The sequence below is a fragment of the Bradyrhizobium canariense genome (assembly GCF_019402665.1).
Classification (GTDB): domain Bacteria; phylum Pseudomonadota; class Alphaproteobacteria; order Rhizobiales; family Xanthobacteraceae; genus Bradyrhizobium; species Bradyrhizobium canariense.
The window spans coordinates 57,672-113,127 of the sequence record NZ_VSST01000016.1 but is presented as its reverse complement, the minus strand read 5'-3'; the positions used below and the strand labels follow the sequence as shown (position 1 = coordinate 113,127).

General features: G+C 63.9%; 58 protein-coding genes (2 of these 58 only partly in view). 52 read left to right on the top strand and 6 right to left on the bottom strand.

Going from position 1 to position 55,456, the window contains the following annotated elements:
* The 33 genes from FXB41_RS08700 to FXB41_RS08540 all read left to right on the top strand — a co-directional run.
* A protein-coding gene (locus FXB41_RS08700; RefSeq protein WP_007595897.1) for a flagellar motor switch protein FliG crosses the window boundary here: on the top strand, nt 1–935 show its 3' portion. Its footprint begins 106 nt before the window's first position; the window shows 935 of its 1,041 coding nt (coding positions 107–1,041); its start codon lies beyond the left edge, outside the window; the stop codon is at nt 933–935.
* 13 nt (nt 936–948) lie between these two features.
* Nucleotides 949–2,034: a flagellar biosynthesis protein FlhB gene (gene flhB / locus FXB41_RS08695; protein WP_007595896.1), complete on the top strand. Its 1,086-nt coding sequence runs from the start codon at nt 949–951 to the stop codon at nt 2,032–2,034.
* Nucleotides 2,035–2,119: 85 nt separating this feature from the next.
* Nucleotides 2,120–2,500, top strand: a complete 381-nt coding sequence (gene flgB / locus FXB41_RS08690) for a flagellar basal body rod protein FlgB (RefSeq protein WP_007595895.1) — start codon at nt 2,120–2,122, stop codon at nt 2,498–2,500.
* A gap of 11 nt (nt 2,501–2,511) precedes the next feature.
* Complete coding sequence (flgC, locus tag FXB41_RS08685; protein WP_007595894.1) at nt 2,512–2,928, top strand: flagellar basal body rod protein FlgC; 417 nt, start codon at nt 2,512–2,514, stop codon at nt 2,926–2,928.
* A gap of 2 nt (nt 2,929–2,930) precedes the next feature.
* Entirely contained in the window at nt 2,931–3,260 is a 330-nt protein-coding gene (gene fliE, locus FXB41_RS08680; RefSeq protein ID WP_219681287.1) for a flagellar hook-basal body complex protein FliE, read from the top strand.
* Between the two features lie 15 nt (nt 3,261–3,275).
* On the top strand, nt 3,276–4,064 hold the full coding sequence (flgG, locus tag FXB41_RS08675) for a flagellar basal-body rod protein FlgG (RefSeq protein WP_007595892.1): 789 nt from the start codon (nt 3,276–3,278) through the stop codon (nt 4,062–4,064).
* 13 nt (nt 4,065–4,077) lie between these two features.
* Nucleotides 4,078–4,554 (top strand): flagellar basal body P-ring formation chaperone FlgA, encoded by a 477-nt coding sequence (gene flgA / locus FXB41_RS08670; RefSeq protein ID WP_219681286.1) that lies wholly within the window; start codon nt 4,078–4,080, stop codon nt 4,552–4,554.
* Nucleotides 4,551–5,681, top strand: coding sequence for a flagellar basal body P-ring protein FlgI (gene flgI, locus FXB41_RS08665; protein ID WP_007595884.1), 1,131 nt, complete (start codon nt 4,551–4,553; stop codon nt 5,679–5,681). Before flgA ends, flgI begins: the two co-directional genes overlap by 4 nt.
* Nucleotides 5,682–5,745: 64 nt before the next feature.
* Nucleotides 5,746–6,504 carry a MotE family protein gene (locus tag FXB41_RS08660; RefSeq protein ID WP_219681283.1) on the top strand — a complete coding sequence of 253 codons (759 nt, stop codon included), beginning with the start codon at nt 5,746–5,748 and terminating at the stop codon, nt 6,502–6,504.
* Entirely contained in the window at nt 6,505–7,200 is a 696-nt protein-coding gene (gene flgH / locus FXB41_RS08655) for a flagellar basal body L-ring protein FlgH (RefSeq protein WP_219681280.1), read from the top strand.
* 42 nt (nt 7,201–7,242) lie between these two features.
* Nucleotides 7,243–7,686 (top strand): flagellar basal body-associated FliL family protein, encoded by a 444-nt coding sequence (locus FXB41_RS08650; protein WP_007595878.1) that lies wholly within the window; start codon nt 7,243–7,245, stop codon nt 7,684–7,686.
* On the top strand, nt 7,683–8,423 hold the full coding sequence (gene fliP / locus FXB41_RS08645; protein ID WP_007595877.1) for a flagellar type III secretion system pore protein FliP: 741 nt from the start codon (nt 7,683–7,685) through the stop codon (nt 8,421–8,423). The genes FXB41_RS08650 and fliP overlap by 4 nt, the downstream gene beginning before the upstream one ends.
* 264 nt (nt 8,424–8,687) lie before the next feature.
* On the top strand, nt 8,688–9,596 hold the full coding sequence (locus FXB41_RS08640; RefSeq protein WP_007595876.1) for a flagellin N-terminal helical domain-containing protein: 909 nt from the start codon (nt 8,688–8,690) through the stop codon (nt 9,594–9,596).
* Between the two features lie 267 nt (nt 9,597–9,863).
* Nucleotides 9,864–10,775, top strand: a complete 912-nt coding sequence (locus FXB41_RS08635; RefSeq protein WP_007595875.1) for a flagellin N-terminal helical domain-containing protein — start codon at nt 9,864–9,866, stop codon at nt 10,773–10,775.
* A gap of 304 nt (nt 10,776–11,079) precedes the next feature.
* Nucleotides 11,080–12,711 carry a flagellar basal-body MS-ring/collar protein FliF gene (fliF, locus tag FXB41_RS08630; RefSeq protein ID WP_007595874.1) on the top strand — a complete coding sequence of 544 codons (1,632 nt, stop codon included), beginning with the start codon at nt 11,080–11,082 and terminating at the stop codon, nt 12,709–12,711.
* A complete protein-coding gene (locus tag FXB41_RS08625) occupies nt 12,708–13,403 on the top strand; it encodes a hypothetical protein (RefSeq protein ID WP_219681279.1) in 696 nt (231 codons plus the stop codon). Before fliF ends, FXB41_RS08625 begins: the two co-directional genes overlap by 4 nt.
* Before the next feature lie 6 nt (nt 13,404–13,409).
* On the top strand, nt 13,410–14,759 hold the full coding sequence (locus FXB41_RS08620; RefSeq protein WP_219681277.1) for a MotB family protein: 1,350 nt from the start codon (nt 13,410–13,412) through the stop codon (nt 14,757–14,759).
* The gene (locus FXB41_RS08615; RefSeq protein WP_007595869.1) at nt 14,756–15,958 is read left to right on the top strand and encodes a chemotaxis protein; all 1,203 of its coding nucleotides are present in this window, start codon (nt 14,756–14,758) and stop codon (nt 15,956–15,958) included. The genes FXB41_RS08620 and FXB41_RS08615 overlap by 4 nt, the downstream gene beginning before the upstream one ends.
* Nucleotides 15,955–17,286 (top strand): flagellar hook-length control protein FliK, encoded by a 1,332-nt coding sequence (fliK, locus tag FXB41_RS08610; protein WP_219681275.1) that lies wholly within the window; start codon nt 15,955–15,957, stop codon nt 17,284–17,286. The genes FXB41_RS08615 and fliK overlap by 4 nt, the downstream gene beginning before the upstream one ends.
* Nucleotides 17,237–17,818, top strand: coding sequence for a transglycosylase SLT domain-containing protein (locus FXB41_RS08605; RefSeq protein ID WP_219681273.1), 582 nt, complete (start codon nt 17,237–17,239; stop codon nt 17,816–17,818). Before fliK ends, FXB41_RS08605 begins: the two co-directional genes overlap by 50 nt.
* A gap of 95 nt (nt 17,819–17,913) precedes the next feature.
* A complete protein-coding gene (locus FXB41_RS08600) occupies nt 17,914–19,161 on the top strand; it encodes a flagellar hook protein FlgE (protein ID WP_219681271.1) in 1,248 nt (415 codons plus the stop codon).
* Nucleotides 19,162–19,195: 34 nt separating this feature from the next.
* Entirely contained in the window at nt 19,196–20,674 is a 1,479-nt protein-coding gene (gene flgK / locus FXB41_RS08595; RefSeq protein WP_219681269.1) for a flagellar hook-associated protein FlgK, read from the top strand.
* A 3-nt stretch (nt 20,675–20,677) separates the two neighbouring features.
* Nucleotides 20,678–21,724, top strand: a complete 1,047-nt coding sequence (locus FXB41_RS08590; protein WP_007595855.1) for a flagellar hook-associated family protein — start codon at nt 20,678–20,680, stop codon at nt 21,722–21,724.
* Nucleotides 21,725–21,791: 67 nt separating this feature from the next.
* A complete protein-coding gene (flaF, locus tag FXB41_RS08585) occupies nt 21,792–22,136 on the top strand; it encodes a flagellar biosynthesis regulator FlaF (RefSeq protein WP_007595854.1) in 345 nt (114 codons plus the stop codon).
* Nucleotides 22,136–22,546: a flagellar biosynthesis repressor FlbT gene (flbT, locus tag FXB41_RS08580; RefSeq protein WP_007595853.1), complete on the top strand. Its 411-nt coding sequence runs from the start codon at nt 22,136–22,138 to the stop codon at nt 22,544–22,546. The genes flaF and flbT overlap by 1 nt, the downstream gene beginning before the upstream one ends.
* Before the next feature lie 12 nt (nt 22,547–22,558).
* The gene (gene flgD / locus FXB41_RS08575) at nt 22,559–22,981 is read left to right on the top strand and encodes a flagellar hook assembly protein FlgD (RefSeq protein WP_007595852.1); all 423 of its coding nucleotides are present in this window, start codon (nt 22,559–22,561) and stop codon (nt 22,979–22,981) included.
* A complete protein-coding gene (gene fliQ / locus FXB41_RS08570) occupies nt 22,978–23,244 on the top strand; it encodes a flagellar biosynthesis protein FliQ (protein ID WP_007595851.1) in 267 nt (88 codons plus the stop codon). The genes flgD and fliQ overlap by 4 nt, the downstream gene beginning before the upstream one ends.
* 97 nt (nt 23,245–23,341) lie before the next feature.
* Nucleotides 23,342–25,423 carry a flagellar biosynthesis protein FlhA gene (gene flhA, locus FXB41_RS08565; RefSeq protein WP_219681267.1) on the top strand — a complete coding sequence of 694 codons (2,082 nt, stop codon included), beginning with the start codon at nt 23,342–23,344 and terminating at the stop codon, nt 25,421–25,423.
* On the top strand, nt 25,420–26,172 hold the full coding sequence (gene fliR, locus FXB41_RS08560; protein WP_219681265.1) for a flagellar biosynthesis protein FliR: 753 nt from the start codon (nt 25,420–25,422) through the stop codon (nt 26,170–26,172). Before flhA ends, fliR begins: the two co-directional genes overlap by 4 nt.
* 5 nt (nt 26,173–26,177) lie before the next feature.
* Nucleotides 26,178–26,597: a hypothetical protein gene (locus tag FXB41_RS08555; protein WP_035995241.1), complete on the top strand. Its 420-nt coding sequence runs from the start codon at nt 26,178–26,180 to the stop codon at nt 26,595–26,597.
* The gene (locus FXB41_RS08550; protein ID WP_219681263.1) at nt 26,594–27,073 is read left to right on the top strand and encodes a rod-binding protein; all 480 of its coding nucleotides are present in this window, start codon (nt 26,594–26,596) and stop codon (nt 27,071–27,073) included. The genes FXB41_RS08555 and FXB41_RS08550 overlap by 4 nt, the downstream gene beginning before the upstream one ends.
* A gap of 42 nt (nt 27,074–27,115) precedes the next feature.
* Nucleotides 27,116–27,628 (top strand): flagellar biosynthesis protein FlgN, encoded by a 513-nt coding sequence (locus FXB41_RS08545; protein ID WP_088940978.1) that lies wholly within the window; start codon nt 27,116–27,118, stop codon nt 27,626–27,628.
* A complete protein-coding gene (locus FXB41_RS08540; RefSeq protein ID WP_007595846.1) occupies nt 27,625–28,083 on the top strand; it encodes a hypothetical protein in 459 nt (152 codons plus the stop codon). The genes FXB41_RS08545 and FXB41_RS08540 overlap by 4 nt, the downstream gene beginning before the upstream one ends.
* 175 nt (nt 28,084–28,258) lie before the next feature.
* Here the strand turns inward: FXB41_RS08540 and FXB41_RS08535 are convergent, their stop codons facing one another.
* Nucleotides 28,259–29,029, bottom strand: a complete 771-nt coding sequence (locus FXB41_RS08535; protein WP_007595845.1) for a response regulator transcription factor — start codon at nt 29,027–29,029, stop codon at nt 28,259–28,261.
* Between the two features lie 818 nt (nt 29,030–29,847).
* Here FXB41_RS08535 and FXB41_RS08530 point away from each other — a divergent pair.
* The gene (locus tag FXB41_RS08530; RefSeq protein ID WP_219681261.1) at nt 29,848–30,852 is read left to right on the top strand and encodes a hypothetical protein; all 1,005 of its coding nucleotides are present in this window, start codon (nt 29,848–29,850) and stop codon (nt 30,850–30,852) included.
* Between the two features lie 14 nt (nt 30,853–30,866).
* On the opposite strand, the gene FXB41_RS08525 is transcribed toward FXB41_RS08530, so the two are convergent.
* Nucleotides 30,867–31,445 (bottom strand): MarR family winged helix-turn-helix transcriptional regulator, encoded by a 579-nt coding sequence (locus tag FXB41_RS08525; RefSeq protein ID WP_007595842.1) that lies wholly within the window; start codon nt 31,443–31,445, stop codon nt 30,867–30,869.
* A gap of 426 nt (nt 31,446–31,871) precedes the next feature.
* Here FXB41_RS08525 and FXB41_RS08520 point away from each other — a divergent pair, with 426 nt between their 5' ends.
* Both FXB41_RS08520 and FXB41_RS08515 read left to right on the top strand, forming a co-directional pair.
* The gene (locus tag FXB41_RS08520; protein WP_219681297.1) at nt 31,872–33,161 is read left to right on the top strand and encodes an MFS transporter; all 1,290 of its coding nucleotides are present in this window, start codon (nt 31,872–31,874) and stop codon (nt 33,159–33,161) included.
* A 113-nt stretch (nt 33,162–33,274) separates the two neighbouring features.
* Nucleotides 33,275–34,162, top strand: coding sequence for a dienelactone hydrolase family protein (locus FXB41_RS08515; protein ID WP_219681260.1), 888 nt, complete (start codon nt 33,275–33,277; stop codon nt 34,160–34,162).
* On the opposite strand, the gene FXB41_RS08510 is transcribed toward FXB41_RS08515, so the two are convergent.
* Nucleotides 34,137–35,024: an SDR family oxidoreductase gene (locus FXB41_RS08510; protein WP_219681257.1), complete on the bottom strand. Its 888-nt coding sequence runs from the start codon at nt 35,022–35,024 to the stop codon at nt 34,137–34,139. The genes FXB41_RS08515 and FXB41_RS08510 overlap by 26 nt on opposite strands.
* A gap of 145 nt (nt 35,025–35,169) precedes the next feature.
* Between FXB41_RS08510 and FXB41_RS08505 the strand changes: the two genes are divergently transcribed.
* Nucleotides 35,170–35,886 (top strand): HAD family hydrolase, encoded by a 717-nt coding sequence (locus FXB41_RS08505; protein ID WP_219681255.1) that lies wholly within the window; start codon nt 35,170–35,172, stop codon nt 35,884–35,886.
* 67 nt (nt 35,887–35,953) lie between these two features.
* Here the strand turns inward: FXB41_RS08505 and FXB41_RS08500 are convergent, their stop codons facing one another.
* Together FXB41_RS08500 and FXB41_RS08495 are read right to left on the bottom strand one after the other, a co-directional pair.
* Nucleotides 35,954–36,361, bottom strand: a complete 408-nt coding sequence (locus tag FXB41_RS08500) for a nuclear transport factor 2 family protein (RefSeq protein WP_007595837.1) — start codon at nt 36,359–36,361, stop codon at nt 35,954–35,956.
* 100 nt (nt 36,362–36,461) lie between these two features.
* Nucleotides 36,462–37,946: a mannitol dehydrogenase family protein gene (locus FXB41_RS08495; protein ID WP_219681253.1), complete on the bottom strand. Its 1,485-nt coding sequence runs from the start codon at nt 37,944–37,946 to the stop codon at nt 36,462–36,464.
* A gap of 145 nt (nt 37,947–38,091) precedes the next feature.
* Between FXB41_RS08495 and FXB41_RS08490 the strand changes: the two genes are divergently transcribed.
* From FXB41_RS08490 to FXB41_RS08460, 7 genes are all read left to right on the top strand, one after another.
* Entirely contained in the window at nt 38,092–38,901 is an 810-nt protein-coding gene (locus FXB41_RS08490; RefSeq protein ID WP_219681251.1) for a FadR/GntR family transcriptional regulator, read from the top strand.
* A gap of 104 nt (nt 38,902–39,005) precedes the next feature.
* Nucleotides 39,006–39,965, top strand: coding sequence for a sialic acid TRAP transporter substrate-binding protein SiaP (locus FXB41_RS08485; RefSeq protein WP_035969018.1), 960 nt, complete (start codon nt 39,006–39,008; stop codon nt 39,963–39,965).
* A gap of 135 nt (nt 39,966–40,100) precedes the next feature.
* Nucleotides 40,101–40,679 (top strand): TRAP transporter small permease, encoded by a 579-nt coding sequence (locus tag FXB41_RS08480; RefSeq protein WP_219681249.1) that lies wholly within the window; start codon nt 40,101–40,103, stop codon nt 40,677–40,679.
* 4 nt (nt 40,680–40,683) lie between these two features.
* The gene (locus tag FXB41_RS08475) at nt 40,684–42,090 is read left to right on the top strand and encodes a TRAP transporter large permease (RefSeq protein ID WP_007595829.1); all 1,407 of its coding nucleotides are present in this window, start codon (nt 40,684–40,686) and stop codon (nt 42,088–42,090) included.
* Entirely contained in the window at nt 42,087–43,136 is a 1,050-nt protein-coding gene (locus FXB41_RS08470) for an L-idonate 5-dehydrogenase (RefSeq protein WP_219681248.1), read from the top strand. Before FXB41_RS08475 ends, FXB41_RS08470 begins: the two co-directional genes overlap by 4 nt.
* A gap of 13 nt (nt 43,137–43,149) precedes the next feature.
* Nucleotides 43,150–44,340: a mannonate dehydratase gene (gene uxuA, locus FXB41_RS08465; protein WP_219681245.1), complete on the top strand. Its 1,191-nt coding sequence runs from the start codon at nt 43,150–43,152 to the stop codon at nt 44,338–44,340.
* Nucleotides 44,341–44,602: 262 nt separating this feature from the next.
* A complete protein-coding gene (locus tag FXB41_RS08460) occupies nt 44,603–45,514 on the top strand; it encodes a lipase family protein (RefSeq protein ID WP_219681243.1) in 912 nt (303 codons plus the stop codon).
* A 61-nt stretch (nt 45,515–45,575) separates the two neighbouring features.
* On the opposite strand, the gene FXB41_RS08455 is transcribed toward FXB41_RS08460, so the two are convergent.
* Nucleotides 45,576–46,514, bottom strand: a complete 939-nt coding sequence (locus tag FXB41_RS08455) for a LysR family transcriptional regulator (protein ID WP_219681241.1) — start codon at nt 46,512–46,514, stop codon at nt 45,576–45,578.
* A gap of 212 nt (nt 46,515–46,726) precedes the next feature.
* Here FXB41_RS08455 and FXB41_RS08450 point away from each other — a divergent pair, with 212 nt between their 5' ends.
* The 8 genes from FXB41_RS08450 to FXB41_RS08415 all read left to right on the top strand — a co-directional run.
* Nucleotides 46,727–47,809: an ABC transporter ATP-binding protein gene (locus tag FXB41_RS08450; protein ID WP_007595820.1), complete on the top strand. Its 1,083-nt coding sequence runs from the start codon at nt 46,727–46,729 to the stop codon at nt 47,807–47,809.
* 35 nt (nt 47,810–47,844) lie between these two features.
* Nucleotides 47,845–48,561, top strand: a complete 717-nt coding sequence (locus FXB41_RS08445) for an HAD family hydrolase (protein ID WP_007595813.1) — start codon at nt 47,845–47,847, stop codon at nt 48,559–48,561.
* 16 nt (nt 48,562–48,577) lie between these two features.
* Entirely contained in the window at nt 48,578–49,885 is a 1,308-nt protein-coding gene (locus FXB41_RS08440) for an NAD(P)/FAD-dependent oxidoreductase (protein ID WP_219681239.1), read from the top strand.
* Between the two features lie 28 nt (nt 49,886–49,913).
* Nucleotides 49,914–50,972 carry an ABC transporter substrate-binding protein gene (locus FXB41_RS08435; RefSeq protein WP_007595811.1) on the top strand — a complete coding sequence of 353 codons (1,059 nt, stop codon included), beginning with the start codon at nt 49,914–49,916 and terminating at the stop codon, nt 50,970–50,972.
* A 28-nt stretch (nt 50,973–51,000) separates the two neighbouring features.
* Complete coding sequence (locus FXB41_RS08430; protein WP_246648697.1) at nt 51,001–51,858, top strand: ABC transporter permease; 858 nt, start codon at nt 51,001–51,003, stop codon at nt 51,856–51,858.
* A complete protein-coding gene (locus FXB41_RS08425; protein WP_219681238.1) occupies nt 51,855–52,640 on the top strand; it encodes an ABC transporter permease in 786 nt (261 codons plus the stop codon). Before FXB41_RS08430 ends, FXB41_RS08425 begins: the two co-directional genes overlap by 4 nt.
* A gap of 197 nt (nt 52,641–52,837) precedes the next feature.
* Nucleotides 52,838–54,499 (top strand): thiamine pyrophosphate-binding protein, encoded by a 1,662-nt coding sequence (locus tag FXB41_RS08420; RefSeq protein ID WP_219681236.1) that lies wholly within the window; start codon nt 52,838–52,840, stop codon nt 54,497–54,499.
* 3 nt (nt 54,500–54,502) lie between these two features.
* Nucleotides 54,503–55,456 carry the 5' portion of an NAD(P)/FAD-dependent oxidoreductase gene (locus FXB41_RS08415; protein ID WP_219681234.1) on the top strand. The gene runs 312 nt beyond the window's last position, so only the first 954 of its 1,266 coding nucleotides appear in the window; it begins with the start codon at nt 54,503–54,505; its stop codon lies off the right edge, out of view.

Below are 55,456 nucleotides of genomic sequence, written 5' to 3'. Positions count from 1 at the left end.
CCGCGAGCGTGCTCGCGCAGTTCGAGCCGCAGGATATCCGCACCGTTACAAAGGCCGCGGCCGAGCTGCGGCCGATCACGGCGCAGGAACTCGAAGCGATCGTCGAGGAGTTCGCCCAGCAATTCTCGATGGGCGCCAACATTCTCGGCACCCTCGGCGGCCTGGAAGCCGTGCTCGGCGACGTGCTTCCGGCCGACCAGGTCTCGGCCATCATGTCGGACCTGCTCGGCAATTCGAGCCGGTCCGTGTGGGACCGCGTCTCGTCGGTGTCGGAAAACTCGCTGGCAAGCTACCTGTCCAAGGAGCATCCGCAGACCGCGGCGCTCATCCTGTCCAAGGTCAAGCCGTCCTGCGCCGCCAAGGTCATGAGCCAGCTGCCGTCGAGCCTGCGCAACGAGCTGATGCGGCGCGTGCTCAGCCTCAAGCCGATCGTCGACGACGCCCTGAGGGTCCTCGAGAAGACGCTGCATGAGGATTTGACGCTGAACTTCGCCCGCAACCTCGGCGCGGACACTTATGCCCGCGTCGCCGACATCATCAACAAGATGGAGCGCGGACACATCGAGGACATGCTCAAGAGCCTGTCGGAGAAGCGGCCGAAGTCGGCCGAAGTGCTGAAGGAGCTGCTCTTCACCTTCGACGACGTGACCAACCTGACGCCGAAGGCGCGCACCATGATCTTCGACCAGGTGCCGACCGATCGCATCGTCATCGCGCTGAAGGGCACCGACAAGCACTTCCGCGAGATGATCCTGTCCTCGGTCGCCTCGCGCGTCCGCCGGGTCGTCGAGCACGAACTCGCCATTGGCGAACCGTCGAACCAGCGCGATGTGCTGGAGGCGCGGCGCGTGATCACCGACCTCGCGCTCGACCTCGCGGAAAAGGGCGAAATCGAGCTCAACCCCGAGCAGGAGGATGAGCTGGTCTTCCGCTGACCGCTGAACCGGCATGGCAGAAACAACCGATCAGGAGAGCAAGACAGAAGAGCCGACCGAGAAGAAAGTCCGCGATGCGCTCGAACAGGGCAAAATCCCGGTCTCTCGGGAGGCTTCCATCTTCGCCTCGATGGCCGCGCTGATGGTGATCCAGATGTTTCTGATCGGTCAGGGCGTGCAGCAATTGACGCCGATGCTGACGGGCTTTCTCGATGATCCCGACGGTTTCCCTCTCAGCACCGGGGCCGACGCCCTCAATCTTCTTACCGTGGTAGGCCTTCAGGCATTGCGATTCCTGGTGCCGCTAGTCGTCACTCTGTCGGTGTTCGGGCTGGCAGCGTCGCTGTTGCAAAATGCTCCCAGCCTGGTGCTCCAGCGCATCACGCCGGACCTTTCGCGAATCTCGCCGCTCAGCGGCTGGAGCCGGCTGTTTGGATCGCAGGGCCTTGTCGAGTTCGCCAAGTCGCTGTTCAAGCTCGCCGCGGTGACTATCGTCGTCGTGTTCGTTCTGCGCTCGTCGGAAGCGAAGGCGTTCGAGGCGATGTACACTGATCCGGTCGCGCTGCCGGAGATGATTCTCAATATCGCCATGCGAATCGTCTCGGCGATCTGCATCGCGACCATCGTCCTGGTCGCGGTCGATCTCGCCTGGGCGCGCTTCCACTGGCGGCGCGAGCTGCGCATGACGCGGCAGGAGATCAAGGACGAGCACAAGCAGGCCGAAGGCGATCCGCTGATCAAGGCGCGCCTGCGCTCGCTGGCGCGCGACCGCTCGCGCCAGCGCATGATCGCCTCCGCATCGCGCGCGACGTTGGTGATCGCGAACCCGACGCACTTCGCGATCGCGCTGCGCTACAATCGCGAAGAAAATCCGGCCCCGATCGTCGTGGCGAAGGGCATGGACGTGATTGCGCTGAAGATCCGCGAAGTCGCCGAGCAGAACCGAATTCCGGTGATCGAGAACAAGGCGCTGGCGCGCGCGCTCTACGAGGCGGTTCAGGTCGACCAGGTGATTCCGGCGGAGTTCTTCCGGCCGGTCGCCGAGATCATCTACTTCCTGCAGTCCAAGCAGACGCCGCGGTCCGAGAAGGTCCAGTAGAATTCCGAGGACGGCGTCTGTTCCATCAGCCTGACGAAAGCTTGCGACCCTAAGGTTACACCGTCTGAACCAGAATGGTGCTGCCGTGGGACCGCTCTATCTCTTCGAACTCGCATCGTCGCAGGCGCGATACCTCGAGCTCCGCCAATCGACGATCGCCACCAACGTCGCCAACGCCAACACGCCGGGCTTCAAGGCGCGCGACGTCGAACCCTTCAACAAGGTGCTCGACGGCATGCCGGTGAGACTGGCGACCACGTCGCCGTCGCACCTGCAGCTCTCCCCAGGCGAGAGCGACACGCGGGCGACCGCGAAGAAGGACAGCTGGGACGTGGTTCACTCCGGCAATTCCGTCAGTCTCGAGCAGGAAATGATCAAGGGCAGCGACGTCAGTCGCGACTACTCGATGAACTCGGCTATCGTGCGGTCGTTTCACCGCATGCTGCTGTCGAGCGCGAAGACCTGAGGTGAACTGACATGCTGGACTCACTGCAATCCTCGTTGACGGTCGCGAGCTCCGGGCTCGAAGCGCAGTCGACGCGCATGCGCATCGTCTCGGAGAACCTCGCCAACGCGACGTCGACGGGGCGTGCCGCCGGCGCCGATCCCTATCAACGCAAGACGATCACCTTCGATGCCGCGATGGACCGCGCCTCGGGCGCGCAGCTGGCGAAGGTCAAGGAAATCGGCGTCGACACCACGCCGTACCGCGTGGAGTACGAGCCGGGGCATCCCGCTGCCGACAAGGCCGGCTACGTCAAGCTGCCGAACGTCAACATGATGATCGAGATGGCGGACATGCGGGAAGTCAACCGCTCCTATGAAGCCAATCTCCAGGTCGTGAAACAGGTGAGGTCGATGCTGGGCATGACCATCGACCTGCTGAGGAGCTGACAATGCTTGAAGCGATTTCATCGACTGCGATCTCAACTGCGCAGGCGGCAAGCCGCGCGACCGAGACGCAGGCCATCTCGCCGGCGGCCACGCCCGCGATCCAGTCCGGCGGCGACGTCGGATTCGAATCGGTCATGAAGCAGGTGACGACGGACGCGATCGGGACGCTGAAGGCGGGCGAGGCGGCCTCGATCTCGGCGATGCAGGGCAAGGAATCGACGCGGCGCGTCGTGGAGGCACTGATGTCGGCCGAGCAGGCCTTGCAGACGGCGGTCGCAGTTCGCGACAAGGTCGTGCAGGCCTATCAAGAAGTCGTTCGGATGTCGATCTGATCAAGGAGTGACGCTGTGAAATCGCTTGCTATCGCGGCCACGGGCATGAACGCCCAACAGACCAACATCGAAGTCATCGCGAACAACATCGCCAACATCAACTCGACGTCGTACAAGCGGGCGCGTGCCGAGTTCACCGATCTGTTCTACCAGATGGACCGCATGCAGGGCGTTGCCAACACCAGCGGCTCCTCGCCGATTCCGGAAGGCGCCAATCTTGGGCTCGGCGTCAAATCGGCGGCGATCCGCAAGCTGCACATCCAGGGCGCGCTCACGCAGACCGGCAATCCCTACGACATGGCGATCAACGGCCGCGGCTGGTTTCAGGTGCTCGGCCCGAACAACGAGGTGCAGTATACCCGTGCCGGCTCGTTCAACACCAATGCCAACAGCCAGCTCGTCACGACCGACGGCTATCTGCTGGATCCCGCCATCACGGTGCCGCAGGGAACGGTCCAGGTCACGGTCAACCAGACCGGACAGGTGTTTGCCAAGCTGGATACGGAAGTGAACCCGAGGCAGATCGGCCAGCTCAACCTCGCCAATTTCGCCAACGAGGCCGGCCTCGAACCGCTGGGCAGCAATCTCTATCGCGAAACCACGGCGTCCGGCACGCCGGTCGTCGGGCTGCCCGGCGATTCCGGCTACGGCAAGATCAACCAGCAATATCTCGAAGCCTCGAACGTCGACCCGGTCAAGGAAATCACCGAGTTGATCTCTGCCCAGCGTGCCTACGAAATGAATGCCAAGGTCATCCAGGCCTCGGATGAAATGGCCCAGACGGTCTCGAAGGGCATGCGCTAGTTCCGGTGTATCCATGTTGAACAGGATGGGCTCGATCATGCGCGGGTTGGCCGCCGTGCTGCTGGTTCTCGTCTCGGCGCGTCCCGCCGCGGCCGAGGAGAAGCGGCTTCCCGTGCCGGCCGTCTCGATCCGCGCCGGCGAGCTGATCCGGGACGACATGATCACCGAGCGCGCCTTCGCGCCGAACGTGCTCGGCGTGGCCATGTTCATCGAAGGACGCCAGGTCCTGGTCGGCCGTATGGCGCGTCGCGCGCTGCTCCCCGGCCAGCCGATCCCGACCAACTCGGTGGAGGATCCCTGGACGGTCGCCCGCGGCGCGATGGTCAAGGTCGTGGTCGAAGACAGCGGCCTGTCGATCGTGACCTACGGCGCAGCGATGCAGTCGGGTGCGCCCGGCGCGCTGATCCCGATACGAAACACCGACACCGGTGTGATCATCAGGGCCGTCGTCCAGCCGGACGGCACCGTCAAGGTCGTGGACGGGTCATGACCAGAGTCCTGCTTGCGCTCGTCCTGCTCGTTTCCGCCGCCAGCGCCCAGGCCGCCGTCCGCATCAAGGACATCGCGGACATCAAGGGATTGCGCGAAAACCAGATCGTCGGCTACGGCCTCGTCATCGGCCTGAACGGCACCGGCGACACGCTCCGCAATGCGCCGTTCACGGAGCAGTCCCTGCAATCGATGCTCGAGAACATGGGCATCAATGTCCGGAACGAGACCACGAGCACCAACAATCCGCCGCGTCCGACGACGCTGCGCACGCGCAATGTCGCGGCCGTGATGGTGACCGCGGACCTGCAGCCCTCGATCGGTGCGGGCGAGCGCATGGACGTGACCGTGTCGTCGCTCGGCGATGCGACCTCGCTGCTCGGCGGCACCCTGGTGATGACGTCGCTGCGCGCGGCGGACGGCGCGGTCTATGCAGTGGCGCAAGGCGCGGTCACGGTCGCCGGTTACAGCGTCGGTGGCCAGGCCCAGAACGTCAGCCAGGGCACGCCGACCGCGGGCCGCATTCCGAACGGCGCGCTGGTCGAGCGCGAGGTGCAGGGTAGCCTCCACGAAATGGAGTATCTTGTGCTGGAGCTCAAGAACCCCGACTTCGTCACCGCAACGCGAATCCTCGACGCCATCAATCGCTACGCGGGCGGACGCTACCGCGCGCAGATCGCCTTCGAGCGCGACTACCGCACCATCGTGCTGTCGAAGCCGCGCCATATCGGACCGGTCCGCTTCCTCGCCGAAATCGGCGAGCTGACCGTAGAGCCGGACACGCCGGCGCGGGTCGTAATCAACGAACGTACCGGCACCGTGGTGATCGGACGCGACGTACGGATATCGACCGTTGCCGTGACGCACGGCAATCTGACGGTCCGCGTCACCGAGCTTCCCGTGGTGTCGCAACCGGCGCCCTTCTCGAAAGGGCAGACGGTGGTCGTGCCCCAGACCGTGGTCGAGGCCAACGAAGCCGGATCGCAGGTGGCGATCCTGAGCGGCGTCGATCTCCAGCGCCTGGTGCGCGGCCTGAACCAGATCGGCCTGAAACCATCCGGCATCATCGCGATCCTCCAGGCGATCAAGACGGCCGGCGCCCTCCAGGCGGATGTCATCGTGCAATGACGCGTAAGCGCCGTGCAAGCTTGGTCGCTCAATGCTCTCTCGACCGAGAATCGTACGCGGGCCGATGTTGAAGCTGGATCATAAAGCCAAACTCCTCCTCTTGGTCGCGGCCTCCGCGCTCGCGAGCGCTTCGCCCGTTCTGGCGCTGGATGAGGCCAAGCCGTCGAAGCCGCTCAACCTGCTGTCCTTCGCACGCGCCCGCGCGCCTGGCCCGCAGAAGCCGATCTCGTCGCTCCCGAGCGACAATGCATCGATGCGAGCGACGGCGTGGGCAGCCGAAGATTCGGGACCCGCGACCACGGGTGCCGTGCCGGCCTCCGAGAAGCCCGCGCCGGCAGCCACAGCCGCGCCGCGACCGGCCAAGCCCGGCAGCGTCACGGCACCGCCGAAGCCGGTACCGCCCCAGGCCGCTGCAACCGCGGACAACGAAGTCGCGCTGTTCTGCAGCAATGTCGCCGACCCCGCCGTCGATGCAAGGCTGGCTTGGCAGCTCAAGGAGCTGGAAAAGGCCGAGAACCAGCTTCGCGAGCGGATCGCCGAGGTCGAGGCCAAGCGCGCGGAATATGAGAAGTGGATGGCATTGCGCGACGACTTCCTGAAGAAGGCCGAAGCGAGCGTCGTCGAGATCTACTCGCGCATGAAGCCGGATGCCGCCGCAACCCAGATCGCCGGAATGGCAGACGAGACGGCTGCGGCCGTGCTCGCAAAGCTCAGCCCGAGGAGCTCGAGCGCAATCTTCAACGAGATGGAGACGGGGCGCGCGGCGCACCTCGCCGATCTGCTCGGCGGAATGCGTCGCGTGGATGACGGAAAGACCAAATAGATGAAGAACCTGATCCTCATCCTGTCGCTGTTCTCGCTTGCCGGATGCGTCACTGATCCGGCCGAGGTCCTGACTGGCCCGCGATTGTCGCCGGTCGGGAGCGGGCTGAGGACGCAGGCCGATCCGATTCCCGTGACGCCCCGTATGCACTCGCCCGTCAGCTATCGCTCGACCTGGGACGATGGCACCGACCTCTACCGCGATCCCCGCGCCCGGCGCGTTGGCGACGTCGTGACGGTGATCATCTCGATGCAGGACAAGGCCAAGCTGGACAACAAGACCGGCCGCTCGCGAGATTCGCAGATCAAGTTCGGGCTCGACTGGCTGATGGACGTTGCGGGATGGCAAGACAAGGGCTCGACGAGCGCCAACCTCAACACCAACACCCAGATCAAGGGCAACGGCCAGATCGACCGCACAGAGGATATCAAGCTGTCGATCGCGGCCATCGTCACCGACGTGCTGCCGAACGGCAATATGATGATCAGCGGCTCGCAGGAATTCAAGGTCAACACGGAAATGCGCGTGCTCAACGTCGGCGGCATCGTGCGTCCACGTGATATCTCGAGAACCAACACGATCTCCTACGAGAAGATCGCCGAGGCACGCGTGGCCTATGGCGGTCGCGGAAATCTCTCTGACGTGCAGCAGCCTGGATGGGGACACCGGATCTATGACGCCGTGGCACCGTTCTGAGATGCGCGACCGTCGGGCCGCGTCGCGGGGGCAGGGGACGTCATGCGCCTGATTGCAGCCATCCTGGTGTTGACCCTGATCGCGATCGGTGCGGGCGCGCTTGCCGGCCTGCATCTGTTTGCGGCCGCCGAGCGCGTCGCCGATGCGAAGAAAACCGCCACGCCGCCGCCTCTTGCCTCGAGCTACGCCGGCAGCGCGCGGCTCAGGAAGCTGTCCCCGATCGTGACTAATCTTGGCGCGCCGGCCAACAACTGGGCCCGCATCGAAGCCTCCATGGTGACCGAGAGCATGAGCGACGAGGATGCCGGCATCCTGGCGGCCCATGTCAGCGAGGACATCGTCACCTATCTGCGGTCGGCGACGGTGGCGCAGTTCGAGGGATCGCGCGGGCTTCAGCACCTGCGCGACGACCTGACCGAACGCGCCAATATCCGCTCCTCGGGCAAGATCCGCGAATTGATCATTGAGACGTTGGTGATTCAGTGAAACTGAGAGTCCTGCTGCTTGCGTTGCTCCTGGTCGTGCTGCCCGAAGTGGCACTGGCCCAGATTCCGGACCTCAATTCGCTGCTGCCCCCGGGCAACGGCTCGACCAGCGGCCGGATCATCCAGCTGATGGCGGTGATCACGGTGCTGTCCGTGGCGCCGGGACTGCTCATCATGGTGACGAGCTTCACGCGATTTGCGGTGGCGCTGTCGTTCCTGCGGGCCGGTCTCGGCCTCCAGACCACGCCGGCAAATCTGGTGCTGATCAGCCTCGCGCTGTTCATGACCTTCTACGTGATGGCGCCGACCTTCGACCGCGCCTGGGAAACCGGCATCCAGCCGCTGATGAAGAACGAGATATCGGAGGAAGAGGCCTATCTGAAGATCACCGATCCGTTCCGCGAATTCATGCTGGCCCATGTTCGCGACAAGGATCTGCAGACGTTCGAATCGCTGGCCGCGGAGAGCTTCCGCAGGAAGTTCGACGACAAGCGCGTCGACATGCGCGTCATCATTCCGGCCTTCATGATTTCCGAGCTCAGGCGCTCGTTCGAAATCGGATTCCTCATTATCCTGCCGTTCCTCGTCATCGACATGATCGTGGCGACGCTGACCATGTCGATGGGCATGATGATGATGCCGCCGACGATCCTCGCACTTCCGTTCAAGATGCTGTTCTTCGTGCTGATCGACGGCTGGAACCTGCTCGCCTCCGGGCTGGTGCGGTCGTTCTCGTAGCGGCAACGAGCGCCAGCCGGATGGTTATGGTTAGCGAGAAGTACCGGACTATGGTTAGCAATAGGTACTGTTAACCATCTGATTTTACAGCGTAATTCAAGCCGATCTTAATCTGCGCGCAAGATTCGGCGTGTTAGCAATGCGGCACGGCGGGTTGGACCCCACCCATATCAGTCCAAAGGCATGATGCCGCCCCTCCGTACCGGTGAAAGCCCGGTATGTCCCCTCGTGAAAATGTAACGCGTACATAAAGGGACATTCGCAATGTCAAGCCTGCTTACGAACTCGACCGCCATGACCGCACTCCAGACCTTGCGGTCTGTGAGCTCGCAGCTCTCCACCACGCAGACCCGCATCTCCACCGGCCAGCGCGTCTCGACCGCCTCGGACAACGCTGCCTATTGGTCGATCGCGACGTCTATGCGCGCCGACAACGCCGCGCTCTCGGCGGTCTCCGACTCGCTTGGTCTGTCGGCCGCGACCGTCGACACCGAATATACCGCTCTGACCACGGTCATCGGCGACAAGGACTCCGGGCTGACCAAGCTCCAGTCCCTGCTGGTCGAAGCCAAGACCGCCGGTATCGACCGCAGCAAGATCCAGGCCGACGTCACCCAGATCCAGCAGCAGATGAAGGCGACAGCCAGTGCGGCGACCTTCAATGGCATCAACTGGCTGAGCACGACCGCCACGACGCCGACGACCTTCAGCCTCGTGTCATCGTATTCGCGTATCGGCGGCACGCCCACCATCGGCTCCATCACCGTGACGACCGCCAACTACTCGCTCTACACCTCGGCGCAGGGCGGCATTCTGGACACGGCTGGTTCGACCGCTCCGTCGATCGACACGATGAGCATCTCCGCACTGACCGACTCGGCAGCTGACCAGACCACGCTCGATGGCTACATCGCGCAGGTCACCGCTGGCATCAACTCGGTTGCCTCGGCCGCCGCCAATCTCGGTGCCGTCAAGAACCGCCTCTCGACCAACACGGACTTCGTGAAGTCGCTGATGGACTCGGTGGACCGCGGTATCGGCCAGCTCGTCGACGCCGACATGAACCAGGAGTCCACCCGGCTGTCGGCCCTCCAGGTCCAGCAGCAGCTTGGCGTGCAGGCGCTCTCGATCGCCAATAACAGCAGCCAGAGCATCCTGTCGCTGTTCCGCTAAACCTCGAACCATCCGGGGAGGGCCGCGCTTCTCGCGAAGCGCGGCCCTTTCGCTTGGCCGTGACGTCGCGCGCCGTAATTTCGGCTGCCCTGTTGCGGTCAAGACACAGGGCCACAAGCCCCGCACAAGCTTCGCGGGCTATCGTCGCCGTTACGACAGGTTGGGCCTTGACGCTTTTGCGCAGCCCAAAGGCATGACGCCGCCCTGCCGTACCGGTGCAAGTCCGGTATGTCCCCAACTCAATCCAATCTCCAAAGGGACATCAAAATGGGTTCTAGCCTCCTCACCAACTCGTCTGCAATGACCGCGCTGCAGACCCTTCGCAACGTCAGCTCGCAGCTCGCGACGACGCAGAACCGGATCTCAACCGGTATGCGTGTTTCGACCGCCTCAGACAACGCCGCCTATTGGTCGATCGCGACGTCGATGCGCTCCGACAACGCCGCGCTTTCCGCGGTTTCCGACTCGCTCGGTCTGTCGGCTGCGACCGTCGACACCGAATATACTGCTCTGACCTCGGTCATCGGCGACAAGGACTCCGGCCTGACCAAGCTCCAGGCGCTGCTGGTCGAAGCCAAGACCGCTGGTATCGACCGCACCAAGATCCAGGCTGACATCACCCAGATCCAGCAGGATATGAAGCTCAAGGCCAACTCGGCGACCTTCAACGGCATCAACTGGCTGAGCACGACCGCCACGACGCCGACGACCTTCAACCTGGTGTCGTCGTACTCGCGCGTCGGCGGTACGCCCACCATCGGCTCCATCACCGTGACGACCGCCAACTACTCGCTCTACACCTCGGCGCAGGGCGGCATTCTGGACACGGCCGGTTCGACCTCTCCGTCGATCGACACGATGAGCATCTCCGTGCTGACCGACTCGGCAGCTGACCAGACCACGCTCGACGGCTACATCGCGCAGGTCACCGCCGGCATCAACTCGGTGGCCTCGGCCGCCGCCAATCTCGGTGCCGTCAAGAACCGCCTCGCGACCAACACTGAGTTCGTCAAGACCCTGATGGACTCCGTGGACCGCGGTGTCGGCCAGCTCGTCGACGCCGACATGAACGCGGAATCGACCCGGCTTCAGGCGCTCCAGACCCAGCAGCAGCTCGGCGTTCAGGCGCTCTCGATCGCGAACCAGAACAGCCAGAGCATCCTGTCGCTGTTCCGCTAGGCCGCGGCTTCGAAAACGACCGTGCTCCTCAGGGAGCACGGTCTCCGCCATGAACGGCGGATCTGACGGCACACGACGTGCTCACATCGACCTCCTGACGCCACCTTCCAGGCAACACGCCGTCGCCGATCGCACCGCGATGCGACCGGACGTCCGCTTGTTGCCGACGCGCGCGATTGCGTCACTCAGTCTCTTGTAAAATTGCAACGCCTCGCCTGCGAACCGACACATTCGTGGTCTCGCGCAACCTTCAGACAAGGTTGGCAGCAGAGTGTCCTCTACGTTCGCATTGGTATGAGGTCACATGCTGTTCAGTCGTGCGCAGATACAGCAACTGCTCAACAATCTGCTGGAGCTTGGGCCGCGACGCCTGATGGCCCTGGGATTGATCGGTTTCGCCGTTCTCGTCACCGTCGTGGGCGGCGCCTATTATCTGAGCCGGCCTGAATTCGAAACGCTCTATACGGGCCTTTCCCGCGAAGACGTGACGCGCATGGGTGCCGCGCTGCGCGAGCAAAACATTACCTTCGACGTCAACACCGCCGGCGACGCGGTCTCGGTGCGTCCGAGCCAGACCATGCAAGCGCGGATGCTGCTCGCCGAGAAGGGGCTGCCGACCAGCGCAAATTCCGGCTACGAGCTGTTCGACAAGATCGGGTCGCTGGGTTTGACCTCGTTCATGCAGGAGGTCACCAAGCTCCGGGCGCTGGAAGGCGAAATCGCCCGCACGGTGCAGTTGATGAAGGGCGTGAAGGCGGCGCGGGTGCATATCGTGATGCCGGTGCGGGGGTCGTTCCGCGCGACGCAGCAGCCGCCTTCGGCATCGGTCGTGCTGCGCACCGACGGCGCGATCGAGGCACGCACGGCGCAGTCGATCCGTCATCTCGTCGCGGCGGCCATTCCGGGCATGACTCGCGACAAGGTCACGGTGCTGGACGCCGACGGTTCGATGCTGCTTGCCGAAGAGGACGAGGCGACTGCTGCTCCGACCAAGATGGCGAGCCTGCAGAAGACGGTCGGCGGGATGGTGCAGGAGAACATCCGCAAGGCGCTGACGCCGTATCTTGGCCTCGACAATTTCGAAGTGAGCGTTGCATCGCAGCTCTCCACCGACAAGCGGCAGATCAACGAAACCGTCTACGATCCCGAAAGCCGCGCCGAGCGCTCGGTCCGGAATGTCCGCGAGAACGAGAAGTCACAGAACGCGGATCGTTCGCAGCCGACCACGGTGCAGCAGAATCTTCCCGACCAGCAGGTGAACGCCGGCGGCACCAAGAATTCCAGCGAGGACAAGACTCGCCGCGAGGACGTCACCAATTTCGAGGTCTCGTCCAAGACCACGACGACGGTGAGCGACGGCTATTCGGTGAAGAAGCTGTTCATTGCCGTGCTGGTGAACCGCGGACGGCTCATTGCCGACCTCGGCGACAAGAGCAACCAGGCCATCGTCGACAGCAAGCTCGCCGAGATCAGCCAACTCGCGGCCACGGCCGGCGGGCTGGACAAGGCGCGCGGCGACCAGATCCAGGTGACGGCCGTCGATTTCATCGAAGGCTCGCGCGAACTGGCGCCGGTGCCGCCCATCAGCTTCGTCGAGATGATCAACAAGCAGCTCGGCAGCGTCATCAACGCGGTCACGATCCTGGCCGTCGCTTCGATGCTGGTGTGGTTCGGACTTCGTCCTGCAGTCAACGGCATTTTGACCCATCGTGCGGCGCAGGAGCAGACCGAGGCCGCGGAAGCTGCCCAGCTCGAGGCGGCCGCCGGCGCCCTTGCATTGGCAGACAGCGAGGAGAGCGAGCTCAACCTGGTCGAAGACCTCGAAGGCAAGATGCAACGAACGCCGCAGAAGCGGTTGGAGCAGATCGTCCGTCTCGATCAGATGCAGGCGGCAGCGATCCTTAAAGACTGGATGCGACGCGAGGAGGCGGCATGAACGCGGCAATCGGAAAGCTCCTGACGCAGTTCGACGCGAACGGGCGGGTCAAATCGCCTCCGCCTCCACCGCCGCCCAAAATCCAGGATGTGCTGACGAGGCCGAAGGAAGCCCGGCGCGAGCCTCAGCCGCAGCCCCAGACCCATTCGCAGCCGCAGCTTCAGTCGCCGCCTCCGGCGCCGAAGGCGGAAGCCCCGGCGGCCAATCTCCTGGATGATGCCTTTCGGCGCGGGCATGCGGCCGGCGTCGCGGAGGGCGAGTCCAGGATCGCCGAGGAAAGAGTTCGCAGCGCGATCCGGCTCGGCGAAGAGCGGGCCAAGTGGTCCGACCAGCAGGCGGTGGCGGTCGTCAGCGGCTTCGAGACGGCTTGCCGCGAAATCGAGACCAACATCGCGAGCTCCGTTGCGCGGATATTGCTGCCGTTCCTCGCCGATGCGGTCCGCGACAAGGCGATCGGGTCGCTGGTCGAGCAGATTGCGGCGCTGACCGGCAATTCGCCGGTGCCGGTCTTCAAGGTCACCGGCCCGAGCGAACTGCTCGACCTGGTGAGGACGCAGCTCGGGACGGCGCGGCGAACCGGCATCGAGTATGAGGCCGCCGATACTTTCGAGGTTCGCGTCGTGGCCGACCAGACCGTGATCGAGACGCAGATCACAGCCTGGAGCGAGCGCCTGAAAGAGGCGCGCCGGTAGTCCGTCATGAATGAGGTCAAGTCAGAACTCGTCATCATCCGCCGGCGGAGCGCCTTCGACGACGAGAAACCGCACGGCGGCGTCTGGAAGATCGCCTATGCGGACTTCATGACAGCGATGATGGCGTTCTTCCTGGTGATGTGGCTGATCAATGCACTCAACCAGGATCAGAAGCAGGTGGTCGCGAGCTATTTCAATCCGATCAAGCTCGCGGAGAACGCACCTGCCCCGAAGGGACTCAAGGATCTCTCCAAGAAGGAGCCGTCGTCGTTCGACGGCCAGGACGGCAGGCGCCAGCCGGGAGGACCGAGCGAGGAACGTCGCGGTGACTCTCCGACGGCCGAGAAGCCGCCCTTCTACGAGGAGAAGGTCCTGTTCCGCGATCCCTATACGACGCTCGCCGAGATCGCCAGCAGTGCGAACCAGGCCTCGGGCCAGCGGCGCGCCGGCGCCCTGACGTCCGCCGAAGAGGATGGCCTCAAGGGAGGCGACGCCTACCGAGATCCGTTCGATCCCGGCTATTGGAAGCTTGCGCCGCAGGCGACCAAGGATGCCGATCGCATCATCGAGGGCGAACCCAAGCCCAAGCCAGAGCCCGAGTTCAAGTCGAATGCGTCCACGCGCGACACTGCGTCCGGGACAGGCCAGGGCGAGCCGCAGGCACGCCGAGCCAGGCAGGACGATGCCGGCGGAAGCGTGGCTCCGAACGGCGACGCGTCGTCCGGAAGCCTGTCGCCTCTGCTGCCGCCGGGGCCCGCGTCGTCGCTGTTCTCACGCGAAGGGAGCGCGCAGCCGGGTGCCCAAGCTGGTAATCAAGCCAATGCCGCCGCGCAGCCGCGTCCCAACGATGCGACGAAGGAATCCGAGCCGCGCGACGCGGTTCAGGCCCAGCAATTAACGGTCAAACAGCTTCAGTCGGCGATCGCGGATGCGCTGTCGGACGTCAAGGCCGGCGCGGGACCGGTGGCCGAGGTGCGTCAGGTCGAGGAAGGCCTGCTGATCAGCCTAACCGACGATGCGAACTTCGGCATGTTCGCGGTCGGCTCGGCTGAGCCGCGGCCCGAACTCATCCGTGTGATCGACAAAATCGGCCCGCTGCTGACAAAGCGTCCCGGCGTGATCATCGTCCGCGGCCACACCGACAATCGGCCGTACCGTTCGGAGACCTACGACAACTGGCGGCTGTCGACGGCCCGTGCGCAGATGGCCTATTACATGCTGGTCCGCTCCGGCGTCGATGCGCAGCGCATCGAGCATGTCGAGGGTTATGCCGATCGGCGGCCGAAGCTTCAAAACGATCCCGCGGCTGCGCAGAATCGCCGGATCGAGATCATGGTCCGGGAGAAGCGTCCTTGATCTGGCCTCTTCTCCGCGCCGCGCTGCTGATGCTGCTGCCGTTCACGGCGGCAGGCGCATTCGCCGAGCCGGCACCGACGCCAGCCCCGGCGGCATCGACATCGAGCGAGCCGTATGAGCTCGTTCGGGCGTTGCAGACCGTGCAGGACGGCATCGCCAACGGCGATAGTGCGGCACACGGTAGCCACGGCGCATTGATCCGGCAGATCGGCGAAAAATTTCTCGCCGCCGATCCGGGCGTGTGGAGTAATTCGCAGAACGGCCAGGCCGCCGTCATCTATCTGCTCAGCGGCGGCGCACCGCAAATCATCCGCAAGCTGCCGCGAGACAAGCTGAACGTCGATGGACGGCTGTTCGATGGCGCGCTTGCCTATGTCGAGGGTCGTCAGGACGAAGCGCGCGAACTGCTCAAGGACGTCAAGCCGCGGACGATTCCGTCGGGCCTGGGCGGACAGCTCGCGCTGGTCCAGGGCGCGCTGTTCGCACGCGCCGAGGCATCGCTTGCAATCGAGCGTCTGGATGACGCGCGCCTGCTCTTGCCGGGCACATTGGTGGAGGAGGCAGCCCTGCGGCGAGAGATCTTGCTGGTCGGGCAAGCCGAGGATTTCGACAAGTTCGAGTTCCTGGCGCTGGCTTATATCCGGCACTACCACAACTCGGTCTATGCGGGGGACTTCTGGCAGCGTTTTTCCACGGGTCTGACGCAGTCGAGCCTCGCGCTCGACGAGCGTCGGTTTGCGCGGATCAGCACTTTGCTGGAGCAGATCGACCGCGCGAGCCGCCTCAAGCTCTATCTCGTGATCGCGCGCACCGCGATGGTGCGCGGAGGGCTGGCCGTGACCCGGCTTGCCGGCGAACGCGCGCTGGCACTCAGCGCCGATGCCTCGGCGGAGCGCGAGCGGGCGCATTTGTTTCGCGGCGTGTCGCGGGCGCTCACCGACGAATATGACGGCGGTTTCGCCGAGTTGAAGGCGCTCGACCGGTCGAAGCTGCCGGAGCGCGACATTCCCTTTCTCAATGCAACGGTGCAGCTCGCACTCGACGTTCGCAAGCCGTTCGCTGGCGGATCCGCCGCCGCAGCCGACAAGCCTCCGGTCACGCCGGCGCGTCTCGACCTCGCGTCGTCGACCGCAACGCTTGCTCGCGCGCAGAAGCAGCTCGGCGAGCTCGAACTCCTCACCAGGGATCGCCGTCCATGACGAAGCTCAGTGGAACCTCCGGACAGGTCTTTTCGGGTCTCGCCGAAAGCCTCAACATGCGGGGCACATCGCGCTCCGGCAAGAGCGCCGGGGCGAAAGCGCCGGCGGACTCGTCCTTCAACGATCTGCTGCACACCGTCTCGAATCTCGCGAAGCGGGCGCTCAACGACGGGGGCAGCGACACGGCCGTCAAAGCCGGAACGCTGCGGACGCGCCTGGCGCACCAGAGCGGGAAGGACAACGCGAGCGACGAGGAAGAGCCCGGATCCAGCGAGAATCTCACCGAGAAATCTTCCGACAAAAAGGTCGACAAACCCTCCGGGAAACATGGACTTCTCGATCATACCGAGCACACCGACGTCCAGGGCCGATCGAGCATTGCCGGGATCATCGGGCAGGAGAGCGTCGCCGGGCCGCAGGTCGTGATGCCGCAGATGCAAGCACCGGCCGGCGACAAGAAGGGTGCGTCCGGGCGCGACGAGCGGTCTGCCACGACGAAGCGCGACGTTCAGGCCATGGGCACGTCGAAGGCGACAGCCGAGCTCCCATCTCCGGTGGCTCCAGCCGCCGCGCATTCGCAGGCCGCGACTTCGCACGCCGGAGTTACCGACCAGGCGTCATCGCCGGAAAGCAGTGTGCCGCCGACGGCAACGGCACCCGGCTTTGAGGCCGTCGCGGCCAATGTCGAGCGTGCCGCCAAGGCTTCGGCGCGGGATGCATTGCCCGGAACGACCAAGGTCACCGTGGTTCAGCAGGAGACCCATCTGCCGCCGGCGCAGTTCAACGCTCCGCAGCAGGTTGCCAACGCTGTCGTCGCCGAGCTGAAGGAAGCTCCGGTACCGACGGCGTCCGCAGCTCCAGATCTTACCACGTCCCAAGCCAATGCGCCGGATCAGCCGCTCAAGATCCTGACCATCAATCTCGAGCCGGCCGCGCTCGGCAATGTCACCGTGCGCCTTCGTCTCGTCGGCAACGAAGTGTCCGTCCACCTCGCCGCCGAGCGCAAGGACACGAGCCAGATGCTGGACCAGCAGCGCGATTCGATCCGCGACCTGATGCAGTCGGCGGGCTACGTCGCCGATGTTGCACCCGTCCAGCACGGCTCGCTGGATGGTTTCCAGAGCGGCTCCGGCCAGTCGCAGCCGCAGCTTTCGGGCCAGCAACAGCCCTCGTCGCAGTCGCAAGGCACGTTCGACGGTACGAGTAATTCGTCGGGACAAGCGGACGGCGGCGCGAAGCAGGCCCGACAGGAGCGCCAGTCCAACCAGGAGACGCGTCATGACCAAGACGTGGCGCCGCAGACTCGTCGCGGCCCTGTTTATCTGTAACGCCGGCGCTGCGGCTGCAGCAACCGACAATTCGCGCCCGTGCGAGCGCGAGATGGCGCGTGCGTCCCAGCAGCACGGAATCCCGCTCGGCATTCTCTACGCGGTCGGCTTGACCGAGACCGGGCGGCGCGGCGCACTTTATCCTTACGCGCTCGGCGCCGAAGGACAGACCGTATTCGCCAAGGACATGAACGACGCGATCGCCAACTTTGAAGCCATGCGAGCCAAGGGGATCAAGCTGATCGACCTCGGCTGCATGCAGATCAACCATTACTATCACGGCGACAAGTTCGCCTCGGTGCGGGCGATGTTCGATCCCGCAGGGAATGTCGACTACGCCGCGCGCTTCCTGAAGGAGTTGAAGCAGCGCGAGGGCAGCTGGACCATGGCTGTCGCCCGCTACAATGCAGGCCCCAACAACCAGCCGGCACAGAAGCGCTACGTCTGCCACATCGTCGCGCATCTCGTCTCGAGCGGCTTCGGCGCGTGGACCGACAAGGCGCGCTCGTTCTGTCAGCCGAAGACGACCTGAAGGGCCGACACCAAGTTGTGCATTGGCCTCCATCATCAGCCCCGCGCAAGCAACAGCCTCCATTGTAACTGCAACCTACCAAAGGAGCCTAATTCATGAGCCTGTATGGTGTTATGCGCACCGGCGTTTCCGGGATGAGCGCGCAGTCCAACAAGCTGTCGACGGTTTCGGACAACATCGCGAACGTCAACACCACCGGCTACAAGCGGGCTTCGACCGAGTTTTCCTCGCTGATCCTGAAGAGCGGCTCGGGCAATTACGATTCCGGCGCGGTCGAGACCACGGTGCGTTACGCGATCTCCGATGCCGGCAATTACCAGTTCACGACCTCGGCGACGGATCTCGCGGTTCAAGGCAACGGCTTCTTCGTGGTGCAGGATCCGAACGGCAACAACTTCCTGACGCGCGCCGGTGCGTTCGTGCCCGACAGCACGGGCAATCTCGTCAACGCCGCCGGCTTCCAGCTGATGGGCTACAACATCCAGAACGGAGCCGTGCCCAATACTGTCGCCAACGGTTTCGGCAACCTGCAGGTCGTCAACGTCAACCAGATGGCGCTCCAGGCGTCGGCTTCGACCAAAGCGACGGTGGCTGCCAACCTGGATCCCAGTGCTGCGGTCGTCGCGTTTCCGGCCACGCCTGCAGGTCCGGGCAACTATACGTCGAAGACGTCAATGGTGACTTACGACAACATCGGCAACCCGATAACTCTCAACGTCTATGCGGCAAAGACAGCGGCCGATACATGGGATATCGAGGTTTACGATCCGACGGGAGCTATGATTTCGACGCCGGGTCCTGCTACGACTTTCACTTTCGACGTCACAGCCGTCGGCAAGGGTGCGCTCGCTGCGGCGAGTGCAAAAACGATGCCTCTGACCGTCCCCAGCGGTTCGACGAGTTTCCCTCTCACGATCGACCTCTCGGCGATGACCCAGGTCGCTTCCAGCTTCGACTTCAAGGCCACGGTCGACGGCAACGCTCCGTCCGCGGTGGACAAGGTGAACATCGACAGCAAGGGCGTGGTCACCGCCGTCCTCAAGAACGGCACCACGCTGCCGAGCTTTCAGATCGCGCTCGCGACCGTTCCGAGCCCGGACCATCTGACGCCCGAAGTCGGCAACGTCTATTCGCCGAACCTGGATTCTGGAAACGTGCAGGTCGATGTGTCTGGCAAGAGCGGGCTCGGCACGATCCAGTCCGGTGCTCTGGAAGATTCCAACGTCGATCTCGCGGACGAGTTGACCTCGATGATCGAGGCGCAGCGAGGTTTCACCGCGAATTCGAAATCATTCCAGACCGGCGCCGATCTGCTGGACGTCGTCGTCAACCTGAAGCGCTGAGTCTCTCAGCGCTCGTTCCCGGCAAGAGCAGATCATGAACCTTACCGCCGCTCTCGAATCCGCCCGCTCCTCGCTGATGGCGTCGGGCATCCAGTCGTCGGTCATTTCGCGCAACATAGCCGGTGCCAGCTCCACCGGCTATTCGCGCAAGATTGCCGTGCTGGACAACCTCCCGGGAACCGGCGTCTACGTGGCGGCGATCCAGCGCGCCGCGAGCTCGGGTCTCTACACCAACGTGCTGACCGCAACCTCGACGTCGGCCAAGCAGAGCGCGATCCTTGACGGTCTCCAGAAGATCGCGTCTGCCACGGTGGACGATCCGGAACTCGACCAGTCGCCGACGGCGCAGCTCAATGCGCTGAAGAAGGCGCTCCAGCAATATGCCAACGCCCCGGATAACACCACGCTGGCGCAGGCAGCGGTGACGTCCGCCAAGGACATGGCGACCGCGCTCAATCAGGCGACTCTGACCGTGCAGTCGGCCCGTGAGGGCGCGGATGCCGACATGCAAACGTCGGTTCAAACCATCAATCGGTTGCTCTCCCAGTTCCAGACCGTCAACACCGCGATCGTGAAGGGGACGATCTCCGGCGACGACATCACGGACTACCTCGACCAGCGCGACAGCATCGTCTCGCAGATGTCGCAGGAGGTCGGGGTCTCGATGTCGCTCCGTCCCAACGGCGACGCGGCGCTCTATACCGACAGCGGCGTCGTGCTGTTCGACAAGACGGCGCGGACGGTGAGCTTTGCGCCGACGAACGCCTATACGGCCGGCACCACCGGCAATGCCGTCTATATCGACGGTGTTCCGGTGACCGGCGCCAATTCCGTGATGCCGCTCAAGTCCGGCAAGCTTGCTGGCCTGGCGCAGCTGCGCGACAATGATACGGTTACTTACCAGAGCCAGCTCGACGAAATCGCGCGCGGCCTGGTCGACGCCTTCAAGGAAAGTGACCAGTCGGCTGTTCCGACGCTGCCCGATGTCCCTGGTCTCTTCACCTATCCCGGCGCGCCGGCGATGCCGGCGAGCGCCACCGTCTTGGTGGGCCTCGCGGGCACGATCTCGGTTGCTGCATCGGTCGATCCGGCCCAGGGCGGCAATCCTAATCTGCTGCGCGACGGTGCGATCAGCGGCAACGGCGCGTACCAATACAATACCGCCGGCAATGGCGGTTATTCGGCCCGACTGCAGCAGCTCATCGGCGCCATGGATGCGTCGCAGCCGTTCGATGCGACCACGCAAGGCAAGCCGAACGGCAGCTTGATCGATTTCGCGTCGTCGTCGGCGAGCTGGATCGAAAATCAGCGCAAGACCGCGGACTCCAACGTCACCTACCAGAAAACGCTGCTCGACCGCAGCACCGCGGCGCTGTCGAACGTCAGCGGCGTCAACATGGATGACGAGATGTCGTTGATGCTTCAGGTCGAGCGCACCTATTCGGCCTCGTCGAAGATCATCTCGACCGTCGACGAAATGTTGCAGAGCCTGCTGGCTGCCGTGGGAAATTAAGCCATGATGAGCGCGAATTACATCTCGACCTTGATGCTGTCTTCGTCGTTGAGGTCCTCGATTACAAACAATCAGGCCGCGCTGGCCAAGGCTTCGAAGGAAGCCACCACCGGCCGCTTCGCCGATGTCGGCCTCGAGCTTGGTGCCACGACGGGAGGCGACGTCACCCTGCGGGCGGATTTGAGCTTCGCCGATCAGCTCGTCGATACCAATGGGCTCGTCGCGGGGCGACTGGACATCACGCAGAGCCGGATCACCCAGCTTGGATCGACCGCGACGGACTTCCTCAAGGACCTGATCGCGGCGCGCAGTACCGACGGCGGCGGGCGCATCATCCTGCCACCTGCGTCCTCCAACCTCCAGGATCTGATTGGCGCGCTGAACGTCTCCTATAACGGCTCGTCACTCTTTGCGGGCATCAACACGCAGAACACGCCGATCACGGCCTACACCGCGGGCTCGGCCAGCAAGAACCAGGTCGACGCCGACTTCCTTGCGACCTTCGGCTTCTCGCAATCATCGCCCAGCGTGAACACCATCACTCCTGGCCAGATGCAGACCTTCCTCGACACCACCTTCGATGCCGAGTTCGCGAGCCCGGCCTGGAACACGAATTGGTCATCGGCGACCGACCAGGTGATGCAAAGCCGTATCTCCACGACCGAGATCGCCGATACCTCCGTCAGCGCCAATCAGACAGGCTTCCGCAAGCTCGCCGAGGCCTACACCATGATGGCAGATCTCGGGAACGCGAACCTGGACCAAGCGACGTTCCAGGTCGTCGTGGATAAAGCCATCGGCCTTGTCGGAAACGCCATCACTGACCTTGCGACCCTCGGCGGCGACATCGGCACGGTCCAGCAGCGGATCACCTCCGCAACCGACAAGCTCAAGACGCAGCAGGATATTCTGAACAATCAGATCGTCGGTATAGAGAAGGTCGATCCGACGGAAGCCTCCGTGAGGGTCAACACCTTGCAGACGCAGATCCAGACGGCGCTTGCGCTCACCTCGCAGCTCCAGAAGATCAGCCTCATCAACTATCTCTGAGTCCAGCTCCTTCGTAAGGCGCGTAACCCTTGTCTTGTTGTTCGGTCTCCTGCGCAGAGTTGTCCTGATGACGTTTGAAGCCTATGAATCGGTCGTCGACGAGAGCGGCTATGAGGCGCGGGGCCGCGAGCGGCAGGCGCTCAGCCTCGGCATCGACCGGCTCGAGCGGATCCAGTCGGACCGCTTCAGCCTCGAGGATCTGGTCGAGAGCCTGCTCTATGTGCGGCGGCTGTGGACGATCTTCATCGAGGATCTCGCGCATCCGGAAAACGGACTTCCGGAAAAGCTGCGCGCCGACATCATCTCGATCGGCCTGTGGGTGGTCAAGGAAGCCGACCGCCTTCGTGAAGAAAAGTCGAACGACGTTATCCAGCTCATCGAAATCAACCGCCTGATCCGAGACGCACTTTGATGAAGATATCCTTGCGTGCGGGCGAACGGGTCTACATCAACGGCGCGGTGCTGCGCGTGGACCGCAAGGTCTCCGTCGAGCTCGTCAACGACGTGATGTTCCTGCTCGAAGGGCAGATCATGCAGGCCTCCGACGCCACCACGGCGCTGCGGCAGCTCTATTTCATCGTCCAGCTCATGCTGATGAATCCGACCGACGTCCGCGATGCTTCGGCTCTCTACGCGCAGCATCACGCCGCCCTGCTCGCGGTGTGCGAGAGCCAGGAGATGCTGGTCGGGCTTGGCACGGTCGACGACCTGGTCGGAGCGACCCGTTACTTCGAGGCGCTCAAGCGGATCCGGGCACTGTTTCCAGTGGAGCAGGCCATCCTGGCCGGCGCCACGATCGATTCCCCATTCGAGGCTGCCTGACAGGAGAACTACATGAACGTCACCAGCGCGACCGATAGCACCAGCAAGTCGTCCAGTTCGACCAGCTCGACGACGCCGAAGTCGAGCACCGGCGTCGACTACAACACGTTTCTTCAGCTCCTCATCGCGGAGATGAAAAACCAGGATCCGACCAATCCGATGGATACCTCGCAATATATGAGCCAGTTTGCGCAGCTCTCGTCGGTCGAGCAGGCGATGCAGACCAATACCAAGCTCGACGCTCTGCTGTCTTCGCAGTCGCTGTCGCAGGCCGACGGGCTGATCGGAAAGACCGTCAGCTTCACGGACGCGACCGGAGCGAGCTTCAGCGGCAAGGTCGCTTCGATCTCCATCAACAGCGACGGCTCCGTCGCGACGCTCGAGAACGGCACGAAAGTCGCGATCGGCCCCGGTCTCACGATCAGCCAGTCATGAACGAACGGGATGCTCTCGACATCGTCCAGGCGGCGATCTGGACCATCATCGTCGCCTCCGGGCCTGCCGTCGGTGCCGCGATGCTGGTCGGCACCATCATCGCGCTGATCCAGGCGCTGACCCAGATCCAGGAGGTGACGCTGACCTTCGTTCCGAAGATCATCGTCATTCTCGTGGTCGTTGCCGTCTCCGGTTCCTTCATCGGAGCCCATCTCTCCACCTTCACCGAGATGGTCTATTCGCACATCGAGCACGGCTTCTGATCCGGACGGTCCCGGCCGCCTCTGCCGCCCCTGCCACCACCACCCCCGCGTAAGCTTTGCACGGCAGATTACGGGCCGGATCCTCTGCCGGTGACCCATGTCCGATACGTTAGCCGCTAGCCTGCCGACCCCGCGACGATTGGGCGCCGATGCCTTTTTCGCAGGCGGCATCGTGGCCATGCTCACGATCCTGTTCCTGCCCATACCGCCGATCCTGATCGATCTCGGCCTCGCGTTCTCGATCGCGCTCTCGGCACTGATCCTGATGGTCGCACTGTGGATCCAGCGGCCGCTTGATTTTTCTGCCTTCCCGACCGTGCTCCTGATCGCGACGATCCTGCGGCTTGCGCTCAACGTCGCAACGACCCGTCTCATCCTGTCGCGCGGCGGGGAGGGGGAAAACGCCGCGGGCCATGTCGTTGCCGGTTTCTCGAAGTTCGTCATGGGCGGCGACTTCGTCATCGGCCTGATCATTTTCGCGATTCTGGTCACGGTGAACTTCGTCGTGATCACCAAGGGCGCGACGCGTATCGCCGAAGTCGGCGCCCGTTTCACTCTGGATGCCATCCCCGGCAAGCAGATGGCGATCGACGCGGATCTGTCCGCGGGCCTGATCGACGACAAGGAAGCCCAGCGCCGGCGCCGCGAGCTGGAAGAGGAGAGCGCGTTCTTCGGCGCCATGGACGGTGCCTCGAAATTCGTTCGCGGCGACGCCGTCGCCGGTTTGATCATCACCGCGATCAACATTTTCGGCGGTATCATCATCGGCGTGACGCATCACGGGTTGACGCTGGCACGCGCCGCCGACGTCTACACCAAGCTGTCCGTGGGCGACGGTCTGGTAACGCAGATGCCGGCGCTGATCGTGTCCCTGTCGGCGGGCCTGCTCGTCTCGAGGGGCGGCACCCGGGGTTCGGCCGAGCAGGCCGTGTTGCGGCAGCTCGGCGGCTATCCGCGCGCGGTGTCGGCCGCCGCGTTGATGATGTTCGTGCTCGCCTTGATGCCGGGGCTGCCGACGGCGCCCTTCCTGCTGCTCGGCGGCGTCATGGCCTTCGTCGGGTATTCGCTGCCGAGGCGGCAGGCAGCCCTGAAGCAGAAGGAAGATGCGCGCAAGGCCGACGAACGCGCCCAGGTCGATGCCAAGGAATCCGTCAAGGAATCGCTCAAGACCGCGGAGATCGAGCTGGCGCTCGGCGGTCACCTCTCGGTGCATCTGCTGGGCTCGCGCAACGAACTGGCGCATCGCGTGGCCAAGATCCGCAAGAAGTTCGCCAAGCAGTACGGCTTCGTGGTTCCCGAGATCAAGCTCACCGACAATCTGTCGATCGATCCCAAGGGATACCAGATCCGGATCCACGACACCCGCGTCGCCCAGGGCGAACTCCGGCTCGGAGAAGTGCTGGTCCTCGTCGACAAGGACGGCAAGCCCGACGTTCCCGGCGAAGAGGTGATCGAGCCGGCCTTCGGCATGAAGGCGCTGTGGGTGACGGACGCGTTCACCGACGAGGTCAAGCGTCAGGGCTGCAAGCCGGTCGACAATCTGTCGGTGCTGCTCACGCATCTGAGCGAAGTGATCAGGGCCAACCTCGCCCAGCTGCTGTCCTACAAGGACATGCGCGGCCTGCTCGACCGGCTCGATCCCGAATACAAGCGCCTGGTCGAGGATCTCTGCCCGTCGCAGATATCGTATTCGGGGCTGCTGGCGATTCTGAAGATCCTGCTGGCCGAGCGCGTGTCGATCCGCAACCTGCATCTGATCCTCGAAGCCATCGCCGAGATCGCGCCTCATGTGCGGCGCTCCGAGCAGGTGGCAGAGCATGTGCGTACGCGTCTTGCCCAGCAGATTTGCGGCGATCTCTCCGACAACGGCGTGCTCAACGTCGTCCGTCTCGGCAACCGCTGGGATCTCGCGTTCCACCAGAGCTTGAAGCGCGACGCCAAGGGCGACGTCGTCGAATTCGACGCCGATCCGCGCCTGATCGAGCAGTTCGCGACCGAAGCCAGCGCCGCGATCCGCAAGTTCACCGAGAACGGCACCAGCGTGGTGCTGGCCGTGACCCCGGAAGCGCGTCCCTACGTCCGGATGATCCTGGAGCGGGTCTTTCCGACACTGCCGATCCTGTCGCATGTCGAAGTCGCGCGCAGCACCGAAATCAGGGCCCTCGGAGCCATATCGTGATCAGCGGCCTCACCGACAGCGTGCTGGTGACGTTCATCGTGTTCTGCCGCATCGGTGCCTGCCTGATGCTGGTCCCCGGCTATTCCAGCGTCAATGTTCCGGCCCAGGTCCGCTTGTTCGTTGCGCTGGTGACGACGTTCGCACTGACGCCGATCCTGGCCGCCGTCCTGAAACCTCTCACGGACAACGCGGCGCCGCTGACGCTCGCGCTCCTGATCTGCTCCGAACTCGTGGTCGGTGCCGTCATCGGGCTCGGCGGTCGCGTGTTCTTTCTCGCACTCCAGACCATGGCCACCGTGATGGCCAGCGCGATCGGGCTGAGCAACATCCCGGGGACGCCGGTCGGCGACACCGATCCGGCGCCGGCCCTGGTGCCGCTGATCATGACGTCGGTCACGACGCTGTTCTTCATGACCGACCAGCACTGGCAGGTCCTGCGCGGGCTGATGAACTCCTACGACGTCTGGCATCCCGGCGACCGGCTCGGCGGCAGCATGCCGCTCGACCAGCTCGTCGGCCGGCTATCGGAGGCATTCGTGCTGACGCTGCGGATCGCCAGCCCTTTCATCGTCTATTCGGTCGTCGTCAACCTGGCGGTCGGCCTGATCAACAAGCTGACGCCGGCGATTCCGGTCTATTTCATCTCGGTGCCCTTCGTGCTGTTCGGCGGCTTCCTGCTGCTCTACCTCACCAGCGACGAGCTCCTGAGGCAATTCATGCTCGGCGTCTCATCGTGGCTGGCGGAGTAATCGCCATGACGTCGCGCGCGGACAAGCTCGGCCGGATGGTCTCGCTCGTGAAGCTCCAGCTCCGGTTGTCAGAGTGGCAGCTCGCGCAGCTGCGGCAGCAGGAGCGCAGCTTGCAGGACGAACAGGAATGGCTGGTCGGAACTCTCAACGAGGGGAAGCCGCCGGCGGGATCATCGAGCGAATCGATCGCGCGGCGCCTGACCAGAACCAGCGTCGGCGCGCGCGCGATTCAGGCCCAGGCCTCGCAGCAGCTCGACCAGGTTCGCGCGGAGAGCCGCCGTGTGAAGCAGTTCGAGCAGGTCGCGAAGGCGGCGCTCGCGGACAAGCTTCGCGACGTCGAGAAGCGATCGCTCGAGGAGATGACGGGAACAAGCCTCACCGTGCGCGAGTGGACGCCACGGCCAGCCAATCGGACCAAGACATGATCGTGACCGCGACACCCGACCTCGTTCTCGACGTCCTCGACGCCGCCGATCCCGTGACGCAGCGCGCGGCCACAGCGAAGCTCGACGCGCTCAAATCATCGGACACGGATTTCGCCGCCACGATGGATGCGGAGGTCGGCAAGGCCAAGGCGGCGGCTGCCGATCAATCCGCGACGAAGCTTTCGGAACCGCAGTCGGGTGCGGTGAACGGAGCGCCGGTGCAGGTGATCAAGGCGCCGGCATCCGGCGAGGTGTACCGCAAGTTCGAGGCCTTCATCCTCCAGACCTTCGTCGAGACGATGTTGCCGAAGGAGTCGGAGGAGGTCTTTGGAAAAGGCACGGCCGGCGGCGTCTGGAAGTCGATGCTGGCGGAGCAACTTGGTGCTCAGCTGGCAAAGGGCAAGGGCATTGGCATTGCCAAGCAGCTCGCCGCCGCGCATCCGGCGGGGCCGGATGCTACGGGCAAGGCCGGATGACGATCCGGGAATGGATGACAGAAGTTGAAGGGTGACTTTCCTATGCAGGCACAAGAAGGCGCGGCGGCCATGGTGATGGAACAGCCGGCCGTGGACACCGAGGCGACGACGATGGCAGCCGTGTCGGGCGATGGGCTGTTGCCCGTCCTGCTGCCGAATGTCGGTGGTGAGGTGGCGAACGACGGTGCGGACCCGGCGAGATCGGACGAGGTACGCGGCCTGTTAGCCGCGATCCGCCGGCTCGAAGCCATCGTCGAAGAGGAGACGGCAGCGCTCGCGACGGGCAAGAAAATCGACTTCGACGAGTTCAGCGCCCGGAAGAGCCGGAGCATGCTGGAATTCGTCCGCCTGATGCGGGCACGAATGCACCTCGGCGGCGAGGTCGAGATCACTGAGGAGATCCAGCGGCTGCGCGAGAAGCTCGAGCGAAACCGTTCCATCCTCGAAATGCATTACGATGCGGTGCGCGAGGTCGCGACCATCATAGTCAAGGCCATCAAGGACGCCGAGTCGGACGGCACCTATACCGGTCGCGCAGCACAGGACGGAAAATGATCAGACTCGTGCTAGCCGGGCTCTGGGTATGCATCCTCACCGCGGGAACGAGCTACGCCGTGGCCTATTGGAAGGAAAATGGCAGCCTGCTGCCGGCAAAGGACGAATACCTTGACGGGCTGCAGTACCAGAAGACGCGGGCGCTGAGCGTGCCCATGGTCGAGGGTGGCAACGTTCAGGGCTACATCGTCGCGCGCTTTGTCTACACCGTTGAGGCGCGAACCATGCACCAGCTCAACGTGCCGCCCGAGCCGTTCGTCGTCGATGAAGCCTTCCGCAGGATCTATGCCGACGACCGCCTCGATTTCAGAAAACTCGCTCGTTACGACCTCTCCATCCTCACGACGGCCATCAAGCAGCGTGTCAACGAGCGAATGCAGGCCGAAGTCGTCCAGGACGTCCTTGTCGAGGACTTCAATTACGTGTCGAAGGAAGAATTCCAGCAGAAGCCCTAGGGCATTATCGGTTCTGATTGAATCGGAAGCGAGCCTCTAGAATTATACTTAGACGCGAGCCGCAGCGCCGGTACTGCCGCGGCTCTGTTCGCCGTTGACGTCGCCGAAACTATAACGGCCTCTGCGAAGATGGTTCGCAGAGGCCGTTATCGGTTGCGTGGCAGCGCCCTGCCGATCAGTTTCCGGCTGGATACGCCACTGGGGCGGTATGCGCCCTGTTCAGCAGGATGCCGACCTCGTCGAGCTCCTGCATCGGCACGTCGATGGTTTCGCCGGCCGGGATGTCGAGGCGGTACCCGACGTAACGGCGGGCCACGATCGCATCGAAGCCGAGGCGGTCGCGGAGTTTCTTGCGCAGCTTGCTGACGTGGCTCTCGATCACGCTCTCGTCGAACGTCGCTTCGAAGATGCCGTAGACCGCGTTGAAGATCTGCGTCTTGGTGACCCACTTGCCGTGGTTGCTGACCATATATTCGAGAATGCGCAGTTCGCGGCGGGGCAGGGTGAGAGCGTGGCCAGCTATCTCGGGGTCACGTCCGTTGAAGAAGACCTGGATCCTGGTCTCGCAGGGCCGCGGCAGTTCCCCGACCCGGCGGCGCGCAATCGCGGCCGTTCGGGCGAGGATCTCGCGGAGGTGAATCGGCACGTGGACGACGTCGTCGACGCCCGATTCGAAGAGCTCCAGCGTGTTCTTGAGCATCTTCTGGCCGCTCATGGCGATGATGGGAGCCGAGGAGCGCTTGCGCATCGCCCGCGGCAGGCTTCCGCGGGTGTCGCAATCCCCGAGGAGGAAGGCGTCCACCGCGGCCAGATCCGATTCACTCGCAGATTGCAGCCAGTCCCAGAATTCTCCGGAGGAGAAGCCGATCGACGATACACCTTCGCGAACGAGCCCTCCGACATAGCTGTTCGTGACGCTCTCGCGATCATCAACGATAATATACATCAGTTTTTCGCCCCTGTTTCGCACTTGTTACGGCCGGTTGGTTGTTGTGATGCCCGGCTCGGCAACTGTGCTGTTTGACGATATTCCTTCCCGCGAACCGTTATTATGGTTTCGATATTCGCGGGCAGCCCTACGCATTCAGTGCCTGCGTCTCGCAGGCCTGCTACTTCGACTCGATACTGAACGCTTACTGCGTGAGGCTCGGCGGGTGTCTTGCGGATCACCTCGCGGAGCGGATTGAGAAAGCGACCTAGAACAGTTGCGCCAAGTTGCTCATGCGTCCGAACGCCACTGTACTTTGTCGATCTCCTCGCTAACTGGCGAGAATCACTTGAGTAGGACCGTAACAATTGCCGATTTCCGATCAAGCGTGCGCAACTAAGCGTTTGCTACACGTGCTTGATGCTGTTGATTCGTTTCGAGTTGTTTCTTTGTATGTTCAATCGCATCAGTTGATTTGGAATTCGAACTAGTTTTGCACCTTGGCGGTTCTAAAGTTCCGCATCCCCGTATGATTACAGCTATTTTGGGCGGTGCTGCGCTTCATGCAGATTGAGGGATTTTCAACCCCGGATTGACTCCCGTCATCGTCTTTCCACGTGCGACAATTCGACTCATGTATGGCGAGGCGACTCCAGCTTGGCGAAATCTTGGCGAGGGTGTGTCTTTCGAGTCGCACTCTCGCCACGTGCGTGACGCGTTTGACTCATGTGACGTCGCACCGCGCGTGATGAAAAGTTTTGGATGCGCACGTTTCAGGCAAGCTTCGGCAAATAACGTCACCGTTCGACAGATCGAACCGAACGGAGCATTCTCGCATGTTGTCCGATGGACAAGCTCGTCCCAACGCGACCGTGGATGTCCCCGCAGCGGCGAAACCGGCTGCGGAGACGCGCGATGCCAAAGACAATGCGGCGCCGACGGCCAAGCCTTCTGCAAATACCAAGCTTTTTGCAAACACCAAGCCTTTTGCAAATACCAATCCTTCCGCGACTACCAAGCCTGCTGCGAACACCAAGCCTGCGCCGGCAGCAGCGAGTGATGAAACTCTGGCGAAAGAGGCGCTCGAGGGTCTGAAGCGTATTCGCGCCAAGGCGCGCCTCGACAAGATGGCAATCCCCAAGCCTACGCCCATCGTGATCAAGCCGGCCGTGATCGTGGCCAAGCCGCCGCCGCCGCGTCCGACATGGGTCGCGCCGCTCGCGACATTGGCGGTCGCTGCGATCCTGGTCGTCTGTGCCTGCACCGGCGTGATCGCCTATTTCGCCATGCAGCCCGCCCAGAACAACGTCGCGGCCAATACTGAGATCAGGAATCTGCGCGAGACGGTGGCACAACTGCGCAGGCAGGTGTCGGGGGTGTCCGACAATCTCGACGGCCTGCGCACCGCGGTCGATCAGTCGAGCAAGGCGACCAATGACCGTTTTGGCCGTTTTGGCGAGAATCTGGATCGCATCGAACGGGTGAGCTCGTCCTCTACGGTGAAGCTCGATAAGCTTGCCCAGGTGCAGGCCCAGGCTCCGGCGCCCGTCGCTTCACAGCCAATGCCGATGATGGCCTCGGCCGCTACGCCCGAGGTCACGGGATCGGTAGCACCGTCCGAGCGCATTTCGGCTCCGCGCAAGACGGTCAAGGGCTGGTCGGTCCGCCAGGCCTATGAGGGGATTGCGATCCTGCAAGGCCCGAACGGCGTCATCGAAGCGGTGCTGGGACAGCAAGTGCCCGGCCTTGGCCGCATCGAGGAGATCAGAAACGAGAACGGACGTCTGGTGGTCGAGTCCAGCGGGGGCGTCATCTATTCGTCACGCAAGGCGACGCCCTGATCGAGGGCCGCCTTCTATTTACGGTGATGCTCGAAACTGGTGCATAGCAGATCGACCTCCGCCTCCGCGATCGGCGCGCGAAACAGGCGGCAGCTGAACTCGGCAGTCGTCCTGCTGTCCGTGGTGCTGCGATCTTCGCGGAGGAAGATGCATCGCTTGCAGACGTCGGTATGGTGCCGCTGTTCGGCTGCGTCCGACTGATCCAGCACGTGGCGGAGCGCGTCGCGGAAGCCGACCTTCGCCTCATCCTCCAGCACGCCGATGGACTCGATGAGGACGTTGACGGGGTCGCGCACCAGGAACTTCTTGCCCTGTTGTGTCACGCTCAGCATCACTGACCGCTTGTCCTGGGCCGAGCGCTTTCGCTCGAGATAGCCGAGCCGCTCCAGCTCGCCAATGATGAACGAGGCGGTGCCGCGCGTGGTGCCGACGTAACTCGCGAGCGCCGACGGCGTCCGGGAAAACCGGTTGGCGCGGGAAAGGAAACGCAGCGCCATCCACTCGCGGTCGCGCAAGCCGTGCTTGGCGCCTTCGAACCACAAGATACGGGCGACCTGTTCCAGCAGTTCGATCGATTCGCGAGCCAAGTTCATTTCAATTCCAGGTCGGATAAATCTTGATTCAATTGAGCTTTTGGTAGCGCAATCCTGGCGGCTGATAATGAAGATCCCGAGGGATGCGGAACCTTCCGACCGTGGAACTAGAGCGTCACGAAGAAAGTTCGAGTAAATCGCCCGGCTCAACTCTTCTGAAAATTTCAGTCAAATGACCGCGGCTTTGCGTGCAAATTCCGCTAGCGCGGGATGTGCGTGCGGCACGATGTGTCGTTGCGACTACCGCAAAGCCCATTTGTTGCGCGATGCGCCTCGAATTGCGCGAGCGGACGGGGCGGCCGCAACTGGGGCAGCGGAAAAGGGGACGGGGGAACCACCGTTTTCGGTTAATGAATGTTGCGTTGCAATGCGGCCAGGCGGTTAAATCGAAATAGGATCGAGCCCGGGAATGCCAGAGTGTCGTCCGTGATCGAGCAAGTGAAGCCGTTCAGCGTCAAGCGCGCAGCATTGGCCGCCACCGTCGGCAACATGCTCGAATTCTACGACTTCATCACCTACAGCTTCTTCGCCATCCAGATCGGCCATACCTTCTTCCCGACGGGAAGCGAGTACGGCAGCCTGATGCTGTCGCTGGCGACCTTCGGCGCCGGCTTCGTGACGCGGCCGATCGGCGGAATCGTGCTCGGGATCTATTCCGACCGGATCGGCCGGCGGCCTGCCATGCTGCTGAGCTTCGCGCTGATGGGGCTATCGATCCTGACCATCGCGCTCACGCCGTCCTATCAATCGATCGGCCTTGCAGCGCCCGTCATCGTGATCGCGGCGCGTATGGCGCAAGGCTTTGCTTTGGGCGGGGAGGTTGGACCGACCACCGCCTATCTGATCGAGATCGCCCCGCCCCAGCATCGCGCGCTGGTGGTGGCCTGGCAGCCGGCGAGCCAGGAGATCGCCGCGACCGCGGGCGCACTCGTCGGCGTCATCCTGAGCAGGACGATGGCGCCAGAGATGCTCGACGCCTATGGCTGGCGGGTGGCGTTTCTGATCGGAGCGGTGTGCCTGCCGTTCGGGTTCTGGATGCGCCGGACGCTGCCCGAGACGATCCCGCAGGCCCAAGCCGGTGTCCGCGCCGTCGAGCACACCAGTCATCTTTCGCAGGCGAGACGGCACCTTGGCGTCATCGGACTTGCACTGATGATCCTGGCAAGCGGCACGATCTCGACCTACGTCACCCAATATATGACGACCTATGCGCAGAACACGCTGCATGTGTCGTCGACACTGGCTTTCGCCGTGTCGCTGGTCAGCAATGGCATCCAGTTTGTCGGTGCGCTGGTCGGGGGCTGGCTGGCAGATCGTCTCGGTCGCAAGCCGGTGATGATCTGGCCGCAGCTCGCAACGCTGCTGCTGACCTACCCGACCTTCCTGTGGATCGTCCATGCCCCCGGCGCGTTGTCGCTCCTGGTTGGTTTCGGTGTCCTGTCCGTCATCGGCTCGCTGCCGTTCACTGCGTTCTACGCGACCTTCACCGAGGCGCTGCCCCAGAGCATCCGCGGCGGTGTGTTCGCGACCGTCTATGCGGTCGCGATCGCCAGCTTCGGCGGTACGGCGCAGCTCGTGGTCACCTGGCTCCTCCACGTCACCGGCAATCCGCTGGCGCCGGCCTGGTACCTGCTGCTTGCGGCGATCGTCGGACTAGTCGCGATGAGCCTCATGCCCGAGACTGCGCCAGTGAAACAGCGTCAGAACAAGACCTGAAAACAAGGCCTGAAAGCGGCGCGCTCGCAGGCTGGTGATTTGCGTTTCGCTGGCAATTATTGGCGAATGCGTCGCCTGAAGGATCAGGGGCACGCATCAGGAAGGACGAACCGATGAGTATCGAGACCACCATGACATCCGACGTCGTCGGGCTGACCAAGGTCGCCCCTGTCTCGCGCCGCGGGTTCATGAGCGCGACTGCGGCCGTCGCCGCCGGCTACACGCTTGCAGCCGGGCCCGTGCGCGCCGAGGCGATCACGACCGACACCGGCGGCCTCCAGACCGGCGACGCCAAGATCAAGGTCGGCTCCGAGCAGATGCCTGCGTATTTTGCCCGCCCCGCCGGCAACACCAAGGCGCCGGTGATCATCGTGGCGATGGAGATTTTCGGCCTGCACGAATACATCAAGGACGTGACGCGGCGCCTCGCCAAGCTCGGCGCATTCGCGATCGCGCCCGACTATTACTTTCGCAAGGGCGTCGATTTGACCAAGGTCACCGAGATCAAGGACCTGCTGCCGATCGTCAATGCCAAGCCGGACGCCGAGCTGCTGTCCGATCTCGACGCGACCGTGGCGTGGGCGGGATCGCAAGGCGGCGACACCGGTAAGCTCGGCATCATCGGCTTCTGCCGCGGCGGACGCACCGTGTGGGAATATGCCGCCCACAGCGGCACGCTCAAGGCCGGCGTCGCCTTCTACGGTCCGCCCGTCGATCCAGCCAATCCGCTGTGGCCGAAGAGCCCGATGCAGCTCGCGCCCGAGATGAAGGCACCGGTGCTCGGCCTCTATGGCGGCGCCGATACCGGCATTCCCGTCGCCCAGGTCGAGCAGCTCAAGACGGCCTTGGAGCAGAACAAGAAGACGGCCGAGTTCAAGATCTATCCGGAAGCGCCGCACGGCTTCCATGCCGACTACCGCGGCAGCTACCGCAAGGACGCCGCCGAAGATGCCTGGAAGCAGGCCCAGGCCTGGTTCAAGAAGTATGGCGTGTTGAGCTGAGGTCGAAGCATGATCCTCGTTCCCCCGCTTGCCACAACGCCTCTAGGGCGTGACGGTAGGTCGGATAAGCAAGCGTGACGCCGAGCTCGCGCTTCATTTTCGCGTTGGAGACGCGGGCGCTGCTGGCATAGAAGCTGCGGGCCATCGCCGACATCTCGGCGGTCTCGAACGGCTCTTCCGGCGGCGGTGCAACGTTCATCAGCTTCGCCGCGTAAGCGATCACGTCCTGCGGCGGCGCCGGCTCGTCGTCACAGACGTTCCAGATGCCGCCGCTCGGGTGATGAATCGCGGCCATGATCGCGCTTGCGATGTCGTCGACGTGGATGCGGTTGAACACCTGTCCCGGCCTGATGATGCGCCGGGCCGTTCCAGCGCGCAGCGTCACCAGTGCGTTACGGCCGGGGCCATAGATACCCGCAAGCCGCAGGATCGCGGCGTCGCCACCGGTCGTGTCGGTCCATGCCTGTTCCGCCGCGACCCGCATGCGCGTGCGGTCGAGGCCGGCCTGCGGCGGCGTGCTCTCGTCGACCCAGCCGCCGGCGTGATCACCATACACGCCGATCGTGGAGAGATAGATGATCCTGCGGTCGCCGCCCGCCGCAAGCAGGCCGGAGAAGGTCGCGATGGCGGGATCGCCACTGCCGCCGGGCGGGATCGAGACGAGAAGGACATCCGCGTCGCGCATGCGTTCGACCGTCTCGCGTGCCGGAATGCTCCCGGAGAAGGCGTGTACCTCGATGCCGGCGAGGTCGCCCCGCTGCGCGGGATCGCGCACCGTGCCGGCGATATGCGAGAAGCCGCCACCGAACAGGCGGACGAAGTGCCGGGCACTGTAGCCGAGACCCAGGATAAAGAGCCGCATACGTCTTCCTTGCAGGTCGGAGTTCCCGTTCGCGCCGCAGCGCGCCCTCCGCTCATAAGAGATTTTTGGGTCCGGCAAAAGATATTGCGATTTGTCCCGCCCGCCCGTGCAGGCGATGGTCGCTCGTCGGAGGGACGCATCGAACATGCAGGCAGAAGCGCCCGCCATAATGGTATCTGACGCGGCTGAGCTGGTCCGCCGCGCCGCCGCGCTGATCTTCGATGTCGACGGCACGTTGGCCGAGACCGAAGAGCTGCATCGGCAGGCCTTCAACCATGCCTTCGCCCGCCACGGTCTCGACTGGCAGTGGGACCGGGCCGTCTACAAGGACCTGCTGCGGGTCACCGGCGGCAAGGAACGGATCCGCGCCCACCATGAAAGGCTGAGGATCGCCGCGCCATTATCGGATGTGGACATCGCGGAACTCCACCGCATCAAGACTGCGCATTTTGCCGAACTGGTCGAGACCGGCTGCTGCCCCTTACGGCCCGGGGTGACGGATCTGTTCGCTGCTGCCAAGGCGCGCGGCCAGCGGCTCGCGATCGCGACGACCACGTCACACGGCAATATCGATGCGCTGCTGTCGCGGGCCCTGGGAAAAAGCTGGGCCGCGGATTTTGATGCGATCGTGGCCGGGGATGACGTGCGGCATAAAAAGCCTGCGCCGGATGTCTATTTCGAGATCCTGGCGCGGCTGAAGCTCAACGCGTCCGACTGCATCGCGATCGAGGATTCCGCCAACGGCCTGATCGCGGCCTCACGAGCGAACATTCCCGTGCTCATCACCAGAAGCATGTTCTTCCGGGACGACGATTTTAGCCAGGCGCGGGTCGTGCTGGATGATCTGTCCGGGCTCGGGTGAGGCCAAAACAAAAAAAACTGAAAAACAACCCCATGCACAGTAGAATGTGCCTGCGGGCCGGACGCCCTCAATGGACGCGGTGGCTCGCTCTATCGTCCTCAGCTTGCTCGACAATCTGCGCGATCGGGCTCGACTGGTGGTGCACCAGGCGCCAGTCGTTGCCGACGCGCCGGAAATGGTTGGCCGCAGCCAATGCCGTGCCGTCGACGATCTCGATGCAGAGCACGCGCGCGCTGTCGCCATCGACGATGGCCTGCGGTTCCGCGCACACGATCTGCGGCCGTTCCGGGCTCTGCAGGATATCGCGCCAGCTTCCGATCACCGTGGCCCGGCCGATGATGGCCGGCCAGCCGGGATGAATGCAGGAAATGGCGTCATCGTCCGCCCACATCCGCTCCATTTCGTCGAAATCGCCGGTCGAAAAGGCGGCGTAGAACGCTGCGTTCGCCGCGATCACCTTGCTGTCCTTTGCCATGCCTCTCGGGTGGGGCAATGACAGACAAAAATCAAGCAAGACTTCCGTCGACTTTCCGTTCGATCTGGACCGCAATGCAGCATTGCTGCCCGTTTTGTGGTCACGCCGAGACCAGAGTCTCCACCGCACGCCGCGCGCCATACTGGTAGAGTCGGCTGAGTGCTCCGGTCACGGCCTCGCGCAGGCGCGGCTCCGCGCCCAGCGACCCGAACACTTTTCCGACGCCGAGCAGCGCAGGCGCCAATCGTTCGGCGACGGGACCTGCCTCGCGCGCCAAGCCAGCGAATTCGGCGGCGAGCGGATCGCGCACGTCGATGGTGCGGCCGTTCTCGTCGAGGCCGGTGACGTAGCGCATCCAGCCGGCCACCGCGAGCGCATGCGTCGCGATCGGCAGGTTGCTGGTGAGACGATCCTGGATCGCGCCGAGCAGGCGCTGCGGCAGCTTTTGGGAGCCGTCCATTGCGATCTGCCAGGTGCGGTGATGCAGTGCCGGATTGGCGAAACGCTTGAGCAGCGAGGCGCGATAGGCGGCCAGATCGGTGCCCGCGGACATCGTCAGCGTCACCGCGGCCTCTTCCATCACCTGCGCGGCGAGGCGCGCGAAATGCGGATCCTGCATGGTGTCGGCGATGGTCTCGTAGCCGGCGAGATAGCCGAGATAGGCCAGCGCCGAATGGCTGGCGTTGAGCAGCCGCAGCTTCATCAACTCGAATGGCTTGACGTCGTTCACCAGTTCGACCCCGGCGGCGGCAAGATCGGGCCGGCCCGCCGTAAAGCGATCCTCGACTACCCATTGCGTGAACGGCTCGGTCATGACGGGCCATGCGTCGCGCAAACCGAGCGCCGACGAAACCACGTCGCGGTCACCATCCGTCGTCTCCGGCACGATGCGGTCGACCATAGTCGAGGGGAAGGCCGCCGTATCCGCGATCCACTTGCCGAGATCCTTCGAGCGCAGCGCGGCGAATTGCGTCACGATCCGCTGCACGGTGTGGCCATTGGCGGCGAGGTTGTCGCAGCTCAGCACGGTGAACGGCGGCGCGCCCAGGGCCCGCCGGCGCGCCAGCGCTGCAACGATGAAGCCGGGAGCCGAGCGCGGCGCGTCGAAATTGTTGAGGTCGTGCACGACATCAGGATGGCGTTCGTCGAGATCGCCGGTCTGCGGCGTGTGGCAATAGCCTTTCTCGGTGACGGTGAGGGAGACGATGCGAATGGCGGGATCGGCCATTCGCTCGACCAATCGTGCCGGGCTTTCGCGCGCGACCACGCTGTCGAGCAGCGCACCGATGATGCGGTGTTCGGTGGCTTCGGCTGCACGGACGGCAACCGTGTAGAGATGATCCTGCGGGGCGAGGGCGTCGCGTGTGTCAGGGCTGCGCAAGCTGGCGCCGACGATGCCCCACGAGGTGGCGCCGGCGGCAAGGCAATCGTCGATGACCACGGCCTGGTGGGCGCGATGAAACGCGCCAAGGCCGAGATGCACGATGCCGGGCGTGACCCGCGAACGGTCGTAGGCCGGGCGGCGGATGCCTTGTGGCAGCCGGTCGAGATTGGCGCGGCCAAGGCGCGTTGGATCAGGGCGCATGGTCGTCTCTCCCCTTGTTTGGCCGCTGCTTGACATGGCGCCTGTCCTCGGTCAATGCTGCGGTCAATTGGTAAGACCAATTTTCCAAAATTGGCGGGCCGCGGGCAGCGAGAGCTGCCGGCATGACCCTTTCGGGAGGACCAGCGTGCCGCTGGAAGCTGTGGAGGCGAGACGGCTTTATCGCCAGGTCGCCGATCAATTGCGAAGCCTGATCGACAGCGGCGAGTACGCGGTCGGCAGCCGCTTGCCGACCGAGCGCGAACTCGCCGAGCAGCTCAAGATTTCCAGGCCCACGGTGCGCGAAGCCCTGATCGCGCTCGAAGTCGAGGGCCGCCTCCGCATCCGCGTCGGTTCCGGCATCTATGTGATCGAGCCCGCGGCGGTTGCGGCGACCGCGCCTGCGTCCGTTATCGAGGGCCCGTTCGAGCTGCTGCGCGCCCGCGAGTTCCTGGAAAGCTCCATTGCCGAAGAAGCCGCACGCGTGGCGACGAAGGACGACGTTGCCCGCATCGATGCGTCCCTTGTCGCGATGGAGAATGTAGAACACCCCGGCGAAGCCTCAATGGTCTACGACCGCGCCTTCCACGTCGCGATCGCCGGAAGCCTCGGCAATGCCGTTCTGGTGCGTGTGGTCGGCGAGTTGTTCGACCAGCGCCTCAATCCCTATTTCGCGCAGCTTGCGCATTATTTCGAAAGCCCGGGCACGTGGCGCACTGCGCTCGACGAGCATCGCGCGGTGCGCGACGCGATCGCGGCGCACGATCCCGGGGCCGCGCGCGATGCGATGCGCGATCATCTCGCGAGATCCCAGGAGCGCTTTGCGCAGAACTTCGGCGCCGAGAAGGTGGCAGGACCGTCGTCCGGGCGGGTGGCGCGATCGACGGCAAAGCCGTCAAGACCGCAACGTGCGCCGAAGAAGAAGCGAGTCACGAGCAGCAGCGCGCGACCGCGATGAGATTGTGCGGCCCGCACCCGCGTCGGGGGCGGGCGGACAAGAAGCAGATTTAAAAGAAGCAGACTTGAAAAATGGAGGAAAAGTCAGTGTTGAAAAAGATGACAATGGTGCTGGCGGTCTCGGCCGCGGCGATGATTGCGACGACTGGCGCCGGCATGGCGCAGACCAAGCTCAAATGGGCCCATGTCTACGAGACCTCGGAGCCCTTCCACACCGCCTCAGTGTGGGCCGCGCAGGAAATCGGCAAGCGCACCAATGGGCGTTATGCGATCGACGTCTATCCGGCGTCGCAGCTCGGCAAGGAAGCCGACATCAACCAGGGCCTCTCGCTTGGCTCGGTCGACATCATCATCTCCGGCTCGAGCTTTGCGGCCAAGAGCTTTCCGCCGATCGGCGTGACCTATTATCCCTACACCTTCCGCGATGCCGATCATCTGCTCGCCTACACCAAGAGCGACATCTTCAAGGAGCTCACCAAGGGTTACGAGGACAAGAGCGGCCACCACATCCTCGCGGTGACCTATTACGGCGTGCGCCAGACTTCGTCGAACAAGCCGATCAAGACCTGTGCCGACCTCAAGGGCCTCAAGATGCGCGTGCCCGACGTGCCCGCTTATCTGGCGATGCCGCGCGCCTGCGGCGCCAACACCGCGCCGATCGCGTTCGCCGAAGTCTATCTGGCGCTCCAGAACGGCACCGTCGAGGCGCAGGAGAATCCGCTCACCACGATCGAGGCCAAGAAGTTCTACGAGGTGCAGAAGCACATCGTGCTGACCGGCCACATTGTCGACCATCTCAACACGGTGGTGGCCGGTGCGCTCTGGAAGAAGCTCAGCGACGAGGACAAGAAGATCTTCACCGACGTCGCGCAGGAGGCCGCCGCCAAGGCGACCGCGGAGATCAAGCAGAACGAGGCCAAGCTGGTTGCCTTCTTCAAGGAGAAGGGCCTGACCGTGACCGAAGTCGACAAGAACGAGTTCCGCGACACCGTTCTGAAGAACGTCGCGTTCGAGACGTTTGGCTACCGCAAGGCCGACTGGGAACGCATTCAGGCGGTGAAATGACGACGTAGTCGTCATCCCGGGGCGGTCCGCAGGACCGAACTACGGTGCGCAATCGCGCACCTGAGAATCTCGAGGTTCCGGGTCTGGTGCTAGCGCACCATCCCGGAACGACGTGATCAGTTTGAGGAGCAACCCATGTCCACCGCCGAAACGCACCGGCAGATCACCGCGGACGAGATCGCCCACACCTTCGAGGAAGAGGCGGCACCCAAGGTCGATCTCGGCATCTATGCTTTCGAGGACTGGGTGGCGCTGGCGATCTTCTGGGTGATGGCGCTCGCCGTCTTCCTGCAGTTCTTCACCCGCTACGTGCTCAACGACAGCTATGCCTGGACTGAGGAGATCGCGACCTACTGCCTGATCGGCGTGGTCTTCATCGGCTCCTCGATGTGCGTGCGGCTGTCGCGGCACATCCAGGTCGATCTGCTCTATCGCTATCTGCCACACCTCGTGGCGCGCGCATTGTCGACGGTGATCGACCTGATCCGGATCGCCTTCTTCGGCTACGCCATCAAGCTGGTCTGGATCTACATCCAGATCATCGGCGACGAGTCCATGACCACGATCAATCTTCCCAAGGACTACGTCTATTACGCCGTGCTTGCCGGCTTCGTGCTGATGTTCGTCCGCTCGGTGCAGGTGGCCATCCAACATTTGCGGCAGGGCTACTCGATCCTCGAACGTCCCGGCGCCTACGACGGTTTTGAAGGGTAATCCCATGTTGCTGTTGCTTGGAGGCTTTCTCATCCTGATGCTGCTCGGCGTGCCCGTGGCGATCGCCATGGCTGCGTCGTCGCTGCTCTACATCCTGGTCAGCGGGGTGACGCCCGACGTCACGCTGGCGCAGCGCATGATCGCCGGCGTCGAGAGCTTTCCGCTGCTTGCCGTGCCGTTCTTCATCCTGGCCGGCAATCTCATGAACATTGCCGGCGTCACCGGGCGCATCTACAAATTCGCCGTCGCGCTGGTCGGCTGGATGCGCGGTGGCCTCGGTCACGTCAACATCATCGGCTCGGTGATCTTCTCCGGCATGTCCGGCACCGCGATCGCGGATGCTGCCGGCCTTGGCACCATCGAGATCAAGGCGATGAAGGATCACGGTTACACCACGGAATTCTCCGTCGGCGTCACCGCGGCGTCCGCCACGCTCGGCCCGATCATCCCGCCGTCGCTGCCTTTCGTGATCTACGGCATGATGGCGAACGTCTCGATCGGCGCGCTGTTTCTGGGGGGCGTCATTCCAGGCGTCGTGCTGACGCTGCTCATGATGGCCACCGTCACCTACTTCGCGCACAAGAACAAATGGGGCAGCGATACGCCGTTCTCCTGGCCGCAATTGGGATCGGCGGGGCTCGAGATCCTCGTCGTACTGAGCTTCCCGATGGCCGTCTGGCTTCTGACGGTCGCCGGCCTCTCCACCAATTGGGCCGTTGGGATTGGCCTGGTCGCGCTGCTCGCGCTCGACTGGTACTTCGATTTCTCGGCGGTCATGGCCTTGATGGCGCCGGTGATCCTGATCGGCGGCATGACGCTGGGCTGGTTCACGCCGACGGAGGCTGCCGTCGCCGCCGTGATCTGGTCGCTGTTCCTTGGCCTCGTGCGCTACCGCACCATGACGCTGAAGACGGTGGCGAAGGCGACCTTCGACACCATCGAGACCACGGCCTCGGTGCTGTTCATCGTCACCGCTGCCTCGATCTTTGCCTGGCTGCTCACGGTGTCGCAGGCAGCCCAACTGCTGTCGGACTGGATGCTCGGCATCACCCATAATAAATGGGTCTTCCTGGCGTTGGCCAACGTGCTGATCCTGTTCGTCGGCTGCTTCATCGACACCACGGCGGCGATCACCATCCTGGTGCCGATCCTCTTGCCGATCGTGCTCAAGCTCGGCATCGATCCCATCCATTTCGGCCTGATCATGACGCTGAACCTGATGATCGGCCTGTTGCACCCGCCGCTCGGCATGGTGCTATTCGTGCTGGCACGCGTGGCAAAGCTCTCGGTCGAGCGCACCACGGTCGCGATCCTGCCCTGGCTGGTGCCGCTGATGCTCGCGCTGATCGCGATCACCTACATCCCCGAACTGACCCTCTGGCTGCCAAAATACATGGGACTTTCCAAATGACCTCCACAGCTCTCGCCGCAACCCTGTTCGGCCCCGAAGACCTGCGCATGGTCGAGCATCCGCTCGACAAGCTCGCTTCAGGCATGGTGCGCATCCGCTTCGGCGCCGGCGGCATCTGCGGCTCGGACATGCATTACTTCCGCCACGCCCGCACCGGCGATTTCGTCGTGAAGTCGCCGCTGGTACTCGGCCACGAGATCTCGGGCGAGGTCATGGAGATCGCGGGCTCCGCGGCGAACCTGAAGGTCGGCGACCGCGTTGCCGTCAACCCGTCGCGCTGGTGCGGCCATTGCGGCGCTTGCCGCGAAGGCCGGCAAAACCTCTGCGAAAATATCTACTTCATGGGCTCGGCCTCGAAGACGCCGCATATGCAGGGCGGCTTTGCCAACTATTTCGACGCGATCCCGGCGCAGTGCGTGAAGATCCCCGATCATGTGTCCTATCAGGCCGCGGCGCTGGCCGAGCCGCTCGCGGTCTGCCTGCACGCGGTGGCGCGTGCCGGCAACATCGAAGGCAAGCGCGGCATCATCTTCGGCGCCGGTCCGATCGGGCTTCTGACGATGCTCGCCGCGCGCCGCGCCGGCATGACGGACATCACCGTGGCCGACATCGCGCCGGCCCCGTTGGCCTTTGCGAGCCGGCTCGGCGCCTCTCACGTCGAGAATGTCGCAGCCGGCGAGGAAGGCCTGAAGGCGCAGGCCGCGTCGCGCCCGTACGATGTCGCTTTCGAAGTCTCAGGCACGGCTGCAGGCCTTGCCAGTGCGATCGGTATCGTCAGGCGCGGCGGCGTTGTGGTGCAGATCGGTAATTTGCCGGGTGGCCAGATTCCGGTGCCGGCGAATGCGGTGATGGCCAAGGAGATCGACCTGCGCGGTTCGTTCCGCTTCGGGCTCGAGTTCATGACGGCGGTGGAGCTGATTGCGGACGGCAGCGTCGACGTGCTGTCGCTGGTCACCGCCGAACGGCCGCTGTCCACCGCGCCCGATGCGCTGCGGCTGGCGCTCGACCGCTCGCAGAGCGTCAAGGTCGTGCTGACCGCGAACTGATTGGAGAGGCCGCATGATGCTCGAAGGATGGCGCTGGTACGGGCCGGACGATCCGGTCTCGCTCGATGATGTCAGGCAGGCCGGGGCGAGCGATATCGTCTCGGCGCTGCATCAGGTGCCGATCGGTGAAGCCTGGACACGCAAGGCGGTCGAGGAGCGCAAGAACTTCATCGAGAACGGTCAGCCCGGCCGCTCGCAGCTGACCTGGTCGGTGGTGGAATCGATTCCGATCCCCGACGACGTCAAGCGTCTCGGGGCTAAGGCAACGCGCTCGATCGAGACGTGGATCGCCAGCCTGGAGGCGGTTGCCGCGGCCGGTATCAAGATCATCTGCTACAATTTCATGCCCGTCGTGGATTGGTGCCGCACCGATCTCGAATGGGAGCTGCCGAACGGCGCCCGTGCCATGCGCTTCGACCAGGACCGTTTCGCCGCCTTCGAGCTGCACATCCTGAAGCGGCCGGCCGCGACCGCCGAGTATTCGCCGGAGCAGCAGGGTCGCGCGAAAAAGCTGTTCGACCAGATGAGCCAGGCCGATATCGATTACCTCGTCATGGTGATCGCCAGCGCGCTGCCGGGCTCGACCACCGAGCCGATGACCATCCCGCAATTCCGCGACCGGCTTGAAACATATCGCGACGTCACGCCAAAAATCCTGCGGCAACATCTCGCCGAGTTTTTGGGCCGCGTCACACCCGTCGCCGAGCAGCTCGGGGTCTCATTGACACTGCATCCGGACGACCCGCCGCGCCCGCTGTTCGGGCTGCCGCGCGTCGCGTCCAGCGCCGATGACTATCAGGCGTTGTTTGATGCCGTACCGTCAAAGGCGAATGGTATCTGCCTGTGCACAGGGTCGCTCGGCGTGCGCGCCGAGAACGATCTTGCCGCGATGGCCGAACGCTTCGGTCCGCGCATTGCCTTTGCGCATCTGCGCGCGACCAAGCGCGAAGCGGATGGTCTGTCCTTTTACGAGTCCGATCATCTCGACGGTGACGTCGACATGGTCGCAGTGCTGAAGGCGCTGCTGAAGGAGAACGCGCGGCGTTCGCCCGACCGGCAGATCGTGTTTCGGCCCGACCACGGCCACCGCATGCTGGACGATCTCGCGGCGACCAAGCGCACCAATCCGGGCTACACCGCGATCGGTCGCCTCCGCGGTCTCGCCGAGCTGCGCGGCGCAATCCGCGCGATCGAGCATCAATAGGGGCCAAAGCTCTATCCGCACCGTCATTGCGAGCGCAGCGAAGCAATCCAGAATCCCGCCGCGGAAAGACTCTGGATTGCTTCGCTGCGCTCGCAATGACGTGGAGGAGAGGTGCCTCGTCTCAACCTTGTCCTCTTAAGCGCGACGGCAGAATACGTCCCGGGCACGCGCACAGATTGTCAAAGTTCCAGCCATATGCGAAGGTAGCGCCATTCCGTTTTCGATCGACGCATTGCAGCAATAAGCCATTTAGGAGCTTGATGTGAGCATTCTGGTCGAACTTCCTCCCGATCAATATGACCGACGGGCATTTGCAAAATTCAACGAGACATCAACCGGCTTTGATCTCGACATCGCTCGCGCGATGATGTGGATGTCGCAACTCGCCTACGAGACCCATGTGCCGGACACGATCAACAGGGTCTCTCCGTTCTTTGATCTGTCCGGTGTCAAGCTGCTGAGCCAGCCGGCGCATTCGACGCTGCCGCTGACCGACACGCGCGGGATCATCGCGAGCAAGGGCGACGCAACAATTGTCGCCTTCGCCGGCACCGACCCGCTTCATCTCCTGAACTGGGTCAGCGATTTCACGCTTGGCCGACCGAAGGCGCCCGTGCACCAGGGGTTCGTCGATGCGGCGGCAGCCGTGTGGGACGACGTGAAGAGCGCACTGGCGGCAGCGCTGGCGCGCAAATCACCGATCTTCATCACTGGGCACAGCCTCGGCGCCGCGATCGCGGTGGCAACGGTGGACTTCGCGCGGGAGCAGCTCCAACTCGCGGATGCGCAGATCTATCTTTACGGTTGTCCGCGCGTGGGCCGCGACGATTTCGCCGCACTCTACAACGGTACGTTCGGCAGGATGACCTATCGTCTCGTGCACGGCACCGACATCGTCCCGACCGTGCCTCCGCCCGGGCTTGGCTTTCATCACGTCGGCCGTTATCTCGCCTGTGCACGCGGCGCCAAATTCAGCGCCAGCCAGCTCACGACGAATGTTGGTTCGGATGAGCCAATGGCGAATGCTGGAATTGGTGAGCAGGTCCGCAATCTCCTCAGCGGCGTATCCGAGAACACGCGGTCGGATGTCGTCGGCAGGCTTACGGTGCTGCTCCCGGCGGGCATCGGCGATCACCTGCCCGATCGTTACTGTGCCGCGCTGACACCCGCCTAGACTCCGGTTTTGACGCGTTTTCTTCACGCGAGCCGGTATATCCACTTCGCCCGAAAACGCTCTAGTAGCACGCAGCCATCGCGCCGAGCTTTGGATAGAGCCGGTCGATCGCGGCGATCTCGCCTTGCATCTGTGCGGTGATCCAGTCTCGGATCTCGGCGGCGATGGGGCGCATCGGCCGGTTGCGCGGTGGCAGGAATTCGCAGATGCGGCGCGTGGTGGTAAGCGTGTCGGACGCCGGCACCAGCGCGCCGGTCAGCAGCCAGTGCGAGGCGACCGTCAGCCAACCGAGCGCGATACCCTGGCCGAGCAGGGCGGCCTGCATCACGACGGCATAGTCCGTGAAGCTCAGCGCCTTGGCCGCACCGCGACGCCCGGTGAGAAGCGATGCGTAATCCGCGGCCCAGTCGCCCGGCGTCTCGGCGAGCCTAATGATGGTGTTGCCCTCCGCGGGATCGGTTTCGCCGAGATAGGCAGGGCTGCACATCGGCAGCATGACCTCCTTCATCACCAGCGTGCCGCCGGATGACGGCTCCTCGCGATCGCGGAAGCGCATGCCGAGGTCGACATTCTCCACGGGTCCGCGCAGCGCGCCGGAGATCAGCTGAAAGCGCAAATCGACCTGAGGAAATTGCTTCTGCAGCTTGTCGATGCGCGGCATCAGCCAATGCGTGGTGAAGGCGGAGGAGACCGACAGTGTCACCGTCTCGGTGCCCTTGCGGCGCCGCTCGATCTCGACCAGCCCGCTTTCGATGCTGCGAAAGCCTTCGAGCACGCGGCGATACAAGAGTTCGCCTTCCTCGGTGAGCACCGCACGTCCCGCCTTGCGGTCGAACAGGCGGACGCCGAGATGGTCCTCGAACTGACCCAGCATCCGGCTCACCGCAGGCTGGGTGACGTTCAGTTCGGCGGCAGCCGCAGTGAAGCTGCCATTGCGTGCCGCTGCGTCGAAGACGAACAGGGCGTTACTTGAGGGCAGCATGCGGCGCAGCTCGGGCATAACCCCATGTTATGAGCCAGGTGAGAATTTGGCAATTGCCGAGTTTTGCCAAGTCTGGTGTCATTGGCGTCACAGCCTAAAGGCAGGCTTGCGAGCGAAGATGTTGGTGCGGTGCACAGCTTCGACCGTGAGTGTTCAAATTTCCTGTCTATAAAGCAGGCTTATGGCGTGCAGTGAGGCACGCCGTTGCAGGGACATCGCGAGGTCGATCGTTGGACAAACGAGCGGAAAGCGTCGAGATCAGATCCGCGAGCAAGGCCTATGGTGCCGTTCGCGCCCTCGACGACGTGTCCCTCAATGTCGCCGCCGGCGAGTTCGTCTCGCTGCTGGGCCCCTCCGGCTCCGGCAAGACCACGTTGCTCGGCATCCTCGGCGGCTTCATCTTGCCATCGAGCGGAACGATCCTGTTTGGCGGCCGCGACGTCACCTGGATGCCCCCGCACAAGCGCGACATCGGCGTCGTTTTCCAGAATTACGCGCTGTTCCCGCATATGAGCGTCGGCGAGAATGTCGCCTTTCCCTTGCGCGCGCGACGGCTGCCGAAGGCGGTCTGGCCGGACAAGGTGCGCACGGCACTTTCGATGGTTGGCCTTGCCGGCTACGAAGAGCGCGGTATCGCGCAGCTCTCCGGCGGCCAGCGCCAGCGCGTGGCGCTCGCACGCGCCATGATCTTCGAGCCGCGGCTGATCCTGATGGACGAACCGCTGTCCGCGCTCGACAAGCAGCTGCGCGAATCCATGCAGATCGAGCTGCGCGCGCTGCACAAGCGCATCGGCGCCACCATCATCTACGTCACCCACGATCAACGCGAAGCACTGACCATGAGCGACCGCGTCGCCGTGATGAAAGACGGCAGGCTGATCCAGATCGACGCGCCCGAGCGTCTGCACGATCATCCCGCGGATTCCTTCGTCGCAAGTTTCATCGGCGAAGCCACGATGCTTCCCGTGCGACGCGTCGATGCCTCCGGCGTTGCGCTCGGCAATGTGCTTCTGCGCAGCGCCCGCGCCATTCCCGACGGGGACGCGCTGATGCTCGCCGTGCATAGCGAAAAGCTGCTGATCGACGACGGCGCGCCGGACTCAGCCTGCAATCGGCTCACCGGCACGGTCACTGACATTGTCTATCAGGGCGAGAGCCTGCGCATCTTCCTGGCGCTCGCCGACGGCATCGTGCTCAGCCTGCGGCAGCCGAGCTACCACCAGGCCTACAGCCGCATCCCGCCACTCGGCGGCAGCCTCACCGTGACCCTTCACCCCGAGGACACCATCGTCGTACCCAGGGTGAGGGACTGAACCCAAGCCTTGTCCAACCGAGAGAAGAAGCCAAAATGTCGTCAGCAGCCTCGTTCAGCAATTTCAAGGTTCTCACCTTCGACGTCGTCGGCACCTTGATCGATTTCGAGACCGGCGTGCTCTCCGCGGTGCGCAGGATCTCGGGCAAGTCGCCGGCCGAGCTCAGCGACGACAAGATCTTCGAATCCTACAAGCGTGGCCGCGACAAGCACCATGAGCGTTCGAGCGAGGTGATGTTCCATGTCTATCGCTATCTCGCCAAGGAGCTCGGGCTGCAGGCCGATGACGCCTCCTGCGACGTGTTCCAACTCGCGGTGCTGCGCTGGGGACCGTTCCCGGATTCGGTCGAGGCTCTGAAGCGCCTGAGAACTAAATTCCGCCTGGTCGCGATGACCAACGCCGACCGCGTCGCGCTCTCCTGTTACGCGCATGCGCTCGGCAATCCCTTCGACGATACCGTTTGCGCCGACGAGACTGGCGTCGCCAAACCGAACCCGGAATTCTTTGCCTACAACAAGGGCCGCCAGTCGGCGTTCGGCTACAAGCAGTCCGACATTCTGCACGTGGCGCAGAGCCAGTATCACGACATCGGGATCGCGCGGAAGCTCGGTTACAAGGTGTGCTGGATCGAGCGGCGTCAGGGCATGGCAGGCTTCGGCGGCACGCCGGCCGTGGAGACGCTGACCAAGCCGGACTTCCATTTCCCGACATTGAAGGCGCTCGCCGACGCGGCGATCGGGCCGGCGGTGTAACTTTGTGAGCGCGGAGATGACGCAGAACTGGGGCGCATTGCCGTCGGCCAACTCGCTGTGGGAAGCCACGGCGGAGCCGGCGCGCGCGTTTCCGGTCCTGTCCGGCGAGAACCAGGCGGATGTGGTGATCATCGGTGCGGGCTACACGGGCCTGTCTGCGGCCCACCACATCGCCAAGAGCGGGCTCAGCCCCATCGTGCTCGAGGCCAACCGCCCGGGCTGGGGCGCCAGTGGGCGCAATGGCGGCGTGATCACCGCAAAATTCCGTCTCTCGTTCCGCGAGATCGATGCCGTGCACGGCCGCGCCATGGCGCGGCGAATGTATGAGATCGCGCATGAATCCACCGACATGGTCGAGGAGCTGGTCTCCGAATTCGGCATCACCAGCGCTCAGCTTGCCCGCACCGGCCAGGTCAAGGCCGCACACAATGAGACCACGCTGAAGGCCGCGATCGACGAAGCCAACTGGATGACGCGCGAGATGGGCTGCGCCGAGGTCCGCATTCTCGACAAGCGCGGCGTACGCGACGAGACCGGCTCCGACAGCTTCGTTGGCGGCGTGCTCAATCCCGGCTCTGGCGGCATTCATCCGCTGAACTATTTGCGCGGTCTCGCCGACGGCGTCGCGCGCCGCGGGGTGCCGATCTTCCAGGAGTCGCCGGTCGTAAGACTCCGGCGCGACAACGGCGGCATCGTCGCGGAGACGCCGCAAGGCGCGGTGCGGGCGAAGCAGGCGATCATTGCCACCAACAGCTATTCGGACCTGACGGATGCCACCGCGCAGATGCAGCGCACCCTGATTCCCTTCCGCAGCGCCATGGTCGCTACCGAGCAGCTGCCGCGCAATCTCGCGGGCAAGCTGATGCTGACGGGCCGCACCTACACCGAGACCAAGCGCATGATGCGCTGGTTCCGCATGGTCGACAATCGCGTCATCTTCGGCGGGCGCGGCGCCTTCGGCAGGCAGGACTCGGAAGCCGCATTCGATGCGCTGCGCAAGGCGATGGTCGGCATCTTTCCGGACCTGGCCGATGTGCCGCTCGCGTACAAATGGTCGGGCCTCGTTGCCATGACGCTGGATTCGGTGCCGCATCTCGGCCGGCTCGACGACCGCACGCTGTTCTCGATGGGCTACAACGGCGCGGGCGTCGCGATGTCGAGCCTGATGGGCCGCTATCTTGCCGCCTTCGTCCGCGGCGAGACACCGGAGGTCGGGCTGCTCGACGCGCGGCGCCTGAGGGCGATTCCGTTCTATCCGCTGCGCGAGCCCGCCGTGCGCATGATCGCCGGCTGGTACCAGTTTCTCGATGCGATCGGTCAATGACGTTTAATTGGTGACAGAGGAGGCGAGGATGACGACGAAACGAGATATTCGATTTGGCTACGCATTGTTGGGCGGATCGCTCGGATTGTTCGCAACAACCGGCACCGCCGCCGCTGCCGAACAGATCACCTTTGTCTCGCAAGGCGGCGCCTATCAGCAGGCGCAGACGGTGGCGATCCTCGATCCTTCCGCCAAGAAGCTCGGCATCACCATCAACCAGGATTCCATTCCCGATGCCTGGCCGGCGATCAAGACCCAGGTCGGCAGCGGCAAGCCGATCTGGGACGTCGTGGATACGCCGACCGGCAACTGCCTGCGTGGCGGCGAGCAGGGGCTGATCGAGAAGCTCGACTTCTCAAAGATTCCGAATGGCGCGGCGATGCCGGAATCCTATCGCAGCCCCTATTCGGTTTCCTACGAGTTCTATTCCAGCGTCCTGGCCTACAGTCAGAAGACCTTTCCGAAGGACGCGCCGAACAGCTGGGCCGATTTCTGGGACGTGAAGAAATTTCCCGGGCGCCGCGCACTGCGCAACCACCCGTTCGCCACACTCGAGGCGGCACTGATGGCCGACGGCGTCGCGCCCGATAAGCTCTATCCGCTCGACGTCGACCGCGCCTTCAAGAAGCTCGAAGAGATCAAGCCGAATATCACGGTGTGGTGGACCTCCGGCGCGCAGTCGGCGCAACTGCTCAACGACGGCGAGGTCGACATGGAGATGGCCTGGAACGGGCGCGTCAGCGCGGTCGCCAAGGAGGGTGCCAAGGTCGCCTTCACCTACAACCAGGGCGTTTTGCAAAGCACCTCGCTCTGCATCCTCAAGGGCGCGCCGAATCTCGAGACGGCCGTCAAGTTTCTCAACGAGGCCGTCGATCCCGTGCACCAGGCCAATCTGCCGCTGCATATCGACTATGGTCCGGGAAATCCAAAGGCGTTCGAGACCAACGTGATCAAGCCCGAGCGCGCCGCGCAATTGCCGAGCGAGCCGGCCAATGCGGCCAAGCAGGCGCTGATGTCCTACGCGTGGTGGTCGTCGCCAGCCGGCGAAGCGGCGGAGAAGCGTTGGGCGTCGTTCATGCAGAAGTAAGCGAAGCGAGGCTGCGTTGACGACATCAATGCCAGATCCCTCCCAAAAGCATCAGCGCCGCGAGCATGCGCTGATGCTGGCATTGGTGTCGCCGGCGCTGCTGGTGATCTTGGCTCTGATCGTGCTGCCGGTCGGCTGGCTCGCCTGGCAGTCGATCTACCATGACGGCTTCACGCTGGAGAATTATCGCCGCGTCTTCACTGAAGACATCTACTGGCGCAGCTTTGCGCTGACCTTCGAGATCAGTCTCGCGGTCACGGCAATCGCGCTGCTGCTCGGCTATCCCGTGGCCTACCTCGCCAACTCGGTGCCGAAAGGATGGAGCATTCTCATCCTGTCGCTGGTCGTTCTGCCGTTCTGGACCAGTGTACTGGTGCGCGCTTATGCCTGGCTGGCGCTGCTCCAGCGCACCGGCGTGATCAACCAGTTCTTGCGTTATCTCGACGTGACGAGCGAACCGCTCGCGTTGGTGCACAACACCTTCGGCACGGTGGTTGCGACGGTACACATCCTCCTGCCGTTCATGGTGCTGCCGCTCTATGCCACCATGCAGAAGATCCCGAGCGATCTCATGCAGGCCGGCGCCAGCCTGGGGGCGAGCCCGTCGCTCACCTTCGTTCGCGTCTTTCTGCCGCTGTCTCTGCCCGGCGTGCTCGCAGGCTGCACCATGGTGTTCGTGCTCTGCCTCGGCTTCTACATCACGCCGGAACTGCTCGGCGGCGGCCGCACGGTGATGGTGTCGATGCTGGTGAGCCGCAATGTCGAGCTCTACAACCAGTTCGGTGCTGCGAGCGCGGTCGCCGTCGTGCTGCTCTTAAGCGTGCTCGCGATCTTTTTCGCCGTCAGCCGCTTCATCTCGCTCGATCGCATATTGGGGCAGAAATGACGCGATTGTCGCCCGCCCGGATCGCCCTCTATATGATCAGCGCGCTGGTGCTGGTCTACCTGATCCTGCCGGTGCTGATCATCGCGCCGATCTCCTTCTCCAGCGCGCGCTTTCTGACCTTTCCGCCGCCGTCGTTCTCGCTGCGCTGGTATCAGCAGTATTTCTCCAACTCGGCCTGGATGCAGGCGACGCGGGTGACGCTGACGGTCGCGCTTCTGACCGTGTTTATCGCAACGCCGCTCGGCGTCGCCGCCGCCTATGGCATCAGCCAGTCGAAGCTGCGGATCATGCGGCTGATCCACATGATGCTGCTGTTGCCGCTGGTGGTGCCGATCATCATCACCGCGGTGGGCATCTTCTTCCTCTATGCGAAAGTCGGCTTGGTCGCGACGCTGCCGGGCCTGGTGCTGGCGAATGTCATGTTGGGCCTGCCATACGTCATCATCTCGGTGCTGGCGGGCCTGCAAAGCTTCGATCCGGCGCAGGAGATGGTCGCACGCAGCCTCGGCATGAACCGCCTGCGCAGCTTCTTCGCGGTGACCTTGCCGCAGATCAAGTCCAGCGTGGTCGCAGGCGGCATCTTCGCCTTCATCTCGGCGATGGACGAGACCATCGTCGCGCTGTTCATCTCCGGCGGCCAGTATCAGCCGCTGACCAAGCGTATGTTCACCGCGCTCCGCGACGAGATCGACCCAACCATCGCCGCCATCTCGACACTGATGACGGCGGCCTCGTTCATGCTGGTGCTGCTGGCAAGCGCTCGGCAGCGCAAAGGGGCATGACGGCAAGGGGCCTGCTCCCCGGTCGATGGCCGAGAGAGGCATGGCTGCCGCCGCTATTTTCTGGAGAGGCATGACGAGGCCGTAATGCCGGGCAGCGGTTTCGGCCTTGCACCTTGTTTCCGGCTGTCCTACGCCAGCCCGGAACAAAATTTTCGCGAAGCTGCGAAACGCATCGCCAAAGCCTTGAGGGAGCCGTCATGACCATTCGCAACACCCGCACCGGGGGCCAGATCCTGATCGATCAGCTGGTCGCGCAAGGCGTCGAGCGCGTCACCTGCGTGCCGGGCGAGAGCTACCTTGCGGCGCTCGATGCGCTGCACGACAGCCCGATCGACGTCATGATCTGCCGCGCCGAGGGCGGTGCCGCGATGATGGCGGAGGCCTATGGCAAGCTCACCGGCCGTCCCGGTATCTGCTTCGTCACCCGCGGCCCCGGCGCCACCAATGCCAGCCACGGCGTGCACATCGCGATGCAGGATTCCACGCCGATGATCCTGTTCGTCGGTCAGGTCGACACCGGCATGCGCGAGCGCGAGGCGTTCCAGGAGCTCGACTACAAGGCGGTGTTCGGCACCATGGCGAAATGGGCGGTCGAGATCGATCGTCCCGACCGCATTCCGGAGCTGGTCGCGCGCGCCTTCCGCGTCGCCATGCAGGGCCGTCCCGGTCCCGTGGTGATCTCGCTGCCCGAGAACATGCTGACCGAGACCGCAGCCGTTGCGGACGCCATGCGGATCGAGCCGGCGATGAGCTGGCCGGCGCCCACCGATATCGAGCGTGTCGGCGCCATGCTTGCGAGCGCCAAAGCACCGCTCGTCATTCTCGGCGGCTCGCGCTGGACCGATGAGGCGACCAGGAGCATCGCGCGCTTTGCCGAGCGGTTCGACCTGCCGGTCGCGACCTCGTTCCGCCGCGCGTCGCTGATCGACGCCGATCACTCGCATTATGCCGGCGACCTCGGCATCGGCCCGAGCCCGGGCCTGAAGGCGCGGATCGACGGCGCCGATGTCATTCTTCTCATCGGCGGCCGCATGTCGGAGATGCCGTCCTCATCCTACACGCTGCTCGACATTCCGACCCCGCGGCAGAAGCTGATCCACGTTCATCCCGGCTCCGAAGAGCTCGGCCGCATCTATCAGCCTGAGCTCGCGATCCAGGCCACACCCGCCGCGTTCGCGGCCGCGGTCGAGACGCTGAAGCCGGCCGGCGCCGTTGCCTGGAAGGGCGAGGCCGCCAAGGCGCATGCCGATTATCTCGCCTGGACCGACAAGGCGCGCGAGCTGCCCGGCACGTTCCAGTATGGCCAGGTCATGACCTGGCTGCGCGATCGCCTGCCCAAGGACGCGATCGTCTGCAACGGCGCCGGCAACTACGCCGGCTGGATCCATCGGCATCATCGCTTTCACAGCTTTGCCTCGCAGCTCGCGCCGACGTCGGGCTCGATGGGCTACGGTGTGCCGGCCGCGGTGCTCGCGAAGCGACAATATCCGGACCGTACTGTTATCGCCTTTGCCGGTGACGGCTGCTTCCTGATGAACGGGCAGGAATTCGCGACCGCCGTGCAGTACGACGCAGCCCTCGTCGTCATCGTCGTCGACAATGCGCAATACGGCACCATCCGCATGCACCAGGAGCGCGACTATCCCGGACGCGTGGTCGGCACCCAGCTCAAGAACCCGGATTTCGCGATGTACGCAAAAGCATTCGGCGGCCATGGCGAGCGCGTCGAGCGCACCGAAGAGTTCGCGCCGGCGTTCGAGCGTGCGCTTGCCTCGGGCAAGCCGTCGATCCTCCACTGCATCATCGATCCGCGTGCGATGTCGGTCGGCAAGGACTTTGCCCCTGCGGTGAAGGCATAGCCGATGCCGCAAGGCCGCCACGTCGCCATCATCGGTGCCGGCGCGGTCGGCGTGATCAGCGCGATCGAGGCGCTGCGCGAGGGCCATCGCGTCACGCTGATCGATCCGGGCGAGCCCGGTGGCGAACAGGCGGCGAGCTACGGCAATGCCGGCTGGCTCTCCTCGCATTCGGTGATCCCGCCGGCCGAGCCCGGTGTCTGGAAGAAGGTGCCGGGTTATCTGATGGATCCGCTCGGGCCACTCGCGATCCGCTGGTCTTATCTGCCGAAGGCGCTGCCCTGGTTGATCAAATATCTGCTCTCGGGCTGGACCGAGGCGCGGGTCGAGAAGACGGCATTTGCGCTGCGCGATCTCCTGAAGGACGCGCCGCTATTGCACAGGAAGCTCGCGGAGGAGGCGGGCGTTCCTGAATTGATCGAGCGTAACGGCGTGATGCATGTCTTCCCGTCACGCGGCAATTTCGACGATGATCTCGGCTGGCGCCTGCGCAAGCGCGTCGGTGTCGAATGGCTGGAGCTTTCGGCCGACGAGATGCGTCAGCGCGAGCCCGATCTGCATCCGCGCTACACGTTTGGCGTGGTGGTGGAGGAAGCCGGTCGCTGCCGGGACCCCGGAGCCTATGTCGCAGCCCTCGCGCAACACGCGCTGGCAAGCGGCGCCAAGCTTGTGCGGGCCAAGGCAATTGGGCTGAAACTATCCGGCAACAAGCTGGTGGCTGTCCTGACCGAGACCGGCGAGATTGCGTGCGATGCCGCGGTGATTGCCGCCGGTGCGCATTCGAAGCGGCTCACCGCATCCATTGGTGATCCGCTGCCGCTGGAGACCGAGCGCGGCTATCACGTCATGATCGAGAATCCGGAAGCAGGCCCGCGCAGCTCGATGATGGCCTCGGATGCGAAGATGGTGGTGAACTGGACCGACAAGGGTTTGCGCGCCGCCGGCACGGTCGAGATCGCA

What these genes read in the sequence shown, in the direction of transcription:
- flhB (WP_007595896.1), top strand. Translation starts at nt 949, where the DNA reads ATGGCAGAAACAACCGATCAGGAGAGCAAGACAGAAGAGCCGACCGAG.
- flgC (WP_007595894.1), top strand. Translation starts at nt 2,512, where the DNA reads ATGCTGGACTCACTGCAATCCTCGTTGACGGTCGCGAGCTCCGGGCTC.
- fliE (WP_219681287.1), top strand. Translation starts at nt 2,931, where the DNA reads ATGCTTGAAGCGATTTCATCGACTGCGATCTCAACTGCGCAGGCGGCA.
- flgA (WP_219681286.1), top strand. Translation starts at nt 4,078, where the DNA reads ATGTTGAACAGGATGGGCTCGATCATGCGCGGGTTGGCCGCCGTGCTG.
- flgI (WP_007595884.1), top strand. Translation starts at nt 4,551, where the DNA reads ATGACCAGAGTCCTGCTTGCGCTCGTCCTGCTCGTTTCCGCCGCCAGC.
- FXB41_RS08660 (WP_219681283.1), top strand. Translation starts at nt 5,746, where the DNA reads ATGTTGAAGCTGGATCATAAAGCCAAACTCCTCCTCTTGGTCGCGGCC.
- flgH (WP_219681280.1), top strand. Translation starts at nt 6,505, where the DNA reads ATGAAGAACCTGATCCTCATCCTGTCGCTGTTCTCGCTTGCCGGATGC.
- FXB41_RS08650 (WP_007595878.1), top strand. Translation starts at nt 7,243, where the DNA reads ATGCGCCTGATTGCAGCCATCCTGGTGTTGACCCTGATCGCGATCGGT.
- FXB41_RS08640 (WP_007595876.1), top strand. Translation starts at nt 8,688, where the DNA reads ATGTCAAGCCTGCTTACGAACTCGACCGCCATGACCGCACTCCAGACC.
- FXB41_RS08635 (WP_007595875.1), top strand. Translation starts at nt 9,864, where the DNA reads ATGGGTTCTAGCCTCCTCACCAACTCGTCTGCAATGACCGCGCTGCAG.
- fliF (WP_007595874.1), top strand. Translation starts at nt 11,080, where the DNA reads ATGCTGTTCAGTCGTGCGCAGATACAGCAACTGCTCAACAATCTGCTG.
- FXB41_RS08625 (WP_219681279.1), top strand. Translation starts at nt 12,708, where the DNA reads ATGAACGCGGCAATCGGAAAGCTCCTGACGCAGTTCGACGCGAACGGG.
- FXB41_RS08620 (WP_219681277.1), top strand. Translation starts at nt 13,410, where the DNA reads ATGAATGAGGTCAAGTCAGAACTCGTCATCATCCGCCGGCGGAGCGCC.
- fliK (WP_219681275.1), top strand. Translation starts at nt 15,955, where the DNA reads ATGACGAAGCTCAGTGGAACCTCCGGACAGGTCTTTTCGGGTCTCGCC.
- FXB41_RS08605 (WP_219681273.1), top strand. Translation starts at nt 17,237, where the DNA reads ATGACCAAGACGTGGCGCCGCAGACTCGTCGCGGCCCTGTTTATCTGT.
- FXB41_RS08600 (WP_219681271.1), top strand. Translation starts at nt 17,914, where the DNA reads ATGAGCCTGTATGGTGTTATGCGCACCGGCGTTTCCGGGATGAGCGCG.
- flgK (WP_219681269.1), top strand. Translation starts at nt 19,196, where the DNA reads ATGAACCTTACCGCCGCTCTCGAATCCGCCCGCTCCTCGCTGATGGCG.
- FXB41_RS08590 (WP_007595855.1), top strand. Translation starts at nt 20,678, where the DNA reads ATGATGAGCGCGAATTACATCTCGACCTTGATGCTGTCTTCGTCGTTG.
- flaF (WP_007595854.1), top strand. Translation starts at nt 21,792, where the DNA reads ATGACGTTTGAAGCCTATGAATCGGTCGTCGACGAGAGCGGCTATGAG.
- flbT (WP_007595853.1), top strand. Translation starts at nt 22,136, where the DNA reads ATGAAGATATCCTTGCGTGCGGGCGAACGGGTCTACATCAACGGCGCG.
- flgD (WP_007595852.1), top strand. Translation starts at nt 22,559, where the DNA reads ATGAACGTCACCAGCGCGACCGATAGCACCAGCAAGTCGTCCAGTTCG.
- fliQ (WP_007595851.1), top strand. Translation starts at nt 22,978, where the DNA reads ATGAACGAACGGGATGCTCTCGACATCGTCCAGGCGGCGATCTGGACC.
- flhA (WP_219681267.1), top strand. Translation starts at nt 23,342, where the DNA reads ATGTCCGATACGTTAGCCGCTAGCCTGCCGACCCCGCGACGATTGGGC.
- FXB41_RS08555 (WP_035995241.1), top strand. Translation starts at nt 26,178, where the DNA reads ATGACGTCGCGCGCGGACAAGCTCGGCCGGATGGTCTCGCTCGTGAAG.
- FXB41_RS08550 (WP_219681263.1), top strand. Translation starts at nt 26,594, where the DNA reads ATGATCGTGACCGCGACACCCGACCTCGTTCTCGACGTCCTCGACGCC.
- FXB41_RS08545 (WP_088940978.1), top strand. Translation starts at nt 27,116, where the DNA reads ATGCAGGCACAAGAAGGCGCGGCGGCCATGGTGATGGAACAGCCGGCC.
- FXB41_RS08540 (WP_007595846.1), top strand. Translation starts at nt 27,625, where the DNA reads ATGATCAGACTCGTGCTAGCCGGGCTCTGGGTATGCATCCTCACCGCG.
- FXB41_RS08535 (WP_007595845.1), bottom strand. Translation starts at nt 29,029, where the DNA reads ATGTATATTATCGTTGATGATCGCGAGAGCGTCACGAACAGCTATGTC.
- FXB41_RS08530 (WP_219681261.1), top strand. Translation starts at nt 29,848, where the DNA reads ATGTTGTCCGATGGACAAGCTCGTCCCAACGCGACCGTGGATGTCCCC.
- FXB41_RS08525 (WP_007595842.1), bottom strand. Translation starts at nt 31,445, where the DNA reads ATGAACTTGGCTCGCGAATCGATCGAACTGCTGGAACAGGTCGCCCGT.
- FXB41_RS08515 (WP_219681260.1), top strand. Translation starts at nt 33,275, where the DNA reads ATGAGTATCGAGACCACCATGACATCCGACGTCGTCGGGCTGACCAAG.
- FXB41_RS08510 (WP_219681257.1), bottom strand. Translation starts at nt 35,024, where the DNA reads ATGCGGCTCTTTATCCTGGGTCTCGGCTACAGTGCCCGGCACTTCGTC.
- FXB41_RS08505 (WP_219681255.1), top strand. Translation starts at nt 35,170, where the DNA reads ATGCAGGCAGAAGCGCCCGCCATAATGGTATCTGACGCGGCTGAGCTG.
- FXB41_RS08500 (WP_007595837.1), bottom strand. Translation starts at nt 36,361, where the DNA reads ATGGCAAAGGACAGCAAGGTGATCGCGGCGAACGCAGCGTTCTACGCC.
- FXB41_RS08495 (WP_219681253.1), bottom strand. Translation starts at nt 37,946, where the DNA reads ATGCGCCCTGATCCAACGCGCCTTGGCCGCGCCAATCTCGACCGGCTG.
- FXB41_RS08485 (WP_035969018.1), top strand. Translation starts at nt 39,006, where the DNA reads ATGGTGCTGGCGGTCTCGGCCGCGGCGATGATTGCGACGACTGGCGCC.
- FXB41_RS08480 (WP_219681249.1), top strand. Translation starts at nt 40,101, where the DNA reads ATGTCCACCGCCGAAACGCACCGGCAGATCACCGCGGACGAGATCGCC.
- FXB41_RS08475 (WP_007595829.1), top strand. Translation starts at nt 40,684, where the DNA reads ATGTTGCTGTTGCTTGGAGGCTTTCTCATCCTGATGCTGCTCGGCGTG.
- FXB41_RS08470 (WP_219681248.1), top strand. Translation starts at nt 42,087, where the DNA reads ATGACCTCCACAGCTCTCGCCGCAACCCTGTTCGGCCCCGAAGACCTG.
- uxuA (WP_219681245.1), top strand. Translation starts at nt 43,150, where the DNA reads ATGATGCTCGAAGGATGGCGCTGGTACGGGCCGGACGATCCGGTCTCG.
- FXB41_RS08455 (WP_219681241.1), bottom strand. Translation starts at nt 46,514, where the DNA reads ATGCCCGAGCTGCGCCGCATGCTGCCCTCAAGTAACGCCCTGTTCGTC.
- FXB41_RS08445 (WP_007595813.1), top strand. Translation starts at nt 47,845, where the DNA reads ATGTCGTCAGCAGCCTCGTTCAGCAATTTCAAGGTTCTCACCTTCGAC.
- FXB41_RS08440 (WP_219681239.1), top strand. Translation starts at nt 48,578, where the DNA reads ATGACGCAGAACTGGGGCGCATTGCCGTCGGCCAACTCGCTGTGGGAA.
- FXB41_RS08435 (WP_007595811.1), top strand. Translation starts at nt 49,914, where the DNA reads ATGACGACGAAACGAGATATTCGATTTGGCTACGCATTGTTGGGCGGA.
- FXB41_RS08430 (WP_246648697.1), top strand. Translation starts at nt 51,001, where the DNA reads ATGCCAGATCCCTCCCAAAAGCATCAGCGCCGCGAGCATGCGCTGATG.
- FXB41_RS08425 (WP_219681238.1), top strand. Translation starts at nt 51,855, where the DNA reads ATGACGCGATTGTCGCCCGCCCGGATCGCCCTCTATATGATCAGCGCG.
- FXB41_RS08420 (WP_219681236.1), top strand. Translation starts at nt 52,838, where the DNA reads ATGACCATTCGCAACACCCGCACCGGGGGCCAGATCCTGATCGATCAG.